The 41,027-nt window shown below is 40.3% G+C and carries 39 protein-coding genes and 1 pseudogene; 9 read left to right on the forward strand and 31 right to left on the reverse strand.

Going from position 1 to position 41,027, the window contains the following annotated elements; genetic code table 11:
* Positions 1-141 (reverse strand): annotated as a pseudogene (locus tag VXK47_RS03075) (IS1380 family transposase); the annotation flags it as partial.
* Between the two features lie 71 nt (positions 142-212).
* Here VXK47_RS03075 and VXK47_RS03080 point away from each other — a divergent pair.
* Complete coding sequence (locus VXK47_RS03080; RefSeq protein ID WP_435547304.1) at positions 213-440, forward strand: hypothetical protein; 228 nt, start codon at positions 213-215, stop codon at positions 438-440.
* Between the two features lie 53 nt (positions 441-493).
* Here VXK47_RS03080 and VXK47_RS03085 read toward each other — a convergent pair whose 3' ends face one another.
* From VXK47_RS03085 to VXK47_RS03095, 3 genes are read right to left on the reverse strand one after another with little or no spacing between them, the layout of a single operon-like run.
* Complete coding sequence (locus tag VXK47_RS03085) at positions 494-655, reverse strand: hypothetical protein (RefSeq protein ID WP_435547305.1); 162 nt, start codon at positions 653-655, stop codon at positions 494-496.
* A 19-nt stretch (positions 656-674) separates the two neighbouring features.
* Positions 675-1,361, reverse strand: coding sequence for a helix-turn-helix domain-containing protein (locus tag VXK47_RS03090; RefSeq protein WP_435547306.1), 687 nt, complete (start codon positions 1,359-1,361; stop codon positions 675-677).
* Positions 1,358-1,732, reverse strand: coding sequence for a type II toxin-antitoxin system RelE/ParE family toxin (locus tag VXK47_RS03095; protein ID WP_435547307.1), 375 nt, complete (start codon positions 1,730-1,732; stop codon positions 1,358-1,360). The genes VXK47_RS03090 and VXK47_RS03095 overlap by 4 nt, the downstream gene beginning before the upstream one ends.
* 118 nt (positions 1,733-1,850) lie before the next feature.
* Here VXK47_RS03095 and VXK47_RS03100 point away from each other — a divergent pair, with 118 nt between their 5' ends.
* Positions 1,851-2,237 carry a hypothetical protein gene (locus VXK47_RS03100; RefSeq protein ID WP_435547308.1) on the forward strand — a complete coding sequence of 129 codons (387 nt, stop codon included), beginning with the start codon at positions 1,851-1,853 and terminating at the stop codon, positions 2,235-2,237.
* Here the strand turns inward: VXK47_RS03100 and VXK47_RS03105 are convergent, their stop codons facing one another.
* The 21 genes from VXK47_RS03105 to VXK47_RS03205 form a co-directional block, all read right to left on the reverse strand.
* The gene (locus tag VXK47_RS03105) at positions 2,238-2,738 is read right to left on the reverse strand and encodes a transposase (RefSeq protein ID WP_435547309.1); all 501 of its coding nucleotides are present in this window, start codon (positions 2,736-2,738) and stop codon (positions 2,238-2,240) included.
* A gap of 130 nt (positions 2,739-2,868) precedes the next feature.
* Positions 2,869-3,294, reverse strand: coding sequence for a response regulator (locus VXK47_RS03110; protein WP_435547310.1), 426 nt, complete (start codon positions 3,292-3,294; stop codon positions 2,869-2,871).
* Positions 3,291-5,045, reverse strand: a complete 1,755-nt coding sequence (locus VXK47_RS03115; protein ID WP_435547311.1) for a sensor histidine kinase — start codon at positions 5,043-5,045, stop codon at positions 3,291-3,293. Before VXK47_RS03115 ends, VXK47_RS03110 begins: the two co-directional genes overlap by 4 nt.
* A gap of 64 nt (positions 5,046-5,109) precedes the next feature.
* Positions 5,110-7,683: a PEP/pyruvate-binding domain-containing protein gene (locus VXK47_RS03120; protein ID WP_435547312.1), complete on the reverse strand. Its 2,574-nt coding sequence runs from the start codon at positions 7,681-7,683 to the stop codon at positions 5,110-5,112.
* Positions 7,683-8,096 (reverse strand): response regulator, encoded by a 414-nt coding sequence (locus VXK47_RS03125; RefSeq protein ID WP_435547313.1) that lies wholly within the window; start codon positions 8,094-8,096, stop codon positions 7,683-7,685. Before VXK47_RS03125 ends, VXK47_RS03120 begins: the two co-directional genes overlap by 1 nt.
* A gap of 15 nt (positions 8,097-8,111) precedes the next feature.
* Positions 8,112-8,906: a hypothetical protein gene (locus tag VXK47_RS03130; protein ID WP_435547314.1), complete on the reverse strand. Its 795-nt coding sequence runs from the start codon at positions 8,904-8,906 to the stop codon at positions 8,112-8,114.
* 78 nt (positions 8,907-8,984) lie between these two features.
* Positions 8,985-9,611, reverse strand: a complete 627-nt coding sequence (locus VXK47_RS03135) for a DUF4881 domain-containing protein (RefSeq protein ID WP_435547315.1) — start codon at positions 9,609-9,611, stop codon at positions 8,985-8,987.
* Between the two features lies 1 nt (position 9,612).
* Positions 9,613-10,668, reverse strand: a complete 1,056-nt coding sequence (locus VXK47_RS03140; RefSeq protein ID WP_435547316.1) for a sulfite exporter TauE/SafE family protein — start codon at positions 10,666-10,668, stop codon at positions 9,613-9,615.
* Positions 10,669-10,736: 68 nt separating this feature from the next.
* Positions 10,737-11,033, reverse strand: coding sequence for a DVU0150 family protein (locus VXK47_RS03145; RefSeq protein WP_435547317.1), 297 nt, complete (start codon positions 11,031-11,033; stop codon positions 10,737-10,739).
* 83 nt (positions 11,034-11,116) lie between these two features.
* Entirely contained in the window at positions 11,117-11,548 is a 432-nt protein-coding gene (locus tag VXK47_RS03150; RefSeq protein ID WP_435547318.1) for a response regulator, read from the reverse strand.
* Between the two features lie 19 nt (positions 11,549-11,567).
* The gene (locus VXK47_RS03155) at positions 11,568-13,229 is read right to left on the reverse strand and encodes a sensor histidine kinase (protein ID WP_435547319.1); all 1,662 of its coding nucleotides are present in this window, start codon (positions 13,227-13,229) and stop codon (positions 11,568-11,570) included.
* A gap of 12 nt (positions 13,230-13,241) precedes the next feature.
* Positions 13,242-13,661: a response regulator gene (locus VXK47_RS03160; protein WP_435547320.1), complete on the reverse strand. Its 420-nt coding sequence runs from the start codon at positions 13,659-13,661 to the stop codon at positions 13,242-13,244.
* A complete protein-coding gene (locus VXK47_RS03165) occupies positions 13,654-14,097 on the reverse strand; it encodes a response regulator (protein WP_435547321.1) in 444 nt (147 codons plus the stop codon). The genes VXK47_RS03160 and VXK47_RS03165 overlap by 8 nt, the downstream gene beginning before the upstream one ends.
* Positions 14,098-14,174: 77 nt before the next feature.
* Complete coding sequence (locus VXK47_RS03170) at positions 14,175-15,869, reverse strand: sensor histidine kinase (protein ID WP_435547322.1); 1,695 nt, start codon at positions 15,867-15,869, stop codon at positions 14,175-14,177.
* A gap of 12 nt (positions 15,870-15,881) precedes the next feature.
* On the reverse strand, positions 15,882-16,280 hold the full coding sequence (locus VXK47_RS03175) for a response regulator (RefSeq protein ID WP_435547323.1): 399 nt from the start codon (positions 16,278-16,280) through the stop codon (positions 15,882-15,884).
* Positions 16,281-16,598: 318 nt separating this feature from the next.
* Positions 16,599-16,763, reverse strand: a complete 165-nt coding sequence (locus VXK47_RS03180; RefSeq protein WP_435547324.1) for a hypothetical protein — start codon at positions 16,761-16,763, stop codon at positions 16,599-16,601.
* Between the two features lie 71 nt (positions 16,764-16,834).
* Complete coding sequence (locus VXK47_RS03185) at positions 16,835-17,527, reverse strand: zinc-ribbon domain-containing protein (RefSeq protein ID WP_435547325.1); 693 nt, start codon at positions 17,525-17,527, stop codon at positions 16,835-16,837.
* A gap of 48 nt (positions 17,528-17,575) precedes the next feature.
* Positions 17,576-18,751, reverse strand: a complete 1,176-nt coding sequence (locus VXK47_RS03190) for a type IV pilus twitching motility protein PilT (protein WP_435547326.1) — start codon at positions 18,749-18,751, stop codon at positions 17,576-17,578.
* 68 nt (positions 18,752-18,819) lie between these two features.
* Positions 18,820-19,902: a type IV pilus twitching motility protein PilT gene (locus tag VXK47_RS03195; protein WP_435547327.1), complete on the reverse strand. Its 1,083-nt coding sequence runs from the start codon at positions 19,900-19,902 to the stop codon at positions 18,820-18,822.
* Positions 19,903-20,019: 117 nt separating this feature from the next.
* Positions 20,020-20,523 carry a DivIVA domain-containing protein gene (locus VXK47_RS03200; RefSeq protein ID WP_435547328.1) on the reverse strand — a complete coding sequence of 168 codons (504 nt, stop codon included), beginning with the start codon at positions 20,521-20,523 and terminating at the stop codon, positions 20,020-20,022.
* Between the two features lie 28 nt (positions 20,524-20,551).
* Positions 20,552-20,848 carry a YggT family protein gene (locus tag VXK47_RS03205; protein WP_435547329.1) on the reverse strand — a complete coding sequence of 99 codons (297 nt, stop codon included), beginning with the start codon at positions 20,846-20,848 and terminating at the stop codon, positions 20,552-20,554.
* Positions 20,849-21,199: 351 nt separating this feature from the next.
* Here VXK47_RS03205 and proC point away from each other — a divergent pair, with 351 nt between their 5' ends.
* The 7 genes from proC to VXK47_RS03240 all read left to right on the forward strand — a co-directional run bounded on the left by proC (position 21,200) and on the right by VXK47_RS03240 (position 30,780).
* Positions 21,200-22,051, forward strand: a complete 852-nt coding sequence (proC, locus tag VXK47_RS03210) for a pyrroline-5-carboxylate reductase (RefSeq protein ID WP_435547330.1) — start codon at positions 21,200-21,202, stop codon at positions 22,049-22,051.
* A 393-nt stretch (positions 22,052-22,444) separates the two neighbouring features.
* Entirely contained in the window at positions 22,445-24,115 is a 1,671-nt protein-coding gene (gene ilvD / locus VXK47_RS03215) for a dihydroxy-acid dehydratase (RefSeq protein WP_435547331.1), read from the forward strand.
* A 24-nt stretch (positions 24,116-24,139) separates the two neighbouring features.
* Complete coding sequence (gene ilvB, locus VXK47_RS03220) at positions 24,140-25,846, forward strand: biosynthetic-type acetolactate synthase large subunit (protein WP_435547332.1); 1,707 nt, start codon at positions 24,140-24,142, stop codon at positions 25,844-25,846.
* A 51-nt stretch (positions 25,847-25,897) separates the two neighbouring features.
* On the forward strand, positions 25,898-26,377 hold the full coding sequence (ilvN, locus tag VXK47_RS03225) for an acetolactate synthase small subunit (RefSeq protein WP_435547333.1): 480 nt from the start codon (positions 25,898-25,900) through the stop codon (positions 26,375-26,377).
* Positions 26,378-26,418: 41 nt separating this feature from the next.
* Positions 26,419-27,468 (forward strand): ketol-acid reductoisomerase, encoded by a 1,050-nt coding sequence (ilvC, locus tag VXK47_RS03230; protein ID WP_435547334.1) that lies wholly within the window; start codon positions 26,419-26,421, stop codon positions 27,466-27,468.
* Positions 27,469-27,594: 126 nt separating this feature from the next.
* Positions 27,595-29,181: a citramalate synthase gene (gene cimA / locus VXK47_RS03235; RefSeq protein WP_435547335.1), complete on the forward strand. Its 1,587-nt coding sequence runs from the start codon at positions 27,595-27,597 to the stop codon at positions 29,179-29,181.
* Between the two features lie 51 nt (positions 29,182-29,232).
* Positions 29,233-30,780, forward strand: coding sequence for a 2-isopropylmalate synthase (locus VXK47_RS03240; RefSeq protein WP_435547336.1), 1,548 nt, complete (start codon positions 29,233-29,235; stop codon positions 30,778-30,780).
* 496 nt (positions 30,781-31,276) lie between these two features.
* Here the strand turns inward: VXK47_RS03240 and VXK47_RS03245 are convergent, their stop codons facing one another.
* The 6 genes from VXK47_RS03245 to VXK47_RS03270 all read right to left on the reverse strand — a co-directional run bounded on the left by VXK47_RS03245 (position 31,277) and on the right by VXK47_RS03270 (position 40,679).
* Entirely contained in the window at positions 31,277-34,537 is a 3,261-nt protein-coding gene (locus VXK47_RS03245; protein WP_435547337.1) for a type I restriction endonuclease subunit R, read from the reverse strand.
* A 23-nt stretch (positions 34,538-34,560) separates the two neighbouring features.
* The gene (locus tag VXK47_RS03250; protein WP_435547338.1) at positions 34,561-35,922 is read right to left on the reverse strand and encodes a S8 family serine peptidase; all 1,362 of its coding nucleotides are present in this window, start codon (positions 35,920-35,922) and stop codon (positions 34,561-34,563) included.
* Positions 35,922-36,932, reverse strand: coding sequence for an AAA family ATPase (locus VXK47_RS03255; protein ID WP_435547339.1), 1,011 nt, complete (start codon positions 36,930-36,932; stop codon positions 35,922-35,924). Before VXK47_RS03255 ends, VXK47_RS03250 begins: the two co-directional genes overlap by 1 nt.
* Positions 36,933-37,002: 70 nt before the next feature.
* Complete coding sequence (locus VXK47_RS03260) at positions 37,003-38,169, reverse strand: restriction endonuclease subunit S (protein WP_435547340.1); 1,167 nt, start codon at positions 38,167-38,169, stop codon at positions 37,003-37,005.
* Entirely contained in the window at positions 38,166-38,981 is an 816-nt protein-coding gene (locus VXK47_RS03265; RefSeq protein WP_435547341.1) for a KilA-N domain-containing protein, read from the reverse strand. Before VXK47_RS03265 ends, VXK47_RS03260 begins: the two co-directional genes overlap by 4 nt.
* A 147-nt stretch (positions 38,982-39,128) precedes the next feature.
* Positions 39,129-40,679 carry a type I restriction-modification system subunit M gene (locus VXK47_RS03270; RefSeq protein ID WP_435547342.1) on the reverse strand — a complete coding sequence of 517 codons (1,551 nt, stop codon included), beginning with the start codon at positions 40,677-40,679 and terminating at the stop codon, positions 39,129-39,131.
* Positions 40,680-41,027: the final 348 nt, after the last annotated feature.

Consider the following 41,027-nt stretch of genomic DNA (forward strand, 5'->3'; position numbering starts at 1 on the left):
TTGATAATGACGCCTGACTTTTAACCATATAACTCCTCCATGAAAAACTATCTTGCCGGCCGTTTCATATAGCTTCCATCTTAAAGTTTGAACTTGATGACTATGCCACGACTTGTCCAACGTTTTTAGCACAAATAACCGAATAATAAAATGGGACGTTGTTAAGTTTTTAACTTGCGACTATATATCAATCTTACACCACTGACTATGAGATGTTTTACTGCATTATAGATAAAATCGAAGCCGCTGATGCAGAAGTACTTAAGCATCTGACAAATTTGCCGGAGCTTAATAACGACTGGACAGAAGAAAAGAAACTGGAAATTACTGAAAACGTTTACAGGGAGCTTTCCGACCCCGCACATCCGTTAAGCATTGCAATGAAAAACATGAAAACCGTGGCGGAAGTTCGGATTATTGAAGGTCTGGATAAAACATGAAAAATAAAACCATACAGTCTAATAGCAGCGGGTAATGCACTCACTGTTGCGGTTCAAAGAGATTTTAAGAATTCCTTTACTCTATCAAATTCTGTGGCATTGAAGGGCCAATCCCCTTTCTTCGCTGCTTCTCCAAGTCTTAATGTTGGCTCATCTCGTGATGACAAAAAGACCCTTGCTTTTGCTTTAGCGAAGTCCTTTGCCGGTCTGCCCATTCCTTTCTGCTTTGATCATTCATTCAGAAGGACTAATCTCCTCTCTTAAAAATTTCACGAATTCATCGAGAATAAGTTTTTCATCCGGTTCTAGCCTGGAAAATGATTCTGATTGAGCTGCAAATCTTGAAGCATATTCCACAATATTATTTTGATTCGGCTTAATTGCGCCAGCTAAAACAGCTATTTTTTGCTGAGGAATTTTATAAAATTCAGCAATCTTATATAACGTCAGAGGTGATGGTTTATATGATAGATCTCTCTCTATTGATAAAGCTTCTTCCTTATCTATTCCGGCTTTCTTGACAAATTGATCAATACTCCAACCACCTTCTAAACGAAGCTTTTTTATTAGTTCCCCGAATGCATAGCGCAGCGTGGTTACTTTTGGGTCATCTTTCTTGAAGGTCACATTGAGCCGGCAACTCAATGCTTTGGCAATACGCTGAAGCATAGACAAGGAATGACCGTCGTAATCAGCATCTTCCAAGCGGCTTATGACTGACTGAGTTGTTTCAACTAGCTCAGCAAGCTCTCCTTGGGATAATCCTGCATCCTTCCTTAATTCATAAATTGTTCTGGCTACTTGTGCATTGACACGTTCTTTCTCTAAAGCAGCATGGCGCTTTGGGTCATTTTTGATATAGCGATTGTATAAAATCTTGACAGCGTCTTTTTCATTCTTTGTCTTTGTTATCGTCTTCATAATTTTTTCTCCTCATAAGTATGCAGTTGAGGATTATGTTTGAACATTTCCATCCTTTTTAATGCTATTTCAATATGTTTACCGGGCACCTCGCTTTCTTTTTTTAATCCATGAGATATTACGGCCATGTTCTCATGAAAAAAATATAGAATTCTATATTGAACGCTTCTAAATGCAATACGCAACTCATATATTCCATTCCTCAGCAAATCTGCTTCTGGACGGTGTAGTTCATATCCCATTTCTACTAAACGCTCTATCTTGACAATACATTTATCCTGAACTTTTGATGGCAGACCGTCCATCCAGTTCAGCAGAGGGGCGGTTCCATCAGTTTCAGCAAAGAATATAACCTTCGTTCTGGGCATCATTTTCCTCTTTTGGATAGTAAATATCGCAATATTACGATAATATCAAGCATTATTTTATCAAAAATATTATGGGGGGAAATTGGAACGCTGGGGGGACGTTGGGTAGAGGGGGACTAAAATGGGACATCCGTTAAGCATTGCAATGAAAAAAATACAGGAAATTGAGGAAATCAGAATAATCGGTAATGTTACCATATCATTTATAATATGCTGGGTAGGCCAGCAACCCGGTAAAAGTCCACTGATGATTAACTACACCTGCTTCCATAGCTGGAGTCTTGGCACGGAAAACCCGATCTTGGCCGCGACTGAGCGTTTCATGGGGCCGGATCAGATTATAACAAGCCACACAGATGGCAAATTTGGCCTTGAGCCAGTGCATAGAGCGGGCGACCGTCGGTGCTTTGCGTGCAAGATGGGCATCCCACAGTCGCCAATCCAAATTGGAACGCTCAATATAGGCGGTGTTAATCGTCCGATTCGCGCCCGCCAATCCGGAATGTGATCAGCAGGCGCGTGGAGGCGTCGATGGCCGTCCATATCCAGGTTTGTCCGTACTGCTTCTCGATTTCTTCGGGTTCACCAGAACATTTCTTTTTTTTACAAAGGTCCACAGCTCGTCGAGTTGGGTCTCGGCCAATTGTAGTGACGTCAGCAGGCCGGAAAGCACGCGTGCGCAATGCTCGCCGGCACGCAAGATTACCCGGTTGACAGTGTCTTTGTCGAGCCCCAGCAAACGCGCCGTGGCTCGCACACTGACACCCTCGGCCGCATGGTGGATGATTTGTCGGATCGTTTCGGCCGGCAAATGCAACCCGAACAGCGCACTGGTCCGGGAGGCTGCAAAACGCTTGCCGCAGGTACGACAGTACAGCAAATCGCGGTTTTTGTACTTGCCGTACTTGGCGCGAATGCCGATGTTGCCATGCCCTCGCAGGCCGTAATCCTTGCATTGTTCGTTGGGACAGAAGTTGGGTTCAGCTCTATGAGTTATATCGCATTCCATCTGAAGATATTGATAGCATGGCTGATATAACAGTTGAAGGAAACCTTGATGTGAAAATAATTGATGAAATAGTCAACTGCCTATTTCTTGCTGAATGTTATTTGCCAATCATTATAAGCAAAAGAGCGACTCAGAAGTCATGGCGATTTTTAGGCGGCGGTATATAACCGGTTCTACCCTCTTCAATTATTTTTCTTCTATATGCTTGATATATCTTGCCCAAAAGATCATCAATAGTTATAGGTTTCATTACAAAGTCAAAAGCGCCAAGCCGTATTCCTTCTGTTCCTGTTTCAATCGAACCATGGCCTGTAAGAATTACTACCTCCGATTTGATGCCCTTTTTTTTAATTTCTTTTAGTGTGGCAATTCCGTCCATACCCGGCATTTTTATGTCAAGTATTATAACGTCGAATACTTTTTCATCTACAATGCGAACAGCGCTTGCTCCATCATATACAGCTGCTGCTTCATAACCTCTTTTAGTCAGAAGTTTTACAATATTATTTGCAAAGGCTTTCTCATCATCTACTATGAGAATCTTGGGTTTATTCATTTTCGGCCATCCTTTGTTGAATTCAAATTATCTTTGAGCCCTTCGGTTATTTCGTAAGGAAGAAATATTTTAAATTCAGTACCTTTTCCTAACTCACTTTGCACTGAAATATCTCCGCCTAAATTTTTTATAATGCTGTAAGAAATGGAAAGCCCCAATCCGGTCCCTTTTCCAACCGGTTTTGTTGTGAAAAAAGGGTCGAATATTTTTCCTATATATCCAGAAGCAATGCCTGAGCCTGTATCACTTATGGAAATTTCAACTCCATTGCGAATTTTATCAAAACAAGTGCCTACAGTAATTTTTCCATAAGGCATTCCCTCGTGAGCATCCACGGCATTATTAATCATGTTTAAAAAAACCTGCTGAATTTGCGAAGGGTCTGATACCACGGAAGGAATATTTTTTTCCAGATTTCTGATAAACTCAATATTGATAACTTTTGCTCTTCCTTCAATCAGCTGAATAATTTCTTCCAGAAAAGTATTTAGATTTATCTGTTCCATACTGGAATTGATGTGTCTTGAAAACTTTAAGAGATTTTTTGTTATTTTAGTACAGCGCAGTATCTGGGATTCGATAACAGATAAAGAATCGGATAATTCCGTTTTAAATTTTTCATCAAGATCGGATAATTCATCTGATAATTCATCAAGCGAGTCTTTTATAATCTGGTTTTCGGTAAGTATAATGGCAAGAGGATTATTAATTTCATGCGCCACTCCTGCTGAAAGCTCACCAAGAGAAGCCAGTTTGCTGGCCTCGATCAGTTGTCGATTCAGACGGTCAGCCTTTTCGTCCCATTTTTTTATTGCATAGATCATATATCTGGCGCTGATAAGAGAAATTATCGTTATAGCAATCAGGCTCAGATGCAGAAAAATCAAAGCAGCACGATTTGCATGGTCAACATCTTTGAATGCTTCGGAATAATTTTGTTTTAATACGAGCTTCCAGCGAGGATTTTCAAGCCATGTATAGGCTACCAACTGACGTGGAAAATTTCTGCCGGGATATTTACCGCCGGATTCTAAAATTCCTATTCCGCTTTCCTCATGAAAAAATTCAGCCGGCAGGGGAGCTTTTTCCATAATTTTGCCGCTATAACGCGGAGTGGTTTGCAGAATTCCTTCCTGATTGGAAAGATATACTTCTCCTGTTTTGCCCATCTTGACATTTTCAACCAGTGAACGAAAATATTCCGTATCAATGGTGGCTCTTAAAATATAATTCCTATTATTATTAGACCTGCGAACCGCTATTATAAAATGAGGAACATTGCGAAACCCAGTAAACATATCGCTGATATAAACACCTTTTTTCATAACTTCTTTAAACCATACTGTATTAGAATAATTTTTTTTTATCAGATCATAGGGTCCGGCGTAGGCCAGATGTCTGCCGTCACCGTCGATGAGTCCGAGATCAGTGAAAAAAGATCCTTCAATATTCATGGTGTTAAATATTCTGACAATATTTTCATGTTGTTTAAGGTATTCACAAGAGTTCGTAAACAAAACCAATTTCAGATCATAAGTTCTTTCTCTTAAAAACATATCAATAATTTTTTGGTGATATCCTATCTGATCCTTGAAATAATTTTCCATTCGAATCCTGGAAAATCCTGAATAGTAACTATAGATACCCCATCCGACCAGAAAAAGGGGAATTATAGAGCAGGCGAGGGTGATTAAAACAAATTTCCAGTATAACCTGGAATATTGATCTTTTTTTTCTTTTTTCCCACTCATATGATTATACTTTCAAATTGTATCTGTTTAGGTTTTACGAAAAAGAGTTTTATTTATGGTTATGTCAAAACGAATAATTTCCGGACAAAAAATTTTTGGCCACTGTGTCAACGCTGGCTTCATTCGCCATCAGCATATCCATCTGACGTGTAAACTGCAGCAGCCTTCCAACCATATCCAGCTTTTGTTCAATAAGAGCGCTCTCATGCTTTTGGTATCTTGCATCAACCTTGTCTCCTGTGACCTCAACAGTAAAATCTGAAGATTGAAGTATTAACGCTATAGCTCTTACCCGCCTGTTTCTCCTGATATCGTCAGCAGCACCGCCCTTGAAGGAGAAGGTTATATAATTCATGTTGACTGTCTGGCTGCAGTAGCAATCAAGAATACTGTAGTGGTAGCCCACACGGGAACTGAAATTCAGATATTTATCCGAAATTAAAGCATAACTGCGATCGCCGAATCTTTCGACCACGGAAGGAGGAGAAAGCATCTGCTCTCTCATTACGGATAATAAGCCTTTGAATTCAACCGGGCGCAATTGGGTCTGTTGAAAATCTTTATGCATTATCCCCTCAAGAAGGGCTTTAAATGGAACAGAAGCTATGTTATCGGGAGATATATCTTTATGGTCAGGATTATTTTCTGTCAGCCCTCCTCCGAGGTCTATAACATAAAGGTCTAATGGAATAGATCCTTTAAGTTTAAAAGCCATCCCCTTTCTATCGCTTACAAAGTCGCTTAGTTTAAACATCTCCGAATAGGAGAACTCATGCACAAGCCGGCTGATATCATGAAGTGATTTGCAGAAATCGGGAGTGAAATTGGGTGATCTTGCATCCATAAGGTTTAAGGGAACTATCCAATCACTTACTTCTCTTAAAATGTTATATACAGGAGTATTTTTCATGGGAAATTGGTTTGGATTCTGGAAAGATTCCAATTCCGTAACTCTTCCCTGATATACTCTGCCTGAGTACGCATCCACAGTGATTTCCATGCCGGTTGGTATGGTAGTAGTTGCCACATTTGCATTTACTATAGTAGGTACTGCAAACTCCCTTGCAAGCGAGGCCATATGTCCCGCTATATTACCGATATCGGTTACGATGGCTCTGGCTTTTTTCATAGCCATAACAAGCTTTGGAGAAGAATGCCTTGCTATAAGAACCGATCCGTCAGGAAAATTCATAAGGTCATTATCGGAAGCTACAAGAAAAGCCGGACCAATACCGACACCGCCTGATACGGTCATGCCTTTTTCTATCAGAAGAGGGTATTCTGTCAGAACAGGAGTTATCGGAATAGTTTTTCCGAATTGTTCCGCACGCAGGGGCCGGCTTTGCAGAATAATGATTTGCCCGTTGGTATCAAGAGCCCACTCAATATCCTGAGAACATCCGTAATGATCTTCAAGTTTATGTGCATAGTCAGCAAGAATACGGACATGTTCGGGCAAGAGACAGGGCTTATGGCGGATACTGTTATCAACGGGAATTTCCATCAACCCTCCCCCGGGTTTGGATACTAACTTAATCGTTTTCTGAGAAATCTCCGCCGAGATTATCTGCCCGTTTTTATCCACAGTGTAACTGTCCGGAGTAACGACACCGCTTACTGCAAATGGCCCAAGTCCAAGCACCGCAGTGATAATAACATTTTTTTCCAGCAAATTAAGAGGATTTCTCGAATACATTATCCCGCTTGCAACGGATTCCACCATTTGCAGGCAACCTACACTCATGCCGATGTCTTCATCTCTTATTCCTTTGTTGAGACGGTAAGTGATTGCCTGAGGTGTATAAAGGCTTGCAGCGATTTCCTTATATGCCTTTATAATTTGCTCTTTAGGCACATTCAATTTAGACAGGTATTGACCTGCGGCGGAAAGCTCGCTGTCTTCACCTATTGCGCTGCTTCTCATGGATACCATAAACAAAGATTTATCACCGGTTGCGGATTCCACAAGTTTTCCATATGCAAGCATAATAGCCTCTTCAATCTCCGGAGACAATTTTGTTGAGATAATCAGTTGGCGGATATCTTCACTTATGGTTTTGATGGTTTCAGGATTATCCGGATCGATTTCCATCTTTTTTTTACTTACCTGATCGAAAAGGCCGGTTTTCAGCATAAAAGATTTAAAGGCTCGTATCGCGATAGCAAATCCATTCGGTATGGGAAGTCCGGCTTTATTAAGCACTTCGCCAAGATTAGCATTCTTGCCTCCCACCCAGTCGGCCATTTCTGCGTTTATCAAAGAATAAGGCAATATATTTTCTGACGGAATATCTTCCTTTTTCTTTTTAAGAATTTCGTTGATATTTGAATTTATTTTCTCAAATGTTTCAAAAAGTGAAGAGCAGCGATGACCGGAGAGATCATCGAGGTTTTTAACCATGCGAAGAGCATGGAATACGGCTTTGGCTGATCTTGATCTTACGTATGACATGCCGAAGACCTGCTGTCCTTGCAGCTTCTCCTCAATATCACTTATTACTTTTAAAAACTCGGCATTTGAATCAAGCAGCATTTTAAAGCAGGAATATTTAAACCGAAAAAGATCGGACAGGTTATCCCTGGCGGAAGTACTGTCGGCCTGTTTTTTCTTTTTAAATAGTTTAAGCTTTTCAAACATTATTTTTTGTCCTGAGCAGGTTCTTTGGCATGTCCTTCCTCAATAAACCTGCGACGATGAGCATCCTCAATTTTATCCAAAAGAGCATCGATATTACATGGCTTTATAACATAATCATAAGCACCTGATTTTATGCCTTCAATGCCGGCTTCAATGGAAGCATGTCCTGTAAGAAGGATCACTTCCATAAGCGGATCAATTTTTTTTATATGCCGTAAGGTTTCTATCCCGTCCATTCCGGGCATTTTTATATCAACGATAGCTATGTCGAAAGATTTTTGTTTCAGCAACTCCAAAGCATCTTCTCCGCTTGCCACATCGCTGATATCAAGGTTTCTTCTTTTTAACCTTGCGGCAAGAGTTGCCCTGAAATCTTCTTCATCATCAACCAGCAAAAGACGTATTATTTTCATATTGTTTATTTCCGATCATACTTTAGAAACTGCAACCATATATCCCGGTTCAACCACGCAGCCGGATTCCGCATAAGCAATCGAATCCGTTTCAGTAGCACTATGAACTACCGCAGTTCCAGACGCTTGGCCCTTATCGTCGAATACGTTTATGCGAGAGTTTGTCTTAACGCCATGATCATTACCTAAGCCAAAGTAGATTTCGCAGGATTCCTGCGCTTTTTTTACTTTGTAAATTAAAGCCTTTCCTTTATCGGCCATAAGATTTTCAATTTTTCCTGACAGTAAAAATATATACCCGAAGGCTAAAACGCTTAATAGAAAAAATAAAGCACCGATATACCAAGGTGATATGTCAAAATAACGTTTTATTAGTGATTTATAACTTTGCCTGTAGCTCTCATAATCTTTATATATTCTGATAAGAAATTTGTCGGGTGCTTTTTTTATTTTAATATCTTTAATTCCGACTACAAGGCTGTAATCTCCCTCTTTTATATCAGGACTTATTATAAAGCGACCCTGCCACATTTTACTTCCAAACCAGTAGCCCTTCTGAATTGAATCTATTGAGATGCGAATAAGATCCGAAGTGCTTGTGCAGACTATATCATTTGTACTTCCAACAGTTTCTGCTGCAAGCCCGTTTATGTCAATAGACGTTCCGGGAAGAGCATCAAAAACTGTTTTAGATTGCCTGAAGCCGGCCACTACAGTATCAATAATCGCAAGGCTTAATAAAACACAAAAAACGGCAGCAATTTTCCCTATTTTACTTCTTAGTTGCAAGGTTTTATCTAAATCATTCATTTTTTTATTTTGGTTTGACCGGTATTTATACCTTCACAGAAAGCCTGGAAACGACTTTTTGCGAAGGTATAAGTTTTGTTATTTCTTGAAAATATCGGTTTTACTGATATTCATAAACCTTCTTGCTTTTCCTTCAACTTTATAATAGATGCGGACTTCATCACCTGAATCCCAGGTATCATCGGGCAGCGCAAAATATTCTTCCGGTAGTGAAAAAGTAATAAGAATTTTTTGTCTTCCCGAATAAATGGTAATGGTTTTATTCTCCTTGTCTATTACCGGAAAGGGTTTGGATTCCTCAGCTGCTTCATCATAGACCAGCGGGTCTTTCTTTGCTATATTGTTTTTCTGATCTATTACTTTATAATCTATGGCTTTGAAGTTTTGTGTGGCTGTATCAAATATGACTATCTGGTTTTTCTCGGTATCAAGTTTCATCCGTTTACCTGCCTTGGGAAGAGCTCCGATTTCATTAGGGTTCTTCGGCATCTCATATGTAAAAGGCGGAAGATGTGTATAGTCCGGATTCTTCGGGTCTGCATTAAAGTCTCTGATTAGCGTAACTGTCCCTTTCTCTTTATCAAATTCGATAACTCTGCCCTGGTCCACATTTCCCAGTTTTCCGCAGGCAAAAATAAAAACAAATGATAAAGCGGACAATACGGTAAACAGGCCGGATTTTTTTATCATAATATGCTTTCTCATGCTAAGCTCCTCCTTTCTTCATGGCAATTTCCTGCTTTGCGCCCTGTATCATTTTAACAAGAATATACAAAGACAAAGCGCCGACAAGTCCAAGAATAAGAACTGTTGAGCAAGTATCCATCATAGCCTTGGTTCCTGCCACATATCTTGGAATAAGCTTCATTATTATGGAAATACAGCAGCCAATAACGGCAATGCCAAAAGCGATACGTATTCCGTAACCTTTGATATATTTGGTCGCCACTGTTCCGATCTGAGCTCCTATAGCGGCGCCGCAGAGCATGATAACAACGGCGACAAGTTCCGTTCTGCCTTTAAAAGTATATGTGCCGGCTCCGTAAAGACCTGATATCATAACTTCAAAAAGGTCTGTTCCGACAGCTATGTGGGTAGGGCACCCTATAAAATAGATAAGAGCCGGCATACGAATAAGACCACCGCCTATGCCAAGGATACCTGCCAGCCAGCCGGTAAGAAAACTTATAAAAATGGGCAGCCACACAGAGCAGGTAAATCCTGCTGCCTTAAAATGCATCATAGGGGGGATTTTAAGTTTATGGAAAGTCTTGTGCCATTCAAGCCCGGTGGCGAGTTTGTCCTCATCCAGACCTTTATCCCTGGCTTCTTTTTCTTTACTCCTCTTTTTCGCAACGTCTGCAAAAACCATCCATGCGATAAGAATAAGAAGCACAACATACATCCATCGCACAATAAACTCTACTTTCCCTAATCGTTCAAGCCACATGATCATCTGTGCGCCGCACTCAAATCCTACAACAGTGCCTACAAGCATGATCATGCCAAGCCGGTAATCAACGTTTCCAAACCTGCCGTGCCGCATAGTGGAAATAAGGGACTTTCCAGCCATGTGGGCGATATCGGTTCCTATGGCAAAGGCCATGGGAAAACCAAGAATATTAAGCCCGGGCGTAACCATCCAGGCTCCACCCATACCAAAAAAACCACCAATTATTCCGACCCCGACCCCAAGGATAACAAGGCCGGGCCAGAATACTGTAACTCCCGAAATGGGCATCAGAACATATAACCAATCCATGATTTAACCTCCCAAAGTTAATTCTTATTTAAATTTCAAAATGCTCCTCAATAATTATTCTAAAAATCTTAGTGTTCCGACAATTCCCTTGATTTTAAGTCTATTCCTATCTTGGACATAAAAAAGTCTGCCAGAAGACCAAAAATCACTCCGATAATCGGAATGGATACAACTGTTAAAATCGTAAAATACACATGGCTTTCATTATAAAGATTGGCGAACCATGCCTCCCAGCCGCTTAACTTGCGGGTGTCGGCAACTATAACGAGAAGTGATGCTTTTTCACCTCCCGCCAAAGCTGCTTGAGTAAAAAACAGAAACGACATTGTAATCATACCTGTCAGTTTAAACCACAATTTACGCATTTTGTTACCCTCCTTTTTTTGTTTTATTATATTATCGCCTTACGGGCATATGGTTCATTTTCTAAAATGATCCTTATAAAATATTAATTGTGCGGCCGGCCTATCTCCTTTATTTTTGCACCGCGAATCTTTTGTTCCTGCGAAGCTTTATTCTCAAAAGCTGCTGCAAGCTTTTCGAGAAGTTCTGCAAACTTTACAGGTTTTAACAGATAATCAAAGGCTCCAAGCTTTAAACCTTCAATGCCGGTTTCAACAGAGGCATGACCTGTAAGAAGAATTACTTCCGTTAAAGGCTGTAATTTTTTTACCTCTCTTAATACTTCGATGCCATCCATGCCACCCGGCATTTTGACATCCAGCAGAACGATATCGAAGGGCTTCTCCTTGATAAGCTTTAAAGCAGCCTCTCCGCTGGAAACACCTGTTGCTTCTATTTTTCTTTTTTGCAGACGATTGACTATGGTTTCCAAGAAATCGGTTTCATCATCTGCAATTAAAACACTGAAGGTATCCATTAAACCTCCTTATCTGCTCCTATTTTTTTTCCGGAACAACAACCGGTAATTTTACGGTAAATATCGTTCCTTTTCCTTCCTCACTTTCAAGAGTGATGGTTCCGCCCATATTCCGGACAATATTATAACTGACGGATAAACCAAGCCCTGTACCTTTTCCTGATTTTTTTGTTGTGAAAAAAGGTTCAAAAATTTTTGCCTGATGTTCTTTTGGGATTCCCTGCCCATTGTCTTTGACACTGACTGATATTTCCGAATCATTTCTCCGGCTGTTTATATTTATTGTACCGTCTTTACCTATCGCATCGACAGCGTTGGTTAATAGATTCAGAAATACCTGCTGGATCTGCGAGTGATCACTTGCAATAATAGGAAGATCAGGGTTTGAGTCATATATTATAGAAATATTATTTGTTCGGGCATAACTTTCAAGAAAACTTATTGTTTCATTGATCACTTTATTTATGTCCACATCTTCAAGGTGAGGCTCCATCCTTCTTGCAAATCCAAGCATTCCATGAATTACTTTTCTTGCCCTTTCCACATGTTCTTCTATTTTATGAAGTGACTTTTTATACTCTGCAAGATTTTGGCTATTCTGAAATTCCTCTTCTGTGAGAAGATCTTCCATCCAACCTGTTTTTTCGGCTATTACGGCAAGAGGGTTATTTATTTCATGGGCAACCCCTGCCGCCATCTTGCCGAGGGCAGCCAGTTTGTCTGAATGGACAAGTTGTGCATTCAACTCATTCATCTTGCGATCGTAGTTTTCAAGCCGCCTTATGGTCATATGTGTAGTAAAGATTGTAGTAAAGATTATCAGCAGACAACCTGCCGTTACGATAATAATCTCCATCTGTTTTGTTTTAAAAAGCCGGGTCATTTCTTCTGTTGCATCCTGGCTTATTACAAGAAGCCAGTTGTTGTTTTTTAACCAGCGTCCGGCATAAAGTAATTTTCTGCCTTCCGCATTCATCTTTTCCTGAACCGTTGTTCCCTCTCCAAAAATAGTAGGATTCAGGTTTGATTTGGACAGAATTTCGTTGCCAAAACGCATGCGGGTTTGATAGTAGCCTGCTTTATTAACGATAAAAGCATCTCCTGTTTTTCCAACTTGTGCGGTTCTGACAAGAGTCTCAAAAACATCGGAATCTATAGTCGCTCTGAGTATCCAGCTTTTATTGGTTTCCTGGCGCTGGAGAGCGATAATGAAATGTGGTACGCGTCTGTATCCCATAAAGACATCACTTACATAAACACCCTTGCTTACAACTTCATGAAACCATGGTTCCGAATAATAGTTAACATTAAGAAGATTATATGGGCCAATATAAGCAACATGGCGACCGGAGTTGTCGATTAAACCAAGATCAATGAAACCGCCGACTCTGTTGTTCATTATCCGGAATATCTTTTCCAGATTATTCTTGTCTGACAGATAATCGAAAGTACATGCGTCGGCCATAGCAAGCAGAATGGCTGTGCGTTCTTTCAAAAATAATTCTATTGAATTGCTCTGAACTCTGGCCCGGTAGGAAATCTGTTCTTCAATTTTGCCCTTAAACATTTGAGCGAATTGGTAGTAAATCGTAACGCTTAAAAATATAAGCGGTATAAAGGAGACTAACAGCGTTACGAAAATAATTTTTCTTTGCAGGTTCGCATATAGTCGCCTTTTCATATAGATTCCTTTCTATTCCGTATGCTTCTCATCTTCTAAACGTTTGATTTTCTGTTCCTGGATTTTTTTTCTTTTGTAGGCATCTTCAAGTTTATATAACAATTCATCAACATCAGTTGGCTTCATAAGATAATCGAAAGCGCCTACTTCCATCCCCTCAACGGCTACTTCAACATTTGCATGTCCTGTAAGCATTATTACTTCAACCAGCGGTCTTATTTTCTTGATTTCTCTTAATGTCTTTATGCCGTCCATCCCCTGCATTCTTACATCAAGGACAACCAAATCTGTTGGGGATTCCTCTAATATTTTAAGAGCTTCTTCGCCGCTGCCAACACCGGTTGCTTTTATTTTTCGCTTTTGCAGCCTTTTAAGCAACGTATCCAAAAACTCTTTTTCATCGTCTACTAGAAGGACGCTGAATTCATACATTTGTTATACCTCCTGTTTTTAAACAAATTTCTTTAATTCTATTGAAAAGCTCTTCAAAATCGCATGGTTTTGCAAGATATTCCACTGCACCGTATTGCATGGCTTCATCTGATGCAGCTTCCGAACCGTGGCCCGTAAGTACAATCACCGGAAGTTCAGGCACCATTTTAGCTAAAATTTTCAGGACTTCAATTCCATCCATTTCTTCCATTTTAAGATCAATAATCGCTATATCGAAATCGGATTTTCGAATGGCACGGAGCGCTTCAGGGCCGGAGAATGCTTTTGTAACTTCGAAATTTCTCTTTGATAGTCTCTTTGCAATTACATTGACAAAGTCCTTCTCATCATCAACAAGCAACAGCCTGATACGATCATGCTTTATATTTGATTTCGCGCCAACAATTTCTGTGCCTTCCGCTTTTGTGTTTACCATTTTATAAAATCCATGTTTAACAGCTTTGTTATAAGCCTGTTTATCCTCTTAAGATATATTGCCTTTATAGCCGCTTTTTAATCTTTCCTTTTTGAGGGAAGCCGTACATAAAATGTTGTTCCTGCATCAACTACGCTGCGTACGTCAATTATTCCCCCCATTTTTTTTACGATCCCATAGCAAATGGAAAGTCCTAATCCGGTTCCTTTCCCCACAGGTTTTGTTGTAAAGAATGGATCGAATATTCTGGCAAGGTTTGCTTTCGGGATTCCAGGCCCATCGTCTGCCACGCTGATTACAACTTCATTAGCCTCCAGCATGCTTTTTAAAGTTATATTGCCGCCCCTTTTTTCAAGTGAATCAAGGGCATTGTTCATAAGGTTCAAAAAGACCTGCTGTATTTCAGTATGAGATAAGCGTAATATTGGCAGATTTTCCTGAAGGCTTGATTTTATAACAACATTGGAAAATTTAGCCCTTTGTGTGCAAAAACTTATTACATCATTAATTACTTCATTAATATCAACATCTTCTATGACTGCTTCTGTTTTTCTTGCAAAACTTAAAAGTTTTTTAGTTATATCCCTGCATCGTTTTCCCTGTGTCTTTATCTGCGCAAGAGCCCTTTCAAGTTCGTTTTTATTTTCCTGGTTGTTTAAAGGTTCTTCCTCCATAAAGTCATGTATCCAGCCTGCCTCTTCAACCATAATCGCAACAGGATTATTAATTTCATGAGCTATTCCGGCAGCGAGTTCACCCAGTGAGGCGAGTTTTCCGGTTTCAATAATCTGCTGGTTCATAATCGCTTTTTCATCATCTGTTTTTGCTATTTTGGCTACTATCCATTTCGAGAGTAGAATTGCAGTTAAAATTATAAAAATACCGTCTATAAGAATGATAAGAAGAGTTATTTGTCTTGCATTGGTCAGTTCGGAAAAAGCATCGGATTTATCCTGCTGGCAGATAAGCACCCACTTGCTGTTTTTTATAAGAGTTGCAACAAAAAGATATTTTTTCTCCGAATCGTTATGGAGTTCAGAGAAGTAAACGCCATCTTTTGTATTCTCCCCATTGGCAATAAGATTATAGATTGAATACACTTTATCTGAAACCGCCTCAACTCTCGGTTTAGATTGATATTCTCCTTTACTGTTCAGTATAAATGCAAAACCGGTTTTGCCGATTTTAAGATTTTCCACTAGCGAATTAAAAGTTACAAAGCTTATTGTTGCTCTTAATACCCATGGAACTCCATCCCTGTATTGTCTGGCAGTAATCACAAAATGAGGTGTTCCGCGTAAACCAAGAAAAATATCGCTTATTGAATAATCACTTTGTATTGCATTTTTAAACCACTGGGCATCCGAATAATTGGCATTTTCAAGTTTGAACGGTCCGGCGTATGTAATCTGAATACCCTTGTCATTTACTACTCCAAGATCCTCAAATACCGAGCCGTATTCAGTCTGAAGCGAAGCAAGGCTGCTTCTTAAAAAATCTTCATTGTTAATCTTTTCAAAAGAAAAAGATTTTGCCATGAATCTTATGCTGTTCAGTTTCTCATGTAAAAAACTATCTATGTTCTGTTTATGCTTAAGAACCAGCTCTTTAAGATGTTCACTTTGCTTGTTGTGATATGATACGCTAAAGCGGTTTAAAATAACTCCGCTGACCAGAATTAACGGAACAAAGGAAACAGCAATAATTATGAGAAGTATTTTTCTCGTAAGAGATTTATAATAAGGATCTTTAAGCCTGTTTTCCTGGTTCATGGATTATTTTTTTTAATTTCCTTTTTTAATATCTGCTCCTGATGTTTTATTTAAAATTCCGGCAATTACTTTTTTTAGCTGCTCTATGCTGTTCCCGCCTTTCTCGATAAATACGGTTGGGTCAAATATTCTGGATATAGCAATATAATCTGAAAAAAAAGTATGAAGTATAACCGGAATATAAGGAGTTTTCAGATTAAGCTTTTTTAATAATAATGATTCTTCCGCATCAGGCAGATCCGGGTCAAGAATTAAAATATCAACAGGATCAGCATGATAAGCCCATTTTAAAACTTCTCTGCCATTTTCCGCAAGTTTGACAATGTAACCTTCAGCTGTCATTTCGCGCTTTAAAAAGTCCCTGACATTTGAGTTTTTATCGGCAATTAATATCTTGAATTCTTTTTTCAAAGTATATTTTCCGGGATAAATTGTTTTAAAAAAATTCTGCAAGGCATATGCCATCTTTATCCGGAGGAAAATATTTTATAACTAATTAAAATAATGTGATGATAGAAGGTATACTAAATCATGTTTTTAAGAACCCTGTGTCTGCTTTTTTTACAGTATGTAAAGAAACCAAAAAATATTGTTCTTATGAAATACTATCTGTTTAAGTTGAGACGTCCGGCGGTTTTGGTTCATCGGGTGCTTTGTCCCAAGCCATGGATCATCCTGTCTTGAGATGTTCCTGATATTTTTTGATTCAAAAAAAGAGGTGCTGTAAGTTTAATCCATACACATAGCGATTTCGATTTCACGGATATTTTTTAATATATCGTCTTTTTCTTTTTCAGACAGGCCAGACTTGTTCAAGCGTATTTTGAGTGCAAGAAGAGTCATCTCGTTCCTGTATTGTTCGCATGTGTATATATTATTTTTTTCTTCAGTCATTATCTTAGGATAACAATAAGGGTGTAAATCTTAAGAATAAATGGTAAGTACCCGATTAATAAATATTAATTTTAAACACGCCCGATTTTTTTCATCACATCTCTAAATACTTTATAAAAAAATTCATGATCGGTCAGTCCGCGGCTGAAAATTTTGCCGAAATCTTTCATGTTGTTTGAATTTATTATGATGTTAACACTTTTTTGAAATGCCGTCATATTGTCCATGGTTCGAAACCTGTCACTTAACAGCGCAACAAATATGTTCCGTCGGGTTGAAATAGGCAGGCGTTCGAGATTAAACATTATGGGATTGGCATCCGGGTTGGCATTATCAAATTTTTCGTTCAGCACTATTGTGTCATAGACATGATAACGCATCTTTTTTATTACATCTCTTCCGTTTTTTGCCACTGTCATAGTGAATTCCATCAGATTAAGTGTTTCTAAAATTATTTTTATGAATTCCGGGTCTGATTCGCAAATAAGAGCTGTTTTGCCCTCTTCTTCTATAAAATCAAAGGGCTTGTCCGCCGCATCATATGAGTCGGATGTTACGGCTTCATCGAAAGAAAGATTTTCCTTCCCTGATTTTAATGCAGGTGGCTCGTCCTGTTGATCAAAATTAATATCTTCATCTTTAACTGTTGTATTTATCGGTATCTTGTTTTTGCATTTCGGGCAGGCAATAGATTTTAGTTCTGCCGGAATTTTTTCATCGGAAATCCTAAACTTGCCGTTGCATTTATCGCAGGTTATATCCATGATGTTTTTTATCAACCCCCATGATTTTGATGCTTTTGTAAAAAGTTGTTATCTTTTCGGTCCTTTCTTCCCATAACTGCGGTCAATTTCAAGTTTTTCGATATCGGTTGTCTTTTCACCTCTTGAGCTTTTAATCGAATCGATCCCACGCCCGACCACTCCTTTACGTGAAGCGTAGGAAACTGCTGTTTCTTCTGTGATGATACCCTGGCCGTAAAGATCTATAATATAGTCATCAAAAGTAGTCATTCCAAAGGGCCTGCCCGCCTGCATAATATCGTAAAATGTTTTTTCTTCGGTTTCTCCATTTAAGATAATATCTTTAACCCGCAGGTTCATACCGAGAATTTCGAATGATGCCACACGGCCGCCACCGACTTTAGGAAGCAGCCTCTGGCATACTATCCAACGGATTGTATCGGCAAGACGTATTCTTATCTGGTTTTCCTCTTCTTTGGCAAACATGCCAAGTATACGGTTTATTGTTGCACCGGCATCAATTGTGTGAAGAGTTGAAGCTACCAGATGCCCGGTTTCAGCAGCGCTCAGTGCTATTTCGATAGTATCCCTGTCTCTCATTTCACCTACAAGTATAACTTTCGGAGCCTGTCTTAAAGCAGCTCTCAGGCCATTTGCGAATGTGTCAAAGTCAATGCCGAGTTCGCGCTGGTTGAAGGTGGATTTTTTGTGAGGATGCTGATATTCAACAGGATCTTCAAGTGTAACAATATGAACTGATTTTGATTCATTTATATTCTCAAGCATTGCGGCAAGAGAGGTTGACTTACCTGTGCCGGTTGCTCCGGTCACCAGAACTATACCGTTTCTTTCCTCTGCTATTTTATAAAATGCTTCGGGAAGATTCATGCCGTCAATTGTGGGAACCTTTGTTTCAAGACGCCGAAGAACAATTGAATAATTTCCGGATCTTGAAAAGATATTTACCCTGAAACGCGCTTTTCCGGGCAAAGTGTAGGATAAATCGCAGGAACCTTCTCTGAGAAGAGTTTCGGTTAGCCTGTGATCCTGGTTGATAAGATTTAATGCCATAATTTCAGTCTGGAAAGGCGTTAATTCTTCAAATTTAGGATTTATATCAATGGCAATAAGTTCCCCCGAGCTTTCAACCTGCATGGGTTTTCCAACTGTGAAGTTTAAGTCGGATACATCTTTGCGGGCATCAATCATTTTTGTCAGAATGTGGTCTATTTCTTGTTTTCTCATAGCTTGATCCAGTATTTCTGATAAAGTCAGGTTAATAAATATGACATTGTTTACGAAAAAAATGCTTTTTATGCGTCAGTGAAATCTGTCGGCGGATTCTTTAACAGAGGTCTGAATTTAGATTTTTCATTAGCTTTTGCGTATGCATCTTCTGAGCTGATCCAGCCTTTATTGTATAATTCCATTATAGCGTCATCTAGTAGCTGCATTCCGTATTTTTTTCCTGTTTGTATCATAGAGGCAAGCTGATGCGTTTTTGATTCTCTTATAAGATTACGGACAGCCGGAGTTCCAATCATAATTTCAAGAGCCGGGCAGCGCGATTTAATATCTATTCTTTTAAAGAGAACCTGAGCGACAATTGCTCTTATACCATCGGATAAAGTTGAACGGATCTGAGCCTGTTCGCTTGATGGAAAGACTTCTATTATACGGTCAACCGTTTTTGCTGCGCTTGAAGTGTGAAGAGTGGCAAAAACCAGGTGTCCTGTAGATGCAGCTTCGATGGCAAGAGATATGGTTTCAAGGTCACGCATTTCGCCTACAAGTATAATATCCGGATCTTCGCGTAAAGCTCCGCGAAGAGCTGCGCTGAATGTTTTGGTATGCAACCCCACTTCCCTGTGGTTTACAATGCATCCCTGGCTTTTATGAACAAATTCAATGGGGTCTTCAACAGTAATAATATGATCTTTTCTTTGCTTGTTCGCAACATCAACAATTGCAGCAAGTGTTGTGGATTTGCCGCTGCCTGTAGGTCCGGTAACAAGAACAAGGCCTCTTGGAAGCAGGGCAAGCTTTGATATTACGGAAGGAAGCCCAAGCTGATCCGCCGTCAATATATTGCTCGGAATTTCCCGAAAAACTGCTCCGATGCCATATTTCTGCATAAAAAAATTCGCACGATAACGAGCCAGGCCAGGAATCTCGTAACCGAAATCAATATCTCCCGTTTCCTCGAATTTTTTAACTTTCTCTTCAGGCGCTATCTCATACAGCATGCTTCTTAATGAATCCGAGTCCAGTTCTTTATATTTAACTCTTTCTATATCCCCTCTTATCCTGAGCGCAGGGGGTTGCCCTGAAACAAGATGAAGGTCGGAAGCGCCCTGCTCATTCATCAATTTAAAAAAAGCATCAATTTTTGCCATAGAAACTCCCGTTGTAGTATTTTAATTATTACCGTCAAAATTATGAGCTTATAATGAATTCACAGGGGTATGCCAATATTGAATATATCATTTAAAACAGCTAATTAACATAACCATCTAAACGGATTGATTGAAAGGCTCAATTACCGATTCTTCCGGATTAATATCATTTTGTTCTTCTCTGCTCATTTCAAGAAGCCTGGAGTAAGTTTCTATTATTGATCCAATCTGAGCTTCCATCTGAATTCGCTGTCTCTTAAGCTCTGAAATATCATTTTGCAACTGAACCAGTCTGTTGTTTGCACTGCTTAAAATCATTTCGGCTTTTACTTCAGCATCAGCAACAATTACCTCAGCTGATTTCCGGGCATTGTCTTTTATCTGTTCAATAACATTCTGGGAATTTATAAGAGCCATCTTAAAAGTTTCTTCGCGATTTATATGCTCTCTGATATCTTGTCTGAGCCTTTCGGTTTCATTTTTCAACTGGTCGTTTTCATTTATTAATAATTGGTAAGCATCTGCAATATCTTCAAGGAATCCATCTACTTCTTCGACATCGAATCCTCTGAAACTTATCTTGAATTTTCGTTGAAAAATATCAAGAGGCGTCAATTTCATTTTGTACTCCTACTTATATAATTAAATATCATGAAAGCATGAAAGCAAGTTTTTGAAGGGTTGTGACAAGAAAGTTTTCCAAAAAAACTATTGCGAGAATAACAATAATAGGAGCAAGATCTAACCCACCCATATTTGGAATTCTTGAACGAATGGGATATAGAACAGGCTCGGTTATGTTGTGAATAAACCTGACTATGGGATTATAGGGATCGGGGTTTACCCATGATAAAATAGCGCGTACAATTATTACCCACATATAGAGCCTTAATACATATCCGATTACCACAGCAGAAGCAGCAAGAAAATTTCCAAGAATGAACATCAATGACCTCATAATAAAATGATATTAAGATGACTTTGAAATGTTAAATAACATATGATACTTGTATTTCTATCTTTTTGAATTTGAAAAAATTAAGTTTTTTCAAAGGTCTTGTATAATAACCGCCTGATAAGCAAAGACGGATTTTTTGCAAGTCATCTATTTTTTTGTTTTAACCATATGTTATTGACTGATTATTTACTTTTCACTAAGTAAGATCTTTTGATAACTAATTATATTTTCAAAGAATAGTCAAGAGATTTTGTTAAAAATCATTGACATATGCAATTTTTGCAAATATTTATTCAACAGAACAATTATATTTTTTTCAATGAAGGATTGGGAGGTTACATGGCTAAGCTTAACAGGAAAGCTGGTTTTATCGGAGCCGGAAATATGGCTGAAGCTTTTATAGGAGCTATAACTAAGTCTGGAATTATCGCTGCTTCAAAGGTTGTTGCAAGCGATGTAAACGAGGAAAGACTGGATTCACTGAAAAAGAACTATGGCATTTCAGTTACAAATGATAATTTTAAGGTATTTTCAATGAGTGATATAGTAATACTTGCTGTAAAACCCCAGCAGGTACCCGCTGTATTAACCCAGATTGTAAATCGGGAAGATTATAGCTTACAGGGCAGGAAACTTATTATTTCTATAGCCGCCGGGATCACTTTGGAAAAACTCGAAAGCATATTGTATACTCCTTTAAACAAAGAAAACATCATAAATCTTCCGATCATAAGAGTTATGCCAAATACTCCAGCACTGGTTTTAGCCGGTATGTCCGGAATGGTTCCAAACAGATATGCCAATCCGGATGACATCAATATTGTAAGAACAATTCTTGAAGCAATGGGAAAAGTAATTGAATTTAAAGAGGATGCTCTTGATGCTGTCACTGCTCTATCCGGTTCCGGTCCGGCTTATGTTTTTTATCTTGTTGAATCGATGATTCAGGGAGGCATAAACTTAGGTCTTGATCCTTATGATGCTACAATACTTACCATTACAACTTTAAAAGGGTCTGTGGCTCTTTTGGAGGAAATGGATGAATCTCCGGAATTGTTGCGAAAACGCGTAACTTCTCCGGGAGGTACCACGGAAGAGGCATTTAAGATACTGGAAAAAAAGAAGGTAAAAGAAATAATAACGGAAGCCATAGCCGCTGCAGCAAGAAGATCCGCTGAACTCAGCCGCTGAGAGTAAATTAATTTTGTTATGTGTGTTATTATCCGAAGGCGGAAACGTTTTAGGCGGCAAATGATCCAAAGCCTGCACAATGATGCTTAAAGCATAGATTTTAATTCTCTTATTATCCGACATAATTACACAAAATATTTCTTGACACAAAAATTCATAGCTGTTAATAACGGAAGAAAATCGGGGAGCGAAATATACTGTAATTATGAAGATATTATCCGTTAACAACCTTATTCGCAATGTAGCTGTACTACTAGTCCTAGTCGGGATAATTATTCCCCTCGGAGGAAATGGGTTGGTAATGGCTTAGCTTTTCACCACATAAAAAGAAAATACAAAAACCGTTATCAACCATAAAAAGCTGATAACGGTTTTTTTTTGGAGGGAATTAGCATGAAAAGTGATCTTGTAAAAAAAGGCATAGAAAGGGCACCTCACAGGAGCCTCTTTAAAGCAATGGGTTATACCGATATGGAAATTAACAGACCTCTTATCGGTATCGCCAATTCCGCAAACAGCATCATACCGGGCCATATTCATCTTGATAAGATTGTAGAAGCTGTAAAGGCTGGAGTTTATATGGGTGGGGGAACTCCTGTTGAATTTGGTGTAATCGGGGTTTGCGACGGCATTGCAATGAACCATGTGGGAATGAAATATTCCCTTGCAAGCAGAGAGCTTATAGCTGATTCTATCGAAGTTATGGCTACGGCGCATGCATTTGATGCCCTTGTGCTTGTGCCAAACTGTGATAAGATTATCCCCGGAATGCTGATGGCTGCTGCACGTCTTGATATTCCTTCAATAGTGATAAGTGGGGGTCCGATGCTGGCCGGGCGGAATCCCAACGCCTCGGCTTCCGACAAGATTGATTTAATCAGCGTTTTTGAAGCCGTAGGAGCTGTGCTTTCCGGGAGAATGACTGAGGAGGAGCTTGGCTTGATTGAAGATGCAGCTTGTCCTACATGCGGGTCATGTGCCGGAATGTTTACTGCAAATTCCATGAACTGTTTAACGGAAGCAATCGGGCTGGGTTTGCCGGGTAATGGTACTATTCCTGCCGTAATGTCGGCCAGAATAAGGTTGGCAAAAGAGGCCGGTGTGCAAATTATGAGACTTCTGGAAAAAAATATTACACCAAGACAGATATTAACCGAAAAAGCTTTCAGAAATGCTCTTGCCGTTGATATGGCTCTTGGCTGTTCAACCAATACCGTTTTACATCTTGCGGCACTTGCAAATGAAGCAAGTTTTAATTTTGATCTTAGTATGATAAATGAGGTAAGTAAGAATGTAGCTCACCTTTGTTCATTAAGTCCGGGCGGTAAACATCATATCGAAGATCTTGACAGGGCAGGTGGTATACAGGCCGTGTTAAAAGAGCTTTACGGAGCAAACCTTATTAGCGGCGATTGTATAACCGTTTCCGGAAAAAGTGTTAAGGAAAATATAGAAAATGCTAAAATAACTGACAACAGTGTTATTCGACCAATCGGGGAGCCATACCACAAAGTAGGTGGCCTTGCGGTGCTTTACGGAAATATTGCTCCTGACGGCTGTGTTGTCAAGCAATCCGCCGTGCTTGATGAAATGCTGAAACATGAAGGTCCGGCAAGAGTTTTTAATTCGGAAGAAGAAGCAACCGGCGCTATAATGTCCGGAAAAATACAAAAAGGGGATGTTATTGTTGTGCGTTATGAGGGGCCTATGGGAGGACCCGGCATGCGTGAAATGCTCACTCCTACCTCGGCTATAGCCGGAATGAAACTGGACGCCCATGTTGCGCTTTTGACGGACGGTCGTTTTTCAGGGGGAACAAGGGGCGCCGCAATCGGACATATTTCTCCGGAAGCCATGCAGGGAGGTCCTATAGCTATTGTTGAGAACAATGATATAATCGCTATCGATATTCCGGGCAAAACAATAACTCTTAAAGTTTCCGATGAAGAAATCAGAAAAAGATTATCCGCATGGTCAAAACCGGAGCCTAAGATTTCTCACGGCTATATGGCAAGATATTCAAAAATGGTGTCTTCTGCAAGTCAGGGAGCAGTTACGAAATAATATCACGACACGCTAAGAGGAACTATGAAAACAAATAAAGAAGATAAAATGCTGACCGGCGCTCAGATTCTTATGGAAATTTTAAAGAGTGAAGAAGTGGATACCATATTCGGGTATCCGGGGGGCGCTGTTATAGATATTTACGATGAGCTTGAAAGAACCGACATACGTCATATCCTTGTTCGTCACGAACAGGGAGCAGTACACGCTGCAGACGGATATTCGAGGGCAAGCGGCCGGGTTGGAGTATGTCTTGTAACCTCAGGCCCGGGTGCTACCAATACTGTAACCGGCATAGCTTCGGCATACATGGATTCCATACCTGTAGTGATACTTACCGGCCAGGTTCCGACTCGTCTTATCGGCAATGACGCTTTTCAGGAAGTTGATATAGTGGGTATCACAAGGTCATGTACCAAGCATAATTATCTTGTAACAAAAGTAGAAGATCTTGCAGAAGTTCTTAAAGAGGCTTTCTATCTGGCAAGATCGGGACGCCCGGGTCCGGTGCTTGTTGATCTGCCCAAAGATGTTATAAAATCAACCACAGCATTTAAATTGCCGGCAGAAGTAAATCTTAAATCATATAAACCGACTTATAACCCTAATTTATGGCAGCTTCAAAAAATTATAAGTCTGATCGGTGAAGCTGAAAGACCCGTTATTTTTGCAGGAGGCGGGGTGATTTTATCGAAAGGATCTAATGAACTGACTGAGTTTGCAAGAAAAGCGGTTATTCCGGTTACCACATCATTGATGGGACTCGGCTCTTTTCCGGCATCAGATCCGCTCTGGCTTGGAATGATAGGCATGCATGGAACTTACAGGGCTAATATGTCGGTTGGAGATTGTGATCTTCTTATTGCGATAGGAGTCCGTTTTGACGACCGTGTTACAGGTAAAACCGATTCATTTGCCAAAAATGCAAAAATTATACACATAGATATAGATCCTACTTCCATAAGAAAAAATATTCCGGTATCGGTTCCTGTTGTCGGGGATTGCCGTATTTCCCTAGAGCATCTTAACCGGATGTTTGATGAAGCAAATCTGGGCGATCTTTTTCAAAAAAGAGAAAGCTGGCTAAACAGGATAAAAATATGGAAGGAAAAAAGTCCTCTTTGCTACGAGCAGAAAGATATAATAAAACCGCAATATGTTATAGACACTCTTTTTAAACTTACGAAAGGAGATGCGATAATAACAACTGAAGTGGGCCAGAATCAGATGTGGACTGCTCAGTATTATCATTTTGACAAGCCGGGACATTTTATTACATCAGGAGGTCTTGGTTGTATGGGATTCGGCCTTCCGGCAGCTATAGGCGCTCAGGTTGCCTGTCCTGATCAATTGGTTGTGGATATTGCCGGAGACGGAAGTATCCAGATGAATATACAGGAAATGGCAACCGCTGTTCAGTATCGCCTTCCTGTAAAAATTGTCATTCTGAATAACGGGTATCTTGGAATGGTAAGGCAATGGCAGGAACTTTTTTACTGTAAACGTTACTCCTGTACTACAATGGAATGCTCTCCCGATTTTGTAAAGCTGGCAGAAGCCTATGGCGCACTCGGTTTAAGAGCAACAAAGCCTGAAGAAGTAATACCTGTTCTTACCGAAGGCCTTAATTCGGATAAAACGGTTATAATGGAATTTCTGGTTGAAAAAGAAGAAAACGTATATCCCATGGTTCCTGCTGAAGCACCTATCACTGAAATGCTTTTAGTTTGATTTTTGCAAACTATAAATTTTAGATCAGGAACCGAAAAGGAAAATAAAATTATGACAGAAGAAAAACATGTACTGACAATGCTTGTGGATAATAAGCCGGGGGTTCTTTCCAGAGTGGTTGGTTTGTTCAGCGGAAGAGGATTTAACATTGACAGCTTATGCGTTGCAGAAACAATGGATCCTCTTATTTCCAGAATAACCATTGTTACAAAATCCTCTCTTGCGGAAATGGAACAAATCGAAAAACAGCTTAACAAACTAATTAACGTGATAAAGCTTCGCACAGTTTCTGGACCCAGATCGGTTCAGAGAGAAATGGCTCTTATATACGTTATGGCAAAAAACGGCCAGCGGTCTGAAGTTTTACGAATCGTTGATATATTCAGAGGAAAAGTAATAGATGTGGGTCCTGAACATTTTATTATAGAAGTTACCGGCAATGATGAAAAACTTAATGCTATAGTAAATCTTTTGAGACCAATGGGAATTAAAAAACTGGCAAAAACAGGGACATTAGCCCTGTTCAGATAAATTTGTGACTATAAATATATATATCTAACAAGGAGAAAATCATGGCAAAAATTGATTTTGGCGGAGTAGTGGAAGAAGTTATTACATCTGAAGAGTTTACTATTGATAAAGCAAGAGAAGTGCTCAAAGATGAAACCATAGCTATTCTTGGCTATGGCGTTCAGGGGCCTGCGCAGGCTCTTAATTTAAGAGACAACGGGTTTCCCACAATCATCGGTCAGATGGAAGGCGACGCCTATTGGGAAAAGGCAATTGCCGATGGCTTTGTTCCGGGCAAGACGCTGTTTTCAATTGAAGAAGCAGCAACAAGAGGAACAATTATAAAAGAACTTCTTTCCGATGCCGGTCAGGTTGCTACATGGCCTATAGTAAAAAAATGCCTTTCAGAAGGTAACGCCCTTTATTTTTCACATGGGTTCTCCATTGTATATAAAGAGCAGACAGGTATTATTCCTCCGGAAAATATTGATGTTATACTTGTTGCTCCAAAGGGATCGGGAACAAATGTAAGAAGAAACTTTTTGGATGGCAGCGGAATCAATTCCAGCTATGCTGTTTTTCAGGATTATACCGGCCGGGCGACTGAAAGAACTCTTGCTCTTGGAATCGCCATAGGATCAGGCTATCTGTTTCCAACAACATTCGAAAAAGAAGTATTCAGCGACTTAACAGGTGAAAGAGGTGTTCTTATGGGTTGTCTCGCAGGTGTTATGGAAGCCCAGTATAACCTGCTAAGAAAACACGGTCATTCCCCCAGCGAAGCATTTAACGAAACGGTTGAAGAACTGACACAAAGCCTTATCCGGCTTGTAGCTGAAAACGGTATGGACTGGATGTTCGCAAATTGTAGTACTACCGCACAAAGAGGCGCTCTGGACTGGTCTCCGAAATTTCGCGATGCAGTTGCGCCGGTTTTTGATGATCTGTACGATAGAGTTAAAACAGGCAAAGAAACAAAAAGAGTTCTTGAGGTAAACAGCGCTCCTGATTACCTTGTAAAATTAAGAAAAGAGCTTGATGTAATAAAAAATTCCGAAATGTGGAAAGCAGGAGCAGCCGTCCGTTCGCTTCGGCCTGAAAACAGAAAATAAGTATTTTAGGCGGACTTGTAATATAATTTCGAATAGCGAATATCGAACAGCGAATATTGATTTTCGCTGTTCGTTTTTACGGCGAAAAATATTGTTTTACAAGTTCAACTATTCCGGGAGAATATTATGGAACCGATCCTATTATATGACACTACCTTAAGGGATGGAACCCAGGGAGAAAATGTCAGTTTTACAGCCGATGAAAAACTTGATATCGCAAAAAGGTTAGATGACATAGGGATACACTATATAGAAGGCGGATGGCCAGGTTCCAACCCAAGAGACAAGCAATTTTTCGATTTAGCAAAACGAACCAAATTTAAAAACAGTCGTCTTTCAGCATTTGGCGCTACACGAAGATCCGGTATTTCTCCTGATGATGATCCCAGTATAAAGGCCCTGATTGAAAGCGACACCCCGGTTATTACTGTGTTTGGTAAAAGTTGGGAGCTTCATATCGTTCAGATTATGAAAAATACTTTAGAAGAAAATCTTGAAATGATAAAAGATACTATAGAGTATTTGAAACATAATAACCGTGAGGCGATTTATGATGCCGAACATTTTTTTGACGGATATAAGGATAACAGCGAATATGCGCTCAAAACACTTGTAACTGCTGCAAAAAGCGGTGCCGATATTATTGTGCTTTGCGATACAAACGGTGGTTCGCTTCCTTTTGAGATTGAAACAATCACAAAGGATGCCCAAAGAGTACTTGAAAAATATTATGGTGAAAAAGAGGCGGTCAGAATAGGGATTCATGCGCATAATGATTGCGGCCTTGCAGTAGCAAATTCAATAACAGCTGTTAAAGCCGGCGCGATAATGATCCAGGGAACTGTAAACGGGTACGGTGAAAGATGCGGAAATACCGATATGACTTCGGTTATTCCCATACTTTGCCATAAAATGAACCGGCAGTGTTTTCCCTATGAGAATCTTTCCAAATTGACGAAATTGTCCCGTTTCGTATGTGAAACCGCAAATATGATTCCGTTAAAAAGCAGGCCTTTTGTAGGAAAAAGCGCTTTTGCCCATAAAGGCGGCGTGCATGTCAGCGCCATTATGAAAGAGCCCAGAGCATATGAACATATGAATCCTGAGCTTGTGGGAAATACCCGCCGCGTACTTATCTCGGATCTGTCCGGCAAAAGTAATGTGGAGTATAAAGCAAAAGAGCTTGATATCGAACTTGGAAATAAAGGGTTTGACAGCCGCAAAATAGTATCCGAGATAAAGCGTCTTGAACAGGAAGGGTACCAGTTTGATACAGCAGACGGATCTTTTCGGATATTGATAGAAAAATATACCGATCAGTTCAAGCCGCTTTTTGATCTGGAATCTTTCAGGGTAACGGTCGAAAAAGATAAAGACAGGCCGTGCACTGCTCATGCTACAATCAAAATATCAGTTAATGACAAAACCGAGATAACTGCCGCCGAAGGACACGGGCCGGTGAGCGCCCTTGATAATGCGTTGCGCAAAGCCCTTGCCAAATTTTATCCCGATCTTGATTCAATGCGGCTTGTTGATTTTAAGGTAAGAGTTATGGATGGCCGCGACGGTACTGCCGCAAAAGTCAGGGTTTTAATCGAATCGCGGGACAAAGATGATATCTGGAGTACCATAGGAGTTTCGGAAGACATTATAGAAGCAAGCTGGCATGCGCTTGCGGACAGCTTTCAGTATAAATTAACAAAACTTGTATAAAATATTTTATAGAATAAAGGAGAATTTGCTGCTATTTGCAAAGGAGAAGATATGAGTGAACGCATATATATTTTTGATACTACATTAAGAGACGGAGAACAATCACCCGGCGCCAGCATGAATACTGCTGAGAAATTAAGAGTTGCAACACAACTTGAAAAGCTTGGTGTAGATATACTCGAAGTCGGCTTTCCTGCAACCTCGGAAGGAGACTTTGAAGCGGTTTCGGCAATATCCGGAAAAATAAGAAATGCCCAGATTGCAGCTTTGGCCAGAGCCAACATACCGGATATCGACCGGGCATGGGAAGCAATAAAAGATGCTGCATATCCAAGAATCCATACTGTTATTGCCACTTCGGATCTGCATTTGAAATATAAGCTGAATATGACAAGAGAAGAAGTAATACAAAGATCGGTTGAAGCTGTAAAACATGCAAAAAAATTTACTGATAATATAGAATTTTCAGCAGAAGACGGATCACGAAGCGACCGCGATTATTTATGTAAAGTATTTGAAGCGGCGATAGAAGCAGGTGCCAGTACTATTAATCTGCCGGATACTGTAGGATATGCCGTTCCTGAGGAATTTGCCGAACTGATCAAATATGTCAGGGTCCATACTCCAAATATTCATAAGGCTATTTTTAGCGTCCATTGCCATAATGATCTGGGTCTTGCAACGGCAAACACACTTGCGGCAATTGTTGCAGGAGCAAGACAAGCTGAAGTTACAATAAACGGCATCGGAGAAAGAGCAGGAAATGCTTCGATGGAAGAAGTCGTCATGGCCATTAATACCAGGCCCAATTATTTCCCGATGACCACCGGTATAAAGACGGAATATTTTTATCCTACCAGCCGTCTGGTAAGTATGATTACAGGTATTCAGGTTCAACCCAACAAAGCTATTGTAGGAGCGAATGCATTTGCTCATGAGTCCGGTATTCATCAGGACGGGGTATTAAAAAACCCCATGACATATGAAATCATGAAACCGGAAACAATAGGATTAAATACCAATAAAATGGTTTTAGGCAAGCATTCGGGGCGCCATGCCCTTAGGGCTCACCTTAATGACATGGGTTATGTTCTTTCAGCAGAAGAACTGGATAAGTTGTTTATAAAATTTAAAGAGCTTGCCGACAGGAAAAAGCATGTGCTGGATGAAGATCTTGAGGTTTTAGTTGCTGAAGGTCTGTTGCAGACAAAAGATGTCTTCTCGCTTGAATATTTAAATGTTATAGCCGGAACTACTGTTTTGCCTATGGCCAGTGTGAAGCTTATTATTAACGAAAGGTCGGTTCAGGGAGCAGGCTATGGTAACGGGCCAATAGATGCCGCTTTCAATACTATTTCCCGCTTAACCGGCACTACTTCCGAATTGATGCGGTTTTCAGTAAGCTCACTTTCCGGCGGAACCGATTCTCAGGGCGAAGTTACAGTCAGGCTTAAAGAAAATGGGCTGGAAGCCATGGGCAGAGGAGCTGATCCCGATATCATTACTGCAAGCACCAAGGCCTATATAAATGGTTTAAACAGGCTTGAATATTTAAAAGCCCATCCGCTAAAGATTTCCGAATCAGCTATAGAAGAGTAATAAGAAATCATTTTCTGATGAAATGATGAAATTGAAAAGATTTCAAGGATCAAGATTTAAAGGTCTTATTGTGGGCACCCCGATAAATAGCTGCTTGCCCACAGTAGACCGTTTCCCGCCGAACAGTTCAGCCTCTGCCCACTCCTGAGCTTGCTTCTGTCACAATAGCAATTTTTCCTTCAAGAATACCCATCTGAATCCTCCAAGTAGTCAAATATTAAAAACTGGATAAATGAATTTGGCTTAGTGTTAATCGACTGCCATTAATCTACCGTATAAACGAAAAATATCAATTCATTATAATAATAATAAAAAATTCACAACAGGACCCGTACTCCAAGATCAAAGTAACTCCTTCATACATTCTTCTTATCAAAGGTTTGGGTGAAACTGTGATAAACAAAAAATATCACAAAAAGAGAAACGGCTGGAACCCGGAGATGTGGCAGTTATGCCACAAGCTATTAATTTGCAGAATTTTTAGTGTTGCAGGAAATTATTTACCTTGCATAATTTCTTCCGCAATCATTTCAGCCTGCTTTAAAACCGTTTCGGTTGCCAGTTTCTGCATGTCCGGCGGATAGCCATACTGTCGTAAGGTTCTCTTTACTATGACCTTCAGTTTTGCCTTTACGCTTTCCTTGATAGTCCAGTCAATCGAAGTATTTTGCCTCACTCTTTCAAAAAGCACTACGGCAAGTTCCCTTAATTTATCTTTTCCCATTACTTCGCGGGCGCTTTCGTTATTAGCTATGGCAGTATAGAAAGCATATTCGAAATCAGAAAGCCCCATCTCCTGAGGTTCTTTATCTTTCTGCCGGATGTCTTTGCCTAAGGCGATAAGTTCTTCAATGACTTCTGCGGCGGTGATAATCTTGTTGTAATACCTCTTGATGGAATCTTCCAGCATTTCCATTAAGGATTTACCCTGAATCAGGTTCTTTTTAATTCTTGCTTTTATCTCGTCATTAAGTAACTTCTTCAAAACTTCAAGGGCAATGTTCTTATGTTCCATGTTCTTGACTTCCAGAAGAAATTCTTCCGAAAGAATGGAAATATCCGGCTTTTTGATCCCGGCTGCATCAAAGACATCAATTACCCGCTCACTCACCAATGCTTTGTCAATAACCTGCCTTATTGCTGTCTCAATATCCTCATCCGTCCTGCCTGTACCGGTAATATCGAATTTGGCCAGGCGCGCTTTGACTGCCTGAAAAAATGCAACCTCTTCTTTTACATCCATTGCCTGTTCATGCGGAATAGCTATGGCAAATGCCTGCGATAAGGAAGTTACTTCATTGATATATCTTTTCTTCCCGTTTTCCAGGCCAAGTATGTGTTCTTCCGCCGACAGAATCAACGAAAGCTTTGTCCTCGTATCCGACTCGAAATAATTCTCATAAGCAAACCCATAAAACATCTGCGAAACGATCTCCAGTTTCTCAAGCATCATCTGTACCGCTTTTTCCTGAGTGATCGCCGGGTCGCCCTTGCCGCCGCTGTCCGAATAAAACGACAACGCTTTTTTCAGGTCCGAAGCAATCCCAAGATAATCCACCACCAACCCGCCGGGTTTGTCCTTATAGACACGGTTTACCCTGGCGATGGCCTGCATCAGGTTATGGCCTTTCATGGGTTTGTCTATGTAAAGTGTATGCATGGAAGGTACATCAAAGCCGGTAAGCCACATATCACGCACAATAACCAGCCTGAGGTTATCTTCAGGGTCTTTCATCCGGTCTGCCAACACTCTGCGCTGTTCTTTTGTCATATGATGTTTGGCTATTTCGGGGCCGTCGGAGGATGCTGATGTCATGACAACTTTTATAGCGCCTTTTTTCAGATCTTCACTATGCCACCTTGGTCTAATGCCGATTATTTGCTTATATAAATCGGCTGCAATACGGCGGGACATGGCAACGACCATTGCTTTTCCTTCAGGAAATATTTCCTGCCGCTGCTCAAAATGATCGATAATATCCTGTGCAATCTGTTTTATCCGGTTTTCACTTCCTACAAGCGCTTCCAGTTGCGTCCATTTTGCCTTCGCCTTTTGCGTTTCGGTAACTTCGCCCTGATCAAGCTCGTCATCCATTTCAGCAACAAGCTTTTTGCCTTCCTCACTCAGGTTTATTTTAGCCAGTCTGCTTTCATAATATATTTTAACCGTTGCACCGTCTTCTACTGCCTGGACAATATCATAAATATCAACATAATTTCCAAAGACTGCCGGGGTGTTCACATCATCGCTTTCAATAGGCGTTCCGGTAAAACCAAGATAGGTTGCTTTGGGCAAGGCATCCCTCAAATACTTGGCAAACCCGTACACAACCTTTTTACCGATCACATTTCCGTTCTTGTCCTTGTCATCTATCGTTTTGGCTTTAAAGCCGTACTGTGTCCTATGGGCTTCATCAGCAATGACAATGATATTTTCCCGCTCAGAAAGTGTTTCGTAAACATTGCCTTCCTCAGGCTGAAATTTTTGAATAGTAGTAAAAACTACTCCGCCCGATGCTACCTTGAGAAGCTCTTTCAAGTGCCCCCTGTTTTCCGCCTGCACAGGCTCCTGCCTTAAAAGTTGCTTTGATGCGGCAAAGGTATCAAACAGTTGGTTGTCCAGATCGTTTCTATCGGTAATAACCACGACTGTGGGATTATCCATGACAAGAACAATTTTACCGGTATAAAATACCATAGACAGTGATTTGCCGCTTCCCTGTGTGTGCCAGACCACCCCGCCCTTTCTGTCTTTCATAGGTTGAGAGTCTACACCCGCAAGTCCATAGCTTGCAGGCGATTCCTTTATCTCAAACCTGTCCGATCTCTCTTTTTCGGTTCTGCGGTAACCGGATGCCCGAAGTGTTGATTCCACAGCCCTGTTTACGGCATAGTATTGGTGATAGGATGCAAGTTTTTTCACAGTTTGAATAGTGATAATCCCGGTTTCTTTATCTTCTTTTTTGATTTTTTCAAAAACAATAAAATGGCGGATAAGATCAAGCAAAGTTTTCTTATCAAGCATTCCTTTGATGAGAGTTTCCAACTGGCCTATTAAAGGTGAGGCTTCAACCTTGCCGTCTGCTGTTTTCCAGGACATAAAGCGGGTGAACCCCGCGGAAACACAACCTGCTTTAGCTTCCAGCCCATCGGAAATAACCATAATGCCGTTATACGTAAACAGGCTGGGGATTGCCTGCTTATAAGTCTGGAACTGCCTGAAGGCCGATTTGACCGTTGCGTTTTCATCAGCCGGGTTTTTCAGTTCGATGACTACCAGAGGCAAACCGTTTACAAAAAGAATTATATCCGGACGTTTGTTTGTTGGGGCGTATTGCAATACGCCCTTACGCTCAATTACAGTGAACTGGTTTGCAACCAGGAAATCGTTGTTATCCGGATTCTTGAAATCAATAAGCCAGACCAGATCACCCCGGCTGTGGCCTCCCTTGTGAATATTTACCTTGATGCCTTCTGTGAGCAGGCGATGGAAAGCTTCATTATTTGCAATAAGATCGATAGAATGAATCCGTTGTATCTGCTTTATAGCATCTTCTCTGATATCCGCTGGTACTGATGGGTTGATTCTGCCGACTGCTGCCCGAAGCCGATCCAATAGTAGTACTTCCTCAAAGGATTCACGTTCCGGGGTTTCGCTGTCAGGAGCAATGGACGGAGCGTAGATATATTGGTAACCGGATTTTTCCAGCATTTCGATGGTAAATTTTTCGATTTCCGATTCGGTGATTTTATTCAAAGTTATAAATACCTCACCATGATCTAAACACGAACTCTTGTTTGAATATTTGTTCTTATTTCATTATAAAGTGCTATCTCCCTCTCGTGTTCAAATACTACAGAAATGCAGTAGTCCTGCATCCTGTTCTCATCAGTAATCCATTTATTAAAATTAAGCAGGACTAGTGAAATTGGAGTTGCAGGAATACTCTTGGGTTGCCGCTTGTATTCCTTCCACGCTTTTTGATGGCAACCGGCCTTTCTTGTGTTCCCACCAGGGAAGAAATCAATTTCAAATTTTGTTAATGCTTCCGGTACCCCAAGTTCCTCTGCTTGTTCAGTGAGTATGCCGTATTTTTCCATTAATATTTGAGGATTGATCGAATGGAAAAGGTGGAATTCCATTCGGTTCCCCAGATAGCTGTCTCCACGAGTAAGGCGGGTTTCAGGATTGAAGGTAAGGGCAACCATTATTTTCTTTTTTCCTTCTTCGGAAAAGAAGATATCGGGAAGCTGAAGGGAATAAACCTTCATCTGATTTAATCCGATTTGTCCTTCATCCCAGAGAACCACCCTGTTGCCAAATGAAAATATAGCTCTTTCAAAGCTACTCAAGCCATAACCGCAAATAGCCAGATGAGCTGCTTCAGCGGTTTTTTTATTAGCAGTTTGATAAAAGTTTTTACTTGGTCTGTAAGGATAATCCGCACCGATAAGTAGCATATTTTTAATGAAATTACCTGACCTTTGTGGAAAATTATTTATAATCTTCCCGGCAAGATGAGCCACTTTAGGAGCGGAAAAACTGGTACCGCAATCATATTGAATAATGTCTTCAGTTGTTCGATTATTTAATAGGGCAATTTTCCCCCCTCTATCCTCGGTGATCCTTTCATGGAAATCATACAAGATAAGATTGCCGCCATATTCGACAAGTTCAGGTTTTATCATGCCGTTAATGCCAAATCCAGTTCTTGTGAAAAAGGAATCAATAGCATTAAAAAAATCATATTTGCGTTCCTCCTCGCTGCCATATGTTGCAAGTTTGGACTTGAATTGGCTCAACGTATCGTCATCGCTAAAAACAACCCAATATCCCTTCCTGTTTTCAGCAACAGAAAGGACATGGATTCCCATGGATGAAAGTGTTTTCTCAAATGCATCTGGTGATACACTCTGATTTATTTCAATCTCATAAATTAAGGATGGATTGATTCTGCCAGAAAATTTATCCTTTAACACAGAAAATGATTGAACAATTGCTTCCGCTTTTTGTTTTGACTCTTGTGAAAAGGCTGCTTTATTTCTCCCATCGGGAATACTGTAAACACCGCCACCGCCCCTTTTCTGACGTTCTAAATTGCCACTATAAATTGGAAGTTTCAAATGGTCATATTTTTCCATTATACATCTCCCATTTGATTGTTTTTGACTTTTTCTCTGCGGATGAATTTATTGATTGCCTTTTCAATGTCATCTTGCCTAAGGCAACTCCTTGAATCAAGAATTGATAATTTCATAGCTTCTTCAGTTATCATCTTAATATCGGCAGGAGAGAGTCCATGTGTCATATTGACCGCTTTTGGCAAATTAATATCAGGGTCTTTTTTAATTGGTCTCAGATAGAGTTCAAACAATGCTTTCCTGATATTTTCATCGGGAAGTTCGTAGTAAATAATATCATCAAAACGCCGCCATATCGCCGGATCAAGCATGTACTGATGATTAGTCGCGGCCAGTATTATGCTGTCTCCCTTGATGTTATCGAGCATTTGAAGAAAGTTATTGACAACCCTCTTTATTTCTCCGTGTTCGTGATTATCATCTCTATTCTTACCAATAATATCAAACTCATCAAAAAGAGTTATCCACATTCCGCTTTCGACAAAATCGAAAACCTTCCTTAGATTTGAAGCCGTTTCGCCAAGATACGATGAAATAATGGAGTCAAATCTGACATACACCAGAGGAATTTGCAGGACGGAACTGATTATCCGCGCCGAAAATGTCTTTCCCGTACCGGGCTTGCCGCAAAGAAGGATTTTCCTTTTATTTATGAGATTATAGGTAGCGAAAACGTCCGCATCTTTAAATTCCCTGATAATTTGTTCCAACTGTTGTTTTGTCTCCGCCGAAATTAAAAGGCTGTCCAGGCTGATATCGAAGTTTTGTATTTCAAGTAACGGAAACCCCTTTTCCGTATCCCTTGGTATGGGTAGCGTGTTCTTAAACCGTTTCCCTCTTTCCGAAGAACCGTTTGCAGCGTAAAGAGCCTTTTCCAGCTCTTTCGCAACCATGGTGTGTTTTTTCCTTTTTTCGTGTTCGATATATTCCCGCGCCGCCTGAAAAAAAGCTTCATTATCCTTTTCATGAAAGGACAAAAACAATTGTTTTATTAAATCAGAGGTAGTCATCAGCATTCCCCCTTGAGAGCAAATCGTATTGCTCGATTACCTTTTTCAGCCGTTCCATTTCTACAGTACCTTATTTTGCTTCATATTTAACCTGCACTTCACCGCTCATCAACTTCGGCAGCAAGGTGTCACGGAGTTTTTCAAGGGTGTGGATTTGAATAATGTTTGTAATTACCTTATCATCAATCGGTTTAATCTCAGCTTGACACCTGTCAACCAGTTCGCTTGGAGGAATAATAATTTCAAATGCCTCGAAATCAGCTTTACTTATTGACCCAAAGACTGTTCCTGTATCATTGAATGACTGAATTTCTTTCATCAGAGATTTCATTTTGAAATAGGTGTATGTGTAATAGCCATTGTTTCGCTTGTATCGAAAAGCTGCGACCCCACGGCCAATACAACATTTTTCATTTGCCATATTTTGTGCGCCTACCGGTGCACGAACACTAACAAGCGTATCATATTTTTCAGCAAATTTTTTGGGATCCGTCGTAAATATCCTTCTTTTCGGAAATCGAAATTCAAAATCGGCATTGCCTTGAAACATCGGAATACCAACACCAGTTTCATTATAACTTTCACCCGGTGGTGAAGCCCCCATTACATAATCGAATTCATCTGGAAATTTCCCATCCTGCCAGTCCTCCTGCGCTTCTTCCACAAACCACTGCCTGAAAAGCGTTTGGGCCATGGCTTCCAGCGTTTTATTCTGGCGGTGGAGCAGGTCTATTTTGCCATCGAGACTGGAAAGGACGGAGGCGATGGCTTTTTGTTCGGGGAGAGGGGGAAGAAGAATATCTAAATTTTCAATATCGGATGGTTTTAATGATGGATACGCGGAGGTTGAGCCATCTGCTATAACATCCAGTACTTCTACAATTTCATTTGAAGTAAGAAAATTATAAATAAATAACGGCTCTGCCAATTCTCGGTTAGTTTTGATCACAGAAAATCCTGTTGAAACAACAAGGTTTGCTGGTGGGTTTACAATGAAGCCATAATGTCTTTGGATAGGTCTTACGGTAGAATAAATGATATCATGTTCTCTTACCAATCGTTTGGCTCTGCTTGGCGTATTTTCCAGCATAATCTCTTGGTAAGACTCGATTTTGCCACAAGTAATTGAACCTGTGTCCAAATATTGAATAGTCTTATGTGGATAATCTTTATTGATGCTTTGAACGTTAGAAGCTATAACATCCCTCAGCTTACATTTCCTCCATCCCACCATCATTCCGCCTCCAGCTTTTTAATCCCATCATCATCCGTCAATATTCGCATCTGCTGAATAGCGATTTTATTCAGTCGTTCAAGCCGCACATCCTGGGTAAGTCCATCATTGATAAAAAGAGCGTTCAGGTTTTCAAGATTCGACAGGCAGACCAACTGCGAGATATCGGCATAATCCCGGATGTTTCCTTTTTTATCGGGGTTTGCTTCCCGCCATTGTGCTGCGGTCATGCCGAAAAGGGCCATGTTCAGAATGTCCGCTTCTGTTGCGTAAATCTGGTTGATCTGGGTTTTGCTCAGTTCTGGGGGAATAAGATTTTCTTTAATGGCATCGGTATGAATCCGGTAATTGATTTTAGCCAAATTCCGGCGGATGTCCCAGCCAAGTTGTTTTCTTTCCTGGTCTTTAAGACGTTGGAATTCTTTAATCAAATATAGCTTGAATTCAACGGATATCCATGAGGCAAACTCGAATGCGATATCTTTATGAGCGTAAGTTCCTCCGTATCGTCCGGCTTTGGAAATAAGCCCGATTGCACCTGTTTTTTCGATCCATTGTTTTGGTGTAAGAGTAAAACTGTTAAGACCTGCCTGCTTTTTAAACCCGTCGAATTCGACGGGTTTAAAATCCGGATTATTGAGCTGTTCCCAAATACCGAGAAATTCGACAGTATTTCTATTTCTAATCCAATTTCGAATCAGGTCGTCAGTTCTTTCTGCATTCTTATGCCTGGCGATATCGGTTATACAAATATAGTCTTTCTCACTATATGAATATATGGTTATTTCAGTTCCCTGCACCTCAATTTTAGCCATTTACCACCTCGATTTTCCCAAGGTTTTTCTTTGCATCCTAAATTTAAAATCTTTAATGTCCATTTTAGACTCCAAGGTAAAATAAAACATTTTTTATTTTACCTTAGGCGCTTAAAGTAAAATAAGAGGAAATTTAACTTAACTTTTTTATACTTTGATTTCTATCTTTTTCAAATTGTCTTTAATTAAAGCATTCAATCTTTCTTCCTCTTTCAACTGCTCCTCGAACTCGGATTTCAACTTGCTAAATCTCTCATTAAAATCAAAATCATCCTCATCATCGGGCAAGCCGACATACCGGCCGGGTGTCAGCACATAATCCAGTTCCTTCACCCGTTCAATGGATGCTGAATTGCAGAAACCTTTCACATCCTCATAATTGCCGTCCGGATTTCGCCAGTTATGATATGTTCCCGAGATTGTGTTGATGTCCTCTGCCGAAAGTTCCCGTGTTCTGCGGTTGATAAGGTAACCCATATTCCGGGCATCGATAAAAAAGATTTCATTGGTGCGGTTGCGGAACTTGCCGTTTGCCCTGTTGCGGCTCAAAAACCATAAAGAGGCGGGAATCTGTGTATTCAGAAACAGCTTGGCCGGCAGGTTAACGATACAGTCCACCATTCTATCCTCAATCAGCGCCTTGCGGATATCTCCTTCACCGGAAGTTTTAGATGTCAAAGAACCCTTGGCTAAAACAAAACCGGCCTGGCCGCTTGGGCTTAGGTGGTATAGGAAGTGTTGTATCCATGCATAGTTGGCGTTACCAGATGGCGGTATCCCGTATTTCCATCTACCGTCTTTTTTAAGAATTTCACCGCTCCAGTCGCTGTCGTTAAAGGGCGGATTGGCAATCACATAGTCGGCTTTGAGGTCTTTATGGCTGTCATTCAAAAACGAGCCTTCATTATTCCATTTCACCTGGGAACTGTCGATGCCCCGGATCGCAAGGTTCATCCTGGCCAGCCGCCAGGTGGTGTGGTTGCTCTCCTGCCCGTAAATAGAGATATCGCTCACCTTGCCCTGATGATCGGCCACAAATTTTTCCGACTGCACAAACATGCCGCCGGAGCCGCAGCATGGATCAAAAACCCGGCCTTTGTATGGCTCCAGCATTTTCACTAGCAATTCAACAACACTTCGGGGGGTATAAAACTGGCCGCCCTTTTTGCCTTCAGCCAGTGCGAATTCGCCGAGAAAGTATTCAAAAACATGGCCTAATATATCGGCGCTGCGGGCTTTGGCAGCGCCCATGGCAATGTTGCCAACCAGGTCTATCAAACCGCCAAGATTGGTGGGATCAAGATTGCTTCTTGCAAATACCTTGGGTAAAACATCCTTAAGGGATGGGTTATCCTTTTCAATGGCATCCATAGCCTCGTCAACAACCTTGCCGATTTCCGGCAGTTTGGCTTTTGCCAGCAGATATGCCCAGCGTGCTTTTTCAGGCACAAAGAAGACATTTTCGGCCTTGTATTCGTCTTTATCCTCAGGATCCGCTCCTGCATATTCGCCATCACCATTTTTCAGTTTGTTGTACAAATCTTCAAAGGCATCGGAAATATATCTGAGAAACATCAACCCTAAAACAATGTGCTTATATTCGGCCGCATCGATGTTTTTTCTGAGCTTATCAGCAGCCTTCCAGAGTTGTTTTTCTATAGGTTCTTCTTTAATGTTGTTTTTATCGGCTTTGGCCATTGATTGCTCCGGTTCTTAATTTACACTTTATGGCTGTTAAGGAAGGCAAACGCTACCCTGTTTCCCGGCAATCTGTTTGTCTTGTAAGGTTAAGAAAAGTAATTATACATTCTAAATATCTCTGTATCCAGGAAGATATTCAGAAAGGATTATTAAATTATTTTGAAGATTTAATAGATATCGGGTTAAATTTCAACAAAAATTATTATCTAAAGTTTCACTGTTTTTGAAGCCGTTCAAACATGGTTTTAAAATTTTGCGATATTTTTTCACAAAACATAAAAAGATGGCATGTAAAATGCGTTGCAATTTATATACCAAGTATTTCAAGCACTTACGTCAACTTTT

It is taken from the genome of Desulfobacterium sp. N47 (genome assembly GCF_051233685.1).
In the GTDB taxonomy this organism is placed as follows: domain Bacteria; phylum Desulfobacterota; class Desulfobacteria; order Desulfobacterales; family RPRI01; genus RPRI01.

What these genes read in the sequence shown, in the direction of transcription:
- VXK47_RS03080 (WP_435547304.1), top strand. Translation starts at nt 213, where the DNA reads ATGTTTTACTGCATTATAGATAAAATCGAAGCCGCTGATGCAGAAGTA.
- VXK47_RS03085 (WP_435547305.1), bottom strand. Translation starts at nt 655, where the DNA reads ATGGGCAGACCGGCAAAGGACTTCGCTAAAGCAAAAGCAAGGGTCTTT.
- VXK47_RS03090 (WP_435547306.1), bottom strand. Translation starts at nt 1,361, where the DNA reads ATGAAGACGATAACAAAGACAAAGAATGAAAAAGACGCTGTCAAGATT.
- VXK47_RS03095 (WP_435547307.1), bottom strand. Translation starts at nt 1,732, where the DNA reads ATGATGCCCAGAACGAAGGTTATATTCTTTGCTGAAACTGATGGAACC.
- VXK47_RS03100 (WP_435547308.1), top strand. Translation starts at nt 1,851, where the DNA reads ATGGGACATCCGTTAAGCATTGCAATGAAAAAAATACAGGAAATTGAG.
- VXK47_RS03105 (WP_435547309.1), bottom strand. Translation starts at nt 2,738, where the DNA reads ATGGAATGCGATATAACTCATAGAGCTGAACCCAACTTCTGTCCCAAC.
- VXK47_RS03110 (WP_435547310.1), bottom strand. Translation starts at nt 3,294, where the DNA reads ATGAATAAACCCAAGATTCTCATAGTAGATGATGAGAAAGCCTTTGCA.
- VXK47_RS03115 (WP_435547311.1), bottom strand. Translation starts at nt 5,045, where the DNA reads ATGAGTGGGAAAAAAGAAAAAAAAGATCAATATTCCAGGTTATACTGG.
- VXK47_RS03120 (WP_435547312.1), bottom strand. Translation starts at nt 7,683, where the DNA reads ATGTTTGAAAAGCTTAAACTATTTAAAAAGAAAAAACAGGCCGACAGT.
- VXK47_RS03125 (WP_435547313.1), bottom strand. Translation starts at nt 8,096, where the DNA reads ATGAAAATAATACGTCTTTTGCTGGTTGATGATGAAGAAGATTTCAGG.
- VXK47_RS03130 (WP_435547314.1), bottom strand. Translation starts at nt 8,906, where the DNA reads ATGAATGATTTAGATAAAACCTTGCAACTAAGAAGTAAAATAGGGAAA.
- VXK47_RS03135 (WP_435547315.1), bottom strand. Translation starts at nt 9,611, where the DNA reads ATGAGAAAGCATATTATGATAAAAAAATCCGGCCTGTTTACCGTATTG.
- VXK47_RS03140 (WP_435547316.1), bottom strand. Translation starts at nt 10,668, where the DNA reads ATGGATTGGTTATATGTTCTGATGCCCATTTCGGGAGTTACAGTATTC.
- VXK47_RS03145 (WP_435547317.1), bottom strand. Translation starts at nt 11,033, where the DNA reads ATGCGTAAATTGTGGTTTAAACTGACAGGTATGATTACAATGTCGTTT.
- VXK47_RS03150 (WP_435547318.1), bottom strand. Translation starts at nt 11,548, where the DNA reads ATGGATACCTTCAGTGTTTTAATTGCAGATGATGAAACCGATTTCTTG.
- VXK47_RS03155 (WP_435547319.1), bottom strand. Translation starts at nt 13,229, where the DNA reads ATGAAAAGGCGACTATATGCGAACCTGCAAAGAAAAATTATTTTCGTA.
- VXK47_RS03160 (WP_435547320.1), bottom strand. Translation starts at nt 13,661, where the DNA reads ATGTATGAATTCAGCGTCCTTCTAGTAGACGATGAAAAAGAGTTTTTG.
- VXK47_RS03165 (WP_435547321.1), bottom strand. Translation starts at nt 14,097, where the DNA reads ATGGTAAACACAAAAGCGGAAGGCACAGAAATTGTTGGCGCGAAATCA.
- VXK47_RS03170 (WP_435547322.1), bottom strand. Translation starts at nt 15,869, where the DNA reads ATGAACCAGGAAAACAGGCTTAAAGATCCTTATTATAAATCTCTTACG.
- VXK47_RS03180 (WP_435547324.1), bottom strand. Translation starts at nt 16,763, where the DNA reads ATGACTGAAGAAAAAAATAATATATACACATGCGAACAATACAGGAAC.
- VXK47_RS03185 (WP_435547325.1), bottom strand. Translation starts at nt 17,527, where the DNA reads ATGGATATAACCTGCGATAAATGCAACGGCAAGTTTAGGATTTCCGAT.
- VXK47_RS03190 (WP_435547326.1), bottom strand. Translation starts at nt 18,751, where the DNA reads ATGAGAAAACAAGAAATAGACCACATTCTGACAAAAATGATTGATGCC.
- VXK47_RS03195 (WP_435547327.1), bottom strand. Translation starts at nt 19,902, where the DNA reads ATGGCAAAAATTGATGCTTTTTTTAAATTGATGAATGAGCAGGGCGCT.
- VXK47_RS03200 (WP_435547328.1), bottom strand. Translation starts at nt 20,523, where the DNA reads ATGAAATTGACGCCTCTTGATATTTTTCAACGAAAATTCAAGATAAGT.
- VXK47_RS03205 (WP_435547329.1), bottom strand. Translation starts at nt 20,848, where the DNA reads ATGTTCATTCTTGGAAATTTTCTTGCTGCTTCTGCTGTGGTAATCGGA.
- proC (WP_435547330.1), top strand. Translation starts at nt 21,200, where the DNA reads ATGGCTAAGCTTAACAGGAAAGCTGGTTTTATCGGAGCCGGAAATATG.
- ilvD (WP_435547331.1), top strand. Translation starts at nt 22,445, where the DNA reads ATGAAAAGTGATCTTGTAAAAAAAGGCATAGAAAGGGCACCTCACAGG.
- ilvB (WP_435547332.1), top strand. Translation starts at nt 24,140, where the DNA reads ATGAAAACAAATAAAGAAGATAAAATGCTGACCGGCGCTCAGATTCTT.
- ilvN (WP_435547333.1), top strand. Translation starts at nt 25,898, where the DNA reads ATGACAGAAGAAAAACATGTACTGACAATGCTTGTGGATAATAAGCCG.
- ilvC (WP_435547334.1), top strand. Translation starts at nt 26,419, where the DNA reads ATGGCAAAAATTGATTTTGGCGGAGTAGTGGAAGAAGTTATTACATCT.
- cimA (WP_435547335.1), top strand. Translation starts at nt 27,595, where the DNA reads ATGGAACCGATCCTATTATATGACACTACCTTAAGGGATGGAACCCAG.
- VXK47_RS03240 (WP_435547336.1), top strand. Translation starts at nt 29,233, where the DNA reads ATGAGTGAACGCATATATATTTTTGATACTACATTAAGAGACGGAGAA.
- VXK47_RS03250 (WP_435547338.1), bottom strand. Translation starts at nt 35,922, where the DNA reads ATGGAAAAATATGACCATTTGAAACTTCCAATTTATAGTGGCAATTTA.
- VXK47_RS03255 (WP_435547339.1), bottom strand. Translation starts at nt 36,932, where the DNA reads ATGACTACCTCTGATTTAATAAAACAATTGTTTTTGTCCTTTCATGAA.
- VXK47_RS03260 (WP_435547340.1), bottom strand. Translation starts at nt 38,169, where the DNA reads ATGATGGTGGGATGGAGGAAATGTAAGCTGAGGGATGTTATAGCTTCT.
- VXK47_RS03265 (WP_435547341.1), bottom strand. Translation starts at nt 38,981, where the DNA reads ATGGCTAAAATTGAGGTGCAGGGAACTGAAATAACCATATATTCATAT.
- VXK47_RS03270 (WP_435547342.1), bottom strand. Translation starts at nt 40,679, where the DNA reads ATGGCCAAAGCCGATAAAAACAACATTAAAGAAGAACCTATAGAAAAA.